The sequence below is a fragment of the Variovorax sp. OK605 genome (genome assembly GCF_900115445.1).
GTDB lineage: Bacteria > Pseudomonadota > Gammaproteobacteria > Burkholderiales > Burkholderiaceae_C > Variovorax.
The window spans coordinates 336074-391811 of sequence record NZ_FOWL01000001.1 but is presented as its reverse complement, the minus strand read 5'-3'; the positions used below and the strand labels follow the sequence as shown (position 1 = coordinate 391811).

Below are 55738 nucleotides of genomic sequence, written 5' to 3'. Positions count from 1 at the left end.
AAGAGAGGAAAGAGGGGACCTGAGGTTGAGTTCGAGGTGAGTCGGAATCGGGTTGCGCCTGCGCAACGCCGAGGGCGGCCTTCAGCGGGCCTTCGGGCCCGCTTTTTTTCGCCTTCTAGAATCCCCGCCGGAGAACGGTGGTGTAGTGGAAGCACGTCCCCCTGCCAGGGGCGCAGCGCTGGTTCGAGTCCAGCTCGTTCTCCCTCGAATACGCATGCTCGCTCGATCGGCGAAGTGCCTGTCGATGGGTTCCTCGGACCAGAATTTCCCCTACTAGAATCCCCGCCGGAGAACGGTGGTGTAGTGGAAGCACGTTCCCCTCCCAGGGGCGCAGCGCTGGTTCGAGTCCAGCCCGTTCTCCCCCACATGCGTGTTTTTTCTTGATCGACGGGGTGCCTGCGTTGAGCTTCACGGACGAAGAGTTGGGCACCGCCTTGCGGGTGCTGCAAGCCATCTCGGACGACCCCTCCAGCATGGACGACCATCCGCGCTTCAAGTCGCTGGTGGCGAAGATCCAGAAGGAGGCCAAGCGCGGCCACCGCCTGGCGCGCCACGCCGAAGCCGCCGCGCAATTGCACAGCGCCGTGATGCAGACCGGCCTGGTTCGCGCGCAGCAGCCGCTGCCCGGGTTGCCTGTGTTGCCGTCGATGACCGGGCTTGCCGCGCCGTCCGATGCGCCGCTGCGGCCCCAGCGCTGCTATGTCTGCAAGCAGTCCTACCAGGAACTGCACCATTTCTATCACCTGCTGTGTCCCGCCTGCGCGCAGAAGAACTGGGCCCGGCGCGAGCAGCGCACCGACCTGCGCGGCTACGTGGCGCTGGTGACGGGCGGGCGCATCAAGATCGGGTTCGAGACCGCGCTGCGGCTGCTGCGCGACGGTGCCGAGGTCATCGTGACCACCCGTTTCCCGAAAGACGCCGAGCAGCGCTTCCTTGCCATGCCCGACGCCGCGTCGTGGTGCGAGCGCCTGACGCTCGAGGCGCTGGATCTGCGCAACGTGCCCTCGGTGGAAGCGTTTGCCGAGAACCTGTCGCGCAAGCTGCCGCACCTGGACATCCTCATCAACAACGCGGCGCAGACCATTAAGCGTCCGCGCGAGTTCTATGCCGCGCTGATGGCCGCCGAGCCGACGCCGTGGCTGCTGGAAGCCAGGAGCGAATACCAGGGCCGACTGCCGAGCGTGCCGGGCTGCGAGGACTACTTCGTGCCGAACGAAGTCGACCTCTACGGCCAGGCACTCGACAGGCGCCCCGACAACTCATGGTCGCAGCGGCTGCACGAGGTGTCGGCGCTGGAGCTGCTCGAGGTGCAGCTCGTGAACGCCATGAGCCCGTTCCTGCTCACGGCCCGGCTCAAGCCCGCGATGCTGCGCTCGCCGCATGCGCGCCGCTTCGTGGTGCAGGCCTCGGCCATGGAAGGGCAGTTCAACCGCGACGCCAAGACCGAGTTCCATCCGCACACCAACATGGCCAAGGCCGCGCTCAACATGATGGTGCGCACCAGCGCGCAGGAGTGGGCGCGCGACGGCATCTACATGAACGCGGTCGACACGGGCTGGGTGACCGACGAGAAGCCGTACCCCCGCGCCATGCACGCGCGCGAAGCACAGAACTTCTACACGCCGCTGGACGTGGTCGACGGCATGGCCCGGCTGATCGACCCGATCGCGCGCGGCATCAACGAGCCCGCCACGCCGCTGTTCGGCCATTTCCTCAAGGACTACGAACCCTATGCCTGGTGAGCGCACCGATCCGCCGATGGATGCCGCGGCCGGCGACAGCACGGTGCACTGCCCGGTCCACCGCGTGAGCATCACGCCCTGCGCCGCGGACGAGCTCGCGCCGCTGCTCGACCACCTGTGCGCCGACCGGCCCGTGCAGGGCAGCCAGCGCTTCCCGCGCGGCACCCTGGTGGAAGACGGGCGGCTGGACCTGTGCAAGCAGAGCCTGGGCACCGACAACTGCGTGCGGCTCGCCGAGGCGCTGCAGCACAACACCCAGGTGCGCAGCCTGATGCTGGGCACCGACGCCATCGGCGACGCCGGCGCGGGCGCGGTGGCCCGGCTGGCAACGCGCAACGCGCACCTCGAGGTGCTCTACCTGGGCTGCAACAACATCGGCCCCGAGGGCGCGCGCGAACTGGGCGCCGCGCTGGTGCAGGCCCCGCATGTCAGCGGGCTCTGGCTCAAGCGGAACCCGCTGGGGCCGGTGGGCGCCGGGAGCATTGCGCGCATGCTGCGCGGCAACCGGCATCTGCGCGTGCTGGACCTGGTCAACACCGAGCTGCGCAGCGCGGGCGTGCGCGCGGTGGTCGATGCGCTGTGCACGGACAACCGCAGCCTGCAGTCCCTCTACCTGAGCGGCAACGGCCTGGGGCCCGCCGCCGCCGGCGACCTGGCCCGGCTGCTGCGCGAAGCGCCGCACGTCGAGAGCCTGTACGCCAGCGTGAACCATCTCGGCGACGAAGGCGCGGCCGTGCTGGCGGAAGCCCTGGCGGCCAACCGCACGTTGCGCACGCTGGAACTCGCGAGCAACCGCATCGGGCCCGCAGGCGCGAAGGTGCTGCTGGAGGCCGTGCGGCATTCCGGCCTGCACACCCTCAATCTCGGCTACGCGCCATCGACCAAGGCCCTCGGTACGCGAGGCAACGACATGGGCGACCAGGGCGCGGCCTGCGCGGCGCAACTGCTCGATGCCTCGCCGCCCTTGCGCATGCTCGACCTCGCGCGCACCGGCATCACCGCCGGCGGCATGGCGGTGCTGGCCGAGGCGGCGCTGCGCAGCCGGCAGCTTGGGCGCCTGATCGTGGAGGGGCCGCTGCCCGGCGGGCTGGCCGAACACCTGGCCCGCAACAGGGCCGCGCACGGCGACGAGGCGCCGAAGGACCAGGCCCTGATCAAGAGCGTTTACCGCTGAGCGAACGCGCCGAGCAGGCAGTCCGTCACCTCGTCGGAGAACCTGCCATGGTGCGCGCCGACGAGCACGCCGTCGGCGTTCTCCGGATCGGGGCGCACGGTGGGCATGTCATGGGCGAACAGGGCCTGCGCGCAGCCGACCCAGTCGCCGCCCGCGACCGGCTCGTTGAGCGATGCCCATGACAGCGTGCCGATCACGTTGTCGCCGAAGCCGTGCATCGCGCGCCAGTCGGCGCCGTGCGCCAGCAGGAAGCGGGTGAGCGCGGCGTTGCCATTGAACACGGCCTGGTTCAGTGCCGAGCCGTCCCAGTCGCCGCCGCGCACCTCGATGGGCCAGCCGAGCGTGACCATGGCTTGCACCGCGTCGTTGCAGCCCTGGGCCGCGAGTTCGGGCAGCAGGCGCAGCTGTGTGTCGCTCAAGGTGCCGATGAGGCCGGGGTGCTGCGCCAGCACCTGCCGGGCCGCCGCTTCGTCGCCGCGCGCGCAGGCGGCGATGAAGGCTTCGTCGGCCGGAAGCGGCGCATCGCCGCCGCCCGCGGCTTGCAGCATCCGCGCGACCTCGCTCAGCCCGAAGCGCAGCGCGACGGTGTGCGCGGGCGTGCCGTCGCGTGTGGTGGCCTTCGGGTCGGCACCCGCGGCCAGCAGCGCCTCGATGTGCGCGGGCGAGCGGCGGCGGCGAATGGCCCACAGCAGCAGCGAACCCCATTCAGCGGTGGGCTCGCCCCGCGGTTTTTCGTTCGCGTCGCCGCCGTGCGCGAGCAGGAGCCGCAGCGTGTCGACGGCGTCGAGGTCGAGCACGCGGTACAGCGCGTTCGAGCCGGCGATGCGCGCACCGGCCTCCAGCAGCAGCCGGGTGCATGGCGGGTTGTCCAGCGCGTGATAGAGCGACTCGCCGTCGTTCGGGTCTGCGCCCGCGTCGAGCAGCAGTTGCGTGAGCGGCGCGTCGTGGTTCTGGCCGGCGGCGCCGTAGAGCGCGGAGAGGCGTTCGGTTTCGGAGGGCGCTTCGAGCGAGGCCGGCGGCCAGCGGTTGCCGGCCGACTGGCCGGGCGAGGCGCCGGCGTCGAGCAGCAACTTCGCGCAGGCGCGCAGGCCTTCGCGAAAGGCCGGCAGGCGCATCAGCCCGGAGTGCGTGACGGCCACGAGCGGCGGCAAGGCCAGCGGGCCGCCGGCGCGGTGCACCCAGGCCGGGTCTTGCGCGATGGCCTGGCGCAGCGCGGCCTCGTTGCCGATGGCGCAGGCCAGCCAGGGGTCGTTGCCGGGCAGGGCGGGGTTGTCGTCGAGCAGGCGGGCGGCCACCGCGGGCCGTGCACCGTTCGTCCCCCCGGCGATGTCGCCCGCGTACACGAGCCGCAGCCAGTGGAGCAAGGCCTTGGCCGGGTCGTCCACCTGCGCCCTGCGCGCGAGCACGAAACCCTGCAGGTCGGCCCACGACGCGAAGCCGTATTCGCGCGCCACGCACGACTGCGCGTCGTGCAGGCGCAGGCCCAGGGCCGCGATGGCGATATCGGTCTTGCCCGCGGCGGCCGGCAGGGCCTCGCGGAACCGGGTGGTAGCTTCGGGATCGTTGCGCCGGTAGAGAGCGAGCAGCTCCTTGGCTTGCTTCTTCAGGTGGCCGAGATCGGGCCGGGCGGGAATGCGCTTCATGAAAACCTCCGTGCATCGAACGCCGACGACCCGCAACTCCGGCTGCACAAAAGGCTGTTCGACCAGCGGCAAATGAAGGCAAGTGGGTTCAACCCTTCCCGCGGGCCCGGGCGCGGCTTGCAACCGCGGCCCGGATCTTAGCGCAGCGCTTTGGTCGAAGCCCGGCTCAGAAGCTGTGCACGTTCCACTCGTAGTCGATGGCCACCTCGCCCAGCAGGCGCAGCCGCTCCTGCGGCGCGGCGGCCAGTGCCGCGACCAGCTTCGTGTTGAAGCCCACGAGCGTGGCCTTGGCGCTGTCGGCGAATTCGCCGCTGATGCCCTGGTCTTCGTAGGTGCGCACATACGACTGCGCCGCGATGCCGACCACGAAGTACAGGCTGGCGTTGCCGGGGTCGGCCTTCATGAGCTCGAAGGCGTCCTTGTAGAACGACTTGAAGGCGTCGGTGCCCGAGGTGGCGCTGTCGAAGCGTTGGGCGATGTCCTGGAATTCCATCTTTCTCGATCTCCTCTATGAATGGGCGGTGGGCCCGAGTCCGCCGTGCGCCTGCGACCAGGCCGCGGGGTCGGCCAGGAAGTCGGCCCACTCGGCGCGGGCGGCGGGGGTGAAGTCGCCGCGCTGCCGCGCGACGGCCAGCACGTCGTGCCAGGTGGCCAGCGCATGCACGCGCAGGCCGAGCGAGGCCAGCAGCCGGGCGGTGGGAAAGGTGGCGTAGTCGAACACCACGAACAGGTCGGCCACCCGCGCGCCGGCGTCGGCCAGCGCGCGGCAGAAGCGCTCCTTGGAGTGGCCCGCGGCCATCAGGTCGTCGACCAGCAGCACGCGGCCGCCGGCCTCCACCACGCCCTCGACCTGGCTTTGCCCCGCCGCGCGCTTGCGCACGTACTGCAGCGGCAGGCCGAGTGCCTCGGCCATCCACGCGGCCAGCGCGATGCCGCTGGCTTCGCCGCCCGCCACGCCGGCCAGGCCCTCGGTGCAGCCGCGCGCGTGCAGCAGCGCGATGCCGCGCGCCACCAGGTCGCGCCGCAGCGCCGGAAACGAGATGAGCCGCCTGCAGTCCATGTAGACCGGGCTGGCCCAGCCCGAGGGCAGGCGGTAGGGCTCGTCGGTGCGCACCGAGACACAGCCGGCGTCGATCAGGCCGGCGGCCACGGCCATGGCGTCGGGGGAGGCGGAGGGAGCGTGAGCGATCCCGGTGGCGTCCGCGCGTGTCATTGAATGCGCTCCAGCAGCTTGCGCAGGTGCTGCGCGCCGGTGCGGCCCTTGTAGGCGCTCTTCCAGAGCCGCTCGATCATGTCCTCGTGCATGCGCACCGCCTCGGGCGAGGCCGTGACGGTGGCGATGCCGTTGCGCACGTTGGGCAACTCGCCGAGCCGGAACGGGCTGACCGCCAGCACCGCGTGCCTGGCGCTGGTGAACAGCTGGAAGGTGGAGGCCGGCATGGCGTCGTCGATCAGGCCGATCTGCACGTGGTACGGCTCGCTTTCCATCAGCTCGGCGATGCGGGTCACTTCGCGGCGCGCGGCCAGCACGCGCTCGGCACGCACCTTGGCCGGCAGGTCGACGCGCCCGACCAGGCCGGTGTGCACGAAGCGCTCGAGCTCGCGCAGGCCGATCAGGCTCACGATCTGCGGCTTGCGCTTCTCGAAAAAGGCCTTGCGCTCGGCCATGATCTCCAGCATCTTGTCGATGTCCGACACCTTGGGGCCCTTGCCGGGGGAACGCGGCGAGGCTTCCAGCAGCATCTCGCGCAAGTGCGGCAGGTAGTCGTCGGAGGTCAGCAGCAGCGAAATGGGCTCGAAGTGCGCCAGGATGCGGTCGGCGCCTTCCTCGAGCTGGCGCATGCGCTCGAACAGGCCGAGCGCGGTGGCGTAGTACTCCACCTCCACGCCCAGCAGCGAGGCGAGCGAGGTGTCCAGCAGGGCGGCCAGCCGCTCCAGCGTCTCGATCTTGACGATCTCGCCTTTCTCCATGCGGTAGACCACGGCGCGCGAAATGCCGAGCTGCTCGGCCACGTCCTCCGCCAGCAGCGACGCCCCGACGCGGTAGGCCCGCAGGCGGTCGCCGAGCGCCGCGTAGTCGATCGAGGACTTGAATGCGGGTGAAGGTGCTGCTGCCATCTCTTTTTCCTGCTCGGGGATCGAAAAAGTCACTATAGGGACTCCAGCTCGTGGGGTTGCTGCGGCAGCGACCACGCCAGCGTGCCGCCGCCCAGGAAGGGATGCAGGGCCGTGCCATCGGGCAGCGCGATGTCGTCGGGCACCTGCACCGGCTGCCGGCGCAGCGTGAGCGTGCCTTCGTTGAGCGGCAGGCCGTAGAAGCGCGCGCCGTTCTCGCTGGCGAAGGCCTCGAAGCGGGCGAGGGCGCCTTCCTCCTCGAACACCTGGAGGTAGGCCTGCAGCGCGGTCGGCGCATTGAAGATGCCGGCGCAGCCGCAGGCGGCTTCCTTCAGCGTGCGCAGGTGCGGCGCGGAATCGGTGCCCAGGAAGAAGCGCGCATCGCCCGAGGTGGCGGCACGGCGCAGCGCCAGCCGATGGCGCTCGCGCTTGAGCACCGGCAGGCAGTAGTGGTGCGGCCGGATGCCGCCGGTGAAGAGCGCGTTGCGGTTGAACATGAGGTGCTGCGGCGTGAGCGTGGCGCCCAGGCGCTGGCTGCGGTCGGCCTGCACGAAGTCGACCGCGTGCTCGGTGGTGATGTGCTCCATCACCACCTTCAGTGCCGGGAAGTCCGCGAGCAGCGGGCGCAGCGTGGCGTCGATGAACACGGCCTCGCGGTCGAAGATGTCGACGCCCGGGTCGGTGCTTTCGCCGTGCACCAGCAGCGGCATGCCCAGGGCCTGCATGGTTTCCAGCGCCCGTGCGATCTTGGCGATGGACGTCACGCCGAACTCCGAATGCGTGGTCGCGCCCGCCGGGTACAGCTTGGCGGCGGTGAACACGCCTTCTTCGAAGCCTTGCCTCAATTCGGCGGGCGGCGTGCTGTCGCAGAGGTAGGCCGTCATGAGCGGCGTGAAACGCGCACCGCCCGGCAGGGCCGCGAGGATGCGCCCGCGGTAGGCGCGCGCCTGCGCGGTGGTCGTCACCGGGGGCCTGAGGTTCGGCATGACGATGGCGCGCGCGAACGAGGCGGTGGTGTGGCCGAGCACGGCGCGCAGCATGTCGCCGTCGCGCAGGTGCAGGTGCCAGTCGTCCGGGCGCCGGATCGTGAGGGTCTGCGCGGTGCGCTGGCTCATGGCGGTCCGGGTCATTCCAGTTGCTCGAAGGCGTCGCTCAGGGCTTGCGCGCCGAGCATGAAGTCGGCCATGTCCATCGCCTCGCGCGGGTTGTGCGAGCCGTTCTGGTTGCGCACGAACAGCATGCCGCTCGGAATGCCGGCGTTGGCGAACAGCGAGGCGTCGTGGCCCGCGCCGCTGGGAATGACATCGAACGGCACGTCGAGCTTGCCGCAGGCGGTGGCGAGCACGCCGCACAGGCGCGCGTCCATGGTGGCCGGCTCGCTCAGCAGCCGCCGGTCGAACTCGAAGCCCACGCCCCGCTCGCGGCCGATGGCCGCGCATTCGGCGCGCACCAGCTGGTAGAAGGCCTCCAGCGTGTCGGTGCTCTTGCTGCGCGCCTCGAGGCTGAAGCTCACGCGGCCCGGAATGCGCGAGATCGAATGCTCGGCGGCGTCGGTCTGCACGATGCCGGTGGTCACGACCAGGTCGGTGCCGCGCTCCAGCAGCACGCGCCAGTGCTCGTCGATGCGCATCACCAGGTCGGCCACCGCGAACATCGCGTCGTGGCGCAGCCAGCGCGGCACCACGCCCGAGTGCTGGGCGTCGCCGGTGCACACGATGCGGTTGTGCCGCACGTTGCCGCGGATGCCCGAGACCACGGCCAGCGGCAGCTCGCGCGCGACCATCACCGGGCCTTGCTCGATGTGCAGCTCGATGTAGGCCTTGACGCGCGACGCGTCGAAAAGCGGTTGCTGCGCGCGGATGGCCTCGACGTCGGCGCCGGCCTTGCGCATGCACTCGGCCATGGTCTCGCCCGTCGTGCGCTGGCGCAGCGCCAGGTCGGCCTCGCCGATCTTGCCGAAGAGCGCGCCCGAGCCCATGTAGGCCTTGCCGAACCAGGCGCTTTCCTCGCCGCGGAAGGCGAGAACTTCGAGCGGCAGGCCCGTGGCGCGGCCCTCGCGCTGGCGCGCCACCAGGCACAGCAGCCCCGCCACCACGCCGGCCAGCCCGTCGAAGTTGCCGCCCTGCGGCACCGAGTCGATGTGCGAGCCGGTCCAGGCCACGGGCGCGTCAGGCGCACGGGGCAGATCGTCCTGCAGCCTGAACACGAGGTTGGCCGCCCTGTCGGGCGCGGCCTCCAGGCCCTCGGCGCGCGCGAAGTCGCGCAGGTACTCGGCCGTGGCCGACTCGCCCCGGCCGTAGCTTTCGCGGGTGACGCCCACGCCGTCGAACGACAGGGCGCGCACGTCCTCGAACAGCTTCTCGGCCAGCGGGCGCAGTGCCATCAGGTCCATGGCCGCGTCCTCAGCCCGACTGCTGCGCGAAGCGCAGCCAGCGGTCGGACAACTGCCGGTCGAGCCTGACCTGTCCGGTGAGGTCGCGCACATGCGCCACCCCGGTCTCGCGGCAGTGCGCGTCCAGCCCGTCGATGATCTTCTGCATCACGCCCGGGTCGAGGAACGACGCGGTGCCGACCTGCACGGCGCTGGCGCCCGCCAGCATGAACTCGGCCGCGTCCTCGGCGCTGGCGATGCCGCCGCAGCCGATGATGGGAATGCGCACGCTGCGGTAGCACTGGTGCACCATGCGCAGCGCGATCGGCTTGATGGCCGGGCCCGACAGGCCGCCCATCACGTTGCCCAGGCTGGGCTTGCGGGTGCGCACGTCGATCGACATGCCCAGCACGGTGTTGCCCATGACCAGCGCGTCGGCGCCGGCTTCCTCGGCGGCCTTGGCCACCGCGGCGATGTGCGAGGCATTGGGCGTGAGCTTGGCCCAGAACGGATGGCGGGTCTTGCGGCGAATGGCGCTCACCACCTTGTAGGTGGTCTCGGGCGTCATCGAGAAGGCCATGCCGTCGGCCTCCAGGTTCGGGCAGGAGATGTTGGCCTCGATGGCGGCCACCTCGGGCAGCGACATCGCGGCCACGGCGTCGGCGAATTCGTCGACGGTGTCGGCCGAGATCGAGACGATCACCGGCGTGCCGTGGCGCGTGTAGGCGGGCAGCACCTCGCGCCGGTAGTGGTCCAGGCCCTTGCTGGGAATGCCGATGGAATTCAGCATGCCGCCGTGGGCCTCGCTCACGCGCGGCGTGGGGTTGCCGGCGCGGCAGGCGGGCGACACGCTCTTGATGACCAGCGCGCCCAGGCGGCCCAGGTCGAGCGCCTCGCTGTACTCGATGGCGAAGCAGCCCGAGGCGGGCATCACCGGGTTGCGCAGCTCGAGCTCGCCGATGCGCACAGTGAGATCAGCCAAACTCCACCTCCCCGACGACGTCGCGAATGGGAAACACGGGGCCTTCGCGGCACACGCGAAGGAATTGCTTGTCGCCGTCACGGTCGAACAGGCGCACGCACGACAGGCACACGCCCATGCCGCAGGCCATGCGCTGTTCCATGGCGACCTCGCCGCGGGTGAGCGGATGGTCTTGGAGCACGCGCTGCAGCAGCATCAGGATGCGGTGCGAGCCGCAGGTGTAGACCACGTCGTGGTGCGCCTCGCCGAGCAGGCGGCGCACGAGCGTCTCCATGGCCTCGACCGACGAGGAGCCGTCGCTGTCGTACACGCAGTGCACGTCGGCGTCCGCGCCGCGCAGGAACTCGTCGCGCATCAGGTCCTTGGGCGCGCGCGCCGACATCACGGCACCGACCTTCACGCCCGCGCGTGCGGCTTGCTGCACCAGCGGCGCCATGGTGGCCAGGCCCACGCCGCGCGCCACCACCAGGATGCGCCGGGCGTCGGGTGCGAGCCCGAAGGTGTTGCCCAGCGGACCGACGATGTCCATGTGGCCGCCGGCTTCCAGGCTCGCGAGCGCGCGGGTGCCCGTGCCGGTGACGTTGTAGAGAAACTCGATGGTGCCGGCCTCGGGGCCCACGCCGTACACACTCATGGGGCGCAGCAGGAAGGGCTGCAGCCCGGCGGCCGGCGGGCACTTGAGCTGGTAGAACTGGCCGGGCCGGGTGCTGCCGGCCAGGTCGGCATCGGCCCAGAGGCGCAGGTAGCGGTAGCGGTCGTTCACCCAGCGGTGCTCGACCACCTCGCAGCGGTGCGAGGCCACGGCCTGCGCGTTGCGCTGGAAGCAGGCGGTGCGGTCCATGGGAGGGGCAACGGCCGGGGTTGCGGTCGCATTCGCAGTTGCGGCGTCGGTCATTCGAGCTCCTTGCCCTTGAGCTCTGGAATCAGGAACAGCGTGGCGAGCATGTCGAGCAGGTAGATGGCCGCCAGCAGGGCGATCGCCACCTGGAACGAGTACGCCGTGGCCAACGCGCCGACCACCACCGGGCCGAAGCCGCCCACGCCGCGGCCGATGTTGAACAGCACGTTCTGCGCGGTGGCGCGCGCCTCGGTCGGGTAGGCCTCGGACATCAGCGCGCCGTAGCCGCCGAGCATGCCGTTCACGAACATGCCCATGAGCGCGCCGGCCCACAGCATCGACACCGGGTCGGACAGCTGCGAGTAGGTGAGCACCATGGCCACGGCGCCGGTCTGGAACAGCAGGAAGCTGGGCTTGCGGCCGATGCGGTCCGCGAGCTGGCCGAAGACGAAGATGCCGGCCATCATTCCGAGGATGGTCACCGAGGTCCACAGCGCGGACTTGGTGAGGTTGAAGCCCAGCTTGTTCGCCAGGAAGCTGGGCATCCAGATCATGATGCCGTAGTAGCCGAAGTTCTGGACCGCGCACAGCGTGACAATGCCCAGGCTGGTGCGCGCCGTGCGGCCGTCTTTCACGAGCAGGCGGAACGCCTTGGTCTTCGAGCCTTTTTGCGCCGGGCGGCGCACGAACACCTCGGGCTCGTGCAGCTTGTTGCGGATGACCCAGGCCACCACGGCCGGGATCACGCCGATGAGGAACATGCCGCGCCAGCCGATGTGCGGCAGCAGCAGCGGCGTGAGCAGCGCGGCGCCGAGCACGCCTGTCTGCCAGCCCAGCGCCACGTACGACGACACGCGCGCCCGGTGCTTCGCGGGCCAGGCCTCGGCGGCCAGCGCCATGCCGATGCCGAACTCGCCGCCCAGGCCGATGCCCGCGAGCGTGCGGTAGGCCAGCAGGTCCCAGTAGCCCTGGGCGAAGGCGCACAGGCCGGTGAACAGCGCGAACATCACGATGGTCCAGGTCAACACGCGGATGCGGCCGTAGTGATCGGACAGCGAGCCGAACACGATGCCGCCGGCCACGGCGCCCACCAGCGTCCAGGTGACGAGCGAGCCGGCCTGGCCCGGCGTGAGGTGCAGGTCGGCCGAGATGGCCGTGAGCATGAAGCCCAGGATCAGCAGGTCGAAGCCGTCCATGGCGTAACCGATGGCCGAGCCCGCGAGGGCTTTCCAGCCGTAGCCGCTCACCTTGTCGTGACCGGCCGCCGGGGCGCCGGCCCCGGGTGCGGCGGATGAATTGACTCTTGCTTCCACGTCGTCGACTCCTGGCTTTGCGCGGCCTGCCGCGCGGGATCTCTGGCTGGGAAGGTGCGCAAAAACGAAGAGGCCGCGCAACCTTGGGATCTGTTCAAGTTTCGATATTAGTATCTTTTTTAATACTGGTAAAGTTTTTGAGACTGGGACAAACCCGGGTCGACGCACGGCCCGCGGGCACCCCCGGCGCTGTCGCAAAATCACGCCCGGAAACGCATCAATTGCCGCTACCCACGCAACAGCGTTCAGCGAACTCCCCGACACCGACCGCATGCTCCAACTCGATCCTCCGACACTGCTGCTCGCCAACCTGCTGGTCGGCCTGACCCTCGTGCTGGTCGTCATGAGCACCCGCGTGGGCCTGGGCAGCGGGGCGCGCGGCATGCGCTCATGGCTGGCGGGCGACGTGGTGCTGCTGACGGGGCAGGCGGTGATCGCGATCGACGCGGTCGACTTCGGCCGGCTGCTGGCCATTCCGCCGCTCACGCTGTCGAGCGGGCTGGTCACGGCGGGCATCGCGCTGCACCTGGTGGGCATCCACCGGCACGTGCGGCCCGCGGGCTCCGCGCTCAGGCGCGTGCTGCCTTACGCCATCGCCTTCGGGCTGGGCCTGTTCGTCGCGGTCGGCAGCCTGCTGACGGCCGAGCCGGCGTACCGGGTCATGCTGCTGCACGTGGTGCTGGTCGCGATGCTGGTGGTGACGATCGCGCGCGAGCTGGTCCCGGTGCGCCGCTTCTTCGGCGTGCGCATCCTCATGGCGGCGATGGGCTTCGCGGTGGTTGCCAATGTGCTGCTGCTGATCGGCGCGGCGGTGCGGCCCGGGGAGGTGCTCAAGGGCGCCATGCCGGGTCTGCTGATCAACATGGTGATGACCATGCTGACCACCTCGGCCTTCGTGCTGTGGCTGCAGGAAGAGCTGCGCGAAACCCTGCGCCGCGCCGCGCACACCGACCTGCTGACCGGCGTGCTCAACCGCTACGGCGTGCTGCCGCAGCTGCGCCGCGAGCTGGCGCGCACGGCGCGGCAGGGCACGCCGCTGTCGGTGGCGCTGTGCGACATCGACCACTTCAAGAACATCAACGACACGCAGGGCCACGCGGCCGGCGACAGCGCGCTGCAGGCGTTCTCCAGCGCGCTGCTGCGCCACGTGCGCGCGAGCGACCTGGTGGCGCGCTGGGGCGGCGAGGAGTTCCTGCTGGTGCTGCCCGACACGGACGCCGCGCACGCGAAGGCGGCGCTCGAGCGCATGCAGGTGCGCATGGCGGTGGAAGCGCAAGCCTCGGGCGGCGTGACCTTCAGCGTCGGCATTGCCAGCACGACCGACGGTGCGGCCACCGACATCGATGCGCTGCTGGCGCGCGCCGACCGCCGGCTCTACGCCGCCAAGGCGACGCGCAATACGGTGGTTGCGGACTGAGCCTGCAGCCCTCAGCGCATCAGCGCATCAGCGCTTCGCCGGCGCGGCCGCCGGTGCCCCCAGCTGCTCCTTGAGGATGCGCCGGATCTCCAGGATGGCCAGCGGGTTCTCCTGCACGCTGTGCGCCGACGGAATCACCAGCTCCGACACCGCGCCGTCCAGGTGCGCGCTGGCATAGGGCACGATGCCGTCGCTCGACAGCGCCTGCGCCACGCCCGGCGTGTCGTTGCCGATGATCGAGTGAAAGCGCACGCGCGGGTTCATCGGCAGGCCGGAAGACAGCCGCACGAAGGGGTCGCGGTCGCTCAGGTTGTCGATGCTGTTGGGAATGCGGAAGGCGCCCAGGTCCTGCTTGCCCGGTGCAACGCGAATGAGCTCGCGTGAAATGTCGTTCAGCTGCCCCAGCATGGTCACCGGCAGCGTGATCAGGTTGGCCACCCAGCGCGAGACGCGGTTGTTGGCGAACGAGGTACCGCGGTGCGGCGAGGCGATGAAGATGGCGTCGCTCACCTGCGGCAGCGGCTCGAAGCGCAGGTACGGCGACAGCTGCGCCTCCACGCGCTGCTGCTGCGCGCCCTGCATCGGGTAGCTGTCCAGCAAGGCTTCCCAGAGCTTGTCTTCCGACGACGACACCATGAGCCGCGCGAGCACACCGCCCATGCTGTGGCCGATCAGCGTGATGTTGTTCGAGGCCGTGGCCTTGCCCGTGGGATCGAAGTGCGCCAGCGTCTGGCCGAGCGCCTGGCGAATGGCCTGGTTGTTCAGCGGCAGCGGCGCGTTGGTCGGGTAGTAGACCTGCCAGATCTGGTAGCGGCGGCGCAGCGTCTCGTCGCCCAGCACTTCGTTGGCCACGTTGATCCACGCCTCGGGGCTGCTGGCCAGGCCGTGCAGCATGACGATGGTGCGGCGGTCGGGGTCGTAGGGCTGCATCAGGTAGATGCGTGGCTGCGTGAGGCCGTCGGGGCTGCCGAACAGGCTGCGCAGCGCCTGCAGCGCGAAGTCGGAACGCGCGAGCCACAGGCCGTAGCCGGAGGTGAAGTTGGCGGCCAGCGGCACCTCCTGCCCGGCCAGTTGCACGGTGGCGGTGCGGTACGGATCGTAGGCGGCGATGCGCAGCGACCGGGTCTTCAGGATCTCGTCGAGCGTCTGGCCGTCGAACAGCAGCAGCGCGGTGATGGCGGGGAACGGCGTCTCGCGGTACGCCAGCGTGGGCTCTTGCGACGCGTCGTAGGCACGCCTGCTCGCCGAGGCCACCAGCTCGGCGCCGAAGCCGTCGCGCCGGTAGGTGTTGCGCAGGCCCGAGAAGGTGAGCGAGGCGGCGGGAATCAGCTCGTCGGGCAGCGCCGCGTTGGCGGGCAGGCGCAGGGCCGTCACGTCGGAGCCGATGTGCCAGTCGCCAATCTGCGGGACTTGCGGAACCTGCGGCGCTGGCGCTGCCTGCGACTCCTGCGGCTGCGCCCGGTCGGCCGCGCCCGCGCTCTGGTAGGTGCGGTACAGCCCGGTGAGCGCCTGCTGCACGGCGTAGTTGTAGTAGTCGCGCACCTGCGTCTGCCGGTCTTCGAAGGCGCGGTCGCGCGGCTTGCGGGCCGTGAAGAACAGGTAGGCGTAGGCATGGCGCGCGGTTTCGAGCCAGGCGTCGATGGCGGTGGCGGCCGATGCGGGCTCGGCGGCGCTGCCGCCCTTGTCTGCGGCGAGCGCCACTTGCAGCCAGACCTCCGACAGCGCCGACAGGCGCTGCTCGTCGCTCAGGCCCGGCGAGTCGGCCAGCGCATTGCGGCAGGCCGGGCCGTTCTTGCGGCACAGGTCGGCGTCGGAGCCGATCACGCGCAGCACCTCCTGCGCGGAGGTGCTGAGCTTGCCGGTGGTGAGCACGTCGCCGCGGCGCTGCGCGAGGTAGTCGGCCGGCGAGATGGAGCCGACCTTCACGCCGGCGCAGCCCGAGAGCAGCAGGGCGGCACACAGCAGTGCTGGAATTGAGGCGAGGCGCGCGCGCATCACGGCGTCGCCTTCGCGCCCACAATGCCCACAACGCCGGGCATGCCCTGGCGGATCGCCTGCGAGAAGTCGGCGCCCGGCGTCCTGTCGGTCGCAATGGCCCGGTCGGTGATGCGGCCGGCCGCGCGCAGCGCCTCCATGCTGTAGCCCGGCACGAGCCCGCCCACGTCGAAGAGGTAATCGGGCAGGTAGCCCGAGGCCAGCAGCCGGTAGTCCATCGGCAGGCCCGGCACGATGCGCTTGGCCAGGGCGTACACGATGGTGGTGCAGTTGGCGGTCAGCGTGTTGTAGAAGCTGGCCTCGCGCACCAGCGAGTCGCCTTCACCCAGGTAGGCGAGGAACAGCGAGCGCATCTCGGCCTGCGGCAGCTGCACGCGGTACAGGTAGACGTCTTCGCCGCGCACGTTGGTGCGCACGCGAACGATGTCGTGCTCGTCGGCCGCAATGAGGCTGGTCTCGAACTGCTTGAAGAAGCCGCCGACGGACGAGAAGCTCTCGCCGCGCTCCTTGCGGATCTCGATCGAGAAGGTCAGGAAGCGGCCGTCGTCGAAGCCGAAGGACACCAGCGTGTGCGCGATGGCGGGGCCGGTCCAGTACGACAGCGCCACGTCCACCGTGCGCAGGCGGTCGAGGTCATAGCGCCGGGTTTCCCAGCGCGGGGTGTAGTCGGTGTCGCTGCGCCAGTCGAAGTTGCGCACGTTGTCCATGGTGACCACGCTGCCCTCGACGCGCGACCTGACCTGCCGGGCCACGTCGTCGGCCCACACGCGGTCCTGTGCCGGAAGAATGGTGCCCCACCAGCCCAGCAGCAGCGCGAAGCCGGCCGCGTAGGAGAGCAGGGCGCGCCCCGCCCGGCCGCGCCACAGCAACACGAGGGCCGCCAGACCGAAGCCGGCCCACAGCACGCCGGCGCCGATCTTCACCGCGGCGGGGCCGGGCAGCTGGTACCAGAGCGCCAGGCAGGCCCACAGCGAGGTCAGCAGCACGGCGAGCGACAGCAGGAAGCGGCCGAGGTGACGCAGGAGCGTTCGGATCATGGGAAAAAGAAACTGGAAGCTGGAACCCGCCGAGCTTACGACGGGTGCCTCTTTCAACTGAAGCTGCCGCAGCTAAAGCATGTAGGTCACGAGCTTGAAGTCGTGGTCCTCGGGGAACGACTTCACCGAGAACCCGAGCCGGCGCACCAGCTTCAGCATGTCGGGGTTGTTGGCCAACACCAGCCCGTCCATCTCGGCCAGGCCCTTGTCGCGCGCCACGTCGATGATGCTTTCCATCAGCCGCGAGCCGATGCCCTTGCCGCTGAACTCGTCGGCCACCACCAGCGAGAACTCGCAGCTGGTCTGGTCGGGGTTGGTGATGTAGCGCGACACGCCCACGATGCGCTCGCTCTCCAGGATGGTGCCGTCGGGCGACACGCTGCGCTCCAGCATCACGGCCACCAGCGCCATCTCGCGGTCGTAGTCGATCAGCGTGAAGCGCGACAGCATCGACGGCGGCAGCTCGTGGAAGCGCGAGACGAAGCGAAACCACCGGCTCTCGGGCGACAGCCCCTGCACCAGCGCCTGCAGCATCTGCGCGTCGTTCGGATGCACCGGCCGCACGATGTACGTGCCGCCACCGGTGCCCGGCAAAGGCCACTCGCGCCGGTAGCGCGCGGGGTACGGCATGATGGCCAGGTGCGAATAGCCGTTGCCCGCGTGGCCCGAGCTGCCGGCGGCGCCCTGCGAGCTGCTCTCCACCACGATGCGCGCATCGACCGAGATCGCACCCGACTCGTCCACGATGATGGGGTTGATGTCCATCTCGCGCAGTTCGGGCAGCTCGCACACCATTTCCGACACGCGCAGCAGCACGTCTTCCAGCGCCTCCATGTCCACCGCGTTGGCGCCGCGCCATTCGCCCAGCGTCTCGGCCACGCGCGAGCGCTCGATGAGCCGGCGCGCCAGGAACTGGTTGAGCGGCGGCAGCTCCATGGCGCGGTCGTTCAGCAGCTCGATCATGGTGCCGCCCGCGCCGAACACGATGACCGGGCCGAAGGGCTCGTCGGTCACCATGCCCACGTAGATCTCGCGCCCGCGCCGCGCGCGCACCATCTTCTGCACCGTGATGCCGTTGATGCGCGCCTCGGGCGCCAGCCGCGCCACGCGTTCCATCATCTCGACGTAGGTGTCGCGCGCGCCGGTGCCGTTCAACACGTTGAGCGCCACGCCTTCCACGTCGGACTTGTGCGGGATGTCGGGCGAATCGATCTTCAGCGCCACCGGAAAACCCAGCTGCGTGGCGATCATCATGGCCTCGTTGGCGCTGCGCGCCAGCAGCGTGCGCGTGATGGGAATGTGGAACGACGACAGCAGCGTCTTCGACTCCATTTCCGTCAGCACCTTGCGCCGCTCGGCCAGCACGCTTTCGATCAGCAGGCGCGCGCCCTCGATGTCGGGCTTGGCCAATGCCGAGAGCGGCGGCGGCGTCTGCTGCAGCAGCTGCTGGTTCTGGTAGAAGGCCGCGATGTTGCCGAAGGCGCCCACGGCCGCCTCGGGCGTGCGAAAGCTCGGGATGGTGGCGTCGGCCAGCACGGCGCGCGCCTTGCCTACCGACGAATCGCCCATCCAGCAGGCCAGCAGCGGCTTGTTCATGGGGCGCGGAATGTCGGCCAGTGCTTTGGCGGTGGCCGCCGCGTCGGCGCCGGGCTTGGGCGAGAAGATGGCCAGCACGCCGTCGACCTGGCTGTCGGCCGAGGCGGCATCGATGGCCGCGCGGTAGTGCGCGGGCAAGGCCTCTTCCGACAGGTCGATCAGGTCGGTGAGCGAGGCCAGTGGCGGCAGCGTGGGCAGCAGCAGCTTCTGCGAAGGCGAGGAGAGCTTGCCCAGGTCGAGCCCGATCTCGTTGATCCAGTCGGCCGCCAGCACGCCGGGCCCGCCGCCGTTGGTGACCACGGCCAGCCGCTTGCCCACCGGCCGGTAGCGCGAGGCCAGGCACTTGGCGGCCGAGAACAGCTCGACGAAGGAGCGCACGCGCACCGCGCCCGCGCGGCGCAGGGCCGAGTCGAACACGTCGTCGCTGCCCACGATGGCGGCGCTGTGCGTCTGCGCGGCCTCGTTGCCCGCCGGCTTGCGCCCGGCCTTGAGCACCACCACCGGCTTGGCGTGCGAGGCCGAACGCAGCGCGCTCATGAAGCGGCGCGCGTCGTCGATGCCTTCGAGGTACACGATGATGCTGTGCGTGGCCTGGTCGTTGGCCAGGAAGTCGAGCACCTGCGGAATGTCGACCGAGGTGTGCGGGCCGAGCGACACCACGCTCGAAAAGCCCACGCCGTTCTGGCGCGCCCAGTCGAGCATCGAGGCCGTGAGCGCACCCGACTGCGACACCAGCGCCAGCGGCCCGGCCTTGGCCAGCGGGCCGGCCACGCTGGCATTCAGGTGCAGCAGCGGACGCTGGAAGCCCAGTGAATTCGGCCCGAGCAGGTGCACGCCTTCGCGCCTGGCGATCTTGCGCCACTGCGCGGCCTGGTCGGCACCGATGCCGCTGGAGATGACCACCGCCGCCGTGCAGCCGATGCGCCCCGCAATCTCCAGCGCCGCGGCCACGTCGCGCGGCGCCAGGGCAATCAGCGCGAGGTCGGCATGGGTCTGCGAAAGTTCTTCGAGCGTGCCCTTGGTGCGAACGTCCAGAAAGCGCAGCGTGCCGTCGAAGCGGTCGGCGCGAAAGGCCTCGCGCAGCGTGCGGCCTGCCGGCGGCTGGCCGCCCGGGTCGTCCGCGTGGCCGACGAAGGCCACCACGGAAGAGGGCGCGAAGAGCGGATTGAGGAAGTGCTTGTCCATCATCCCCCAAGTCTGCCCTGATCGCGGGCCGCTGTGCAGGGTGGCGCGAATCTTGTGGGGTCGGGTGCTGTCGCGTGTGTCATGACGGATTCAGCGCGCATGGCTATAGTGCAAGCTTCATGCAAAAACGTATCGGCGTGATCTTCGTCTCCCGGCGAAATTCATTGCGCAGCATCCTTGCCGAAGCGTGCCTCGCGCACCTGGACCCCAAGCGGTTCGCGGCCTCTTCCTGCGGTCAACCTGGACAGGTCGACCGCGAATTCCATCCCGCCGCCATCGGCGCCCTGATGAGCGCGAGCATTCCCGTGCCGACCCACGCGCCCCGCAGCTGGGACGACGTGGCGCGCTCGCCCGGCACGCCGGCCGAGTTCGTCATCACGCTCGACGCGGCCACCGAATCGCGCCAGCCGTCATGGCCCGGGCAGCCCGATGCGGCGCTGTGGGCCTACCCCGACGTGGCCGGCGGCGACGATGCCGAAAAGGTCGCGCACGACGCCATCCAGCTGCTGTTCTCGCTGCGGCGCCGGCTGGAACTGCTGGTGAGCCTGCCGCTGCAGGGCGTGGACCGCGCCGCGGTGCGCTCCGACGTGCGGGACCTCGGGTACCTGCGTTAGCCCGGATTCAGCAGGTTCAGCGGGCCGGCAGCGGCGCGTGCAGCCAGGCCTTTTCGGCCTCGCCCACGGGCAGCGTCAGGGCACGTTCAGGCACTTCCCACACGATGGTGCGCGGCGGGTTCTTCGCGAACGAATCACCCGCGAAATAGCTGCGCGCGGCGCCCCAGAAGTCGCCGCCGTCCAGCGCGAAATCGGCCACCCGTGCGCTGCTCGCCAGTTGCAGGAAGGGCTGGAAATTACTGCGCCGCGAAAACGAGGTGCCGAGCAGCGCGGTCGAAGGCAGGGCCGTGTTGCCGAACAGGTCGGTGCTCTCGCTGCGTGTTTCGACCACCGATTGCGTGTCGGTGTCGGGCGCGGGCTTGAGCGACGGTGGCAGGCCGTCGATGCCGGCCAGGCGCACCAGGTCGCCCCAGGCCACATGGTCCTTGCGCGAGACGACGACCGAAGGCACCGGCTCGCCGTCGACCGCATGCATGTCTTTGAGGCGGCGGGCAACGGCCTGCGCGGCGAGCCAGCTGCCGTGCTCGCTCCAGTGGGTGTCGGTGCGAAGGAAAGGCGAGGGCGCGGGTGAGGGTGAGGGTGAGGGTGAGGCCCCGGCCAGCACCGGCGCCAGGTCGAGCACGGAAACGCCGGCCGCTTCGAGCCTCGCGGCCCAGTCGCGCGCCCGCGGTTCGAGCGCCGGCGGGCGTTGCAGGTGGCCGAGGTGCGCGCTTTCGATGCGGCTCTTGTCCGGCACGACGACCACGAGCAGCGCGATGCGCCTTGCCGCGAGCCCGTGCGCGATCTGTTCGACCGCCGCGGCGCGTGCCGCCGCATGCGCGTTGCGCTCCGCAGGCACGCGAAGCTCTTCGTCGAGAAAGAGCCAGTTGCCGTCGCCGCGTTTCACCTCCGGCCCCAGGTCGCGCAGCGCCAGCCAGTTGGCCTCGCGCTGCCAGCGTGCCAGGGCCTCGGTGACCGGCGTGGTGACAAGCGATTTCGTCAACTCGCGCCGTGCTTGCGCGTCGTGCAGCAGCGAGGCGTCCGCACGGTGCAGCACTTCGCCCATGTTCGCGAACGTCGCGACGAAGGCGCTGCCGATGGCGGCCAGCAACACCGCCGTGGTGACCCAGCGCAGGCGTGCTCGAAGGCGGCGGGTGGCGCGCGGCATCGTCAGAACTGGAAGTAGAGGAACGGCACCGTGCCGCGGCTCGCCACCAGCGCCATTGCCAGCACGAAGCCCGCAATGGGCAGCAGGCTGGCCGCCAGGGCGAATGCGGCACCGGCATGCCGCCGGCGGGCCACCACGGCCGGCGCGATCACCCAGGCAATGCCCAGCGCATACGCCAGCAGCACCGGCACGCGAAGCATGTTCGACAGCGCCGCGCCCAGGCCCAGCCCTTGAAGGCCGAACTGCCCGCCCAGCATGCGGCCCGCCGTCGCGAGGTCGGGCGAGCGGAACAGCGTCCAGCCGAGCATCACGAACAGCAGCGTGGCGGCGTGGGCGACCGGCGAAGGCAGCGAAGGCAAATAAGGGCCGCGCTGGCGCCACAGGTGCACCACGCTCAGCGCCGCGCCGTGCGCCAGCCCCCAGTACAGGAAGTTCCAGCTGTCCGCGCCGTGCCAGAGCCCGCCGATGCCCATGGTCAGCATCAGGTTCGTCACCGTGCGGCCGTTGCCTTGCCGGCTGCCGCCCAGCGGCACATAGAGGTAGTCACGCAGCCACGACGACAGCGAGATGTGCCAGCGCCGCCAGAACTCCGCCACGTTGCGCGCCAGGTAGGGCGCATTGAAGTTCTCGGGAAAGCGAAAGCCCAGCATCGCGCCGATGCCGATCGCCATCGCGCTGTAGCCCGCGAAGTCGAAGAACAGCTGCAGCGTGTAGGCCAGGCAACCGAGCCATGCGTCGATGAAGCTCGGCTCGGCCGAGGCAAACACCTGGTCGACCACCGGCGCGAGCGTGTCGGCCACCAGCACCTTCATGGCCATGCCGATCATGAAGCGCCGCGCGCCCCGCGCAAAGCCCGACCACCGCATCGACCGGTGCGCCAGGCGCTGGCGGATCCAGTCGTAGCGAATGATCGGCCCCGCCACCAGGTGGCCGAACATCGCGAGGTAGGTCGCGAAGTCGATCGGGCGGCGCTCCGCCGGAAACCGGCCGCGGTAGATGTCGACGAAATACGAGATCGCCTGCAGCACCGTGAACGACAGGCCGATGGGCAAGGCGATGCGCTGCCACGCCAGCGGCATCGCGCCCGCATGCACGATGGCCGCGCTGAAGGTCTCGACCACGATGTTGGCGTACTTGAACCACGCGAGCACGCCGAGGTTCAGCGCAATCAGCGCCACCAGCACGGCCTTGCGCCGCTGCTGCGCACGCTCCACCAGCAGCCCGCCGCACCAGGCCAGCGCCGTGAGCGCAATGAACAGCAGCAGGAACAGCGGGCTCCACCAGCCGTAGAACAGCCAGCTCGACAGCAGCAGCAGCGTGTTCTTCGCGCGCGCGGGCGTCAGCGCGTACAGCAGCAGGAACGCCGGCAGAAAGACCGCGAGGAATTCGAGCGAGGCGAAGACCACGGGCTGTCAGCGTGCGACGCGGTCCTGCAGGCCGATGAGCCGGCTGGCGTTCTTGCCGGCGGGCACGAGGAAGACGCTGTAGCGCTGGCCGGCCTGCAGCGAACCGAGGTCCACCGTGGCGTCGACCGGCTGGCCGTTGCACGAGGCCTGCACCACCAGCTTCACCGGGTTGATGGCGCGGCGCGCGCTGGCCGATGCGGCCTGCCTGTCGAAGATGGGCACGTTGGCCGGGCTGGACGCGAGCGACGCGGCGGTGCAGCGAGGGTCGGCGTTGTAGAACGCGAGCGAGGCGCGCACCGGGTCGAAGGTGGCGGGCGCCTCGGTGAAGCTGGTGCCGGCGAGCTTGCCGCTTTCGTCGGTCCACGCCACCGTGGAGGCCGAGCCGCCGGCCTTCACGCGCAGCGAAATCGCCAGCTTCTGGTTGGCGAGCTGCCACTGGCCGGTGACGGGCGTGTCGGAGCGCGCGGCCTGGTAGTCGGTGACCGGTGCGGTGGGCGGCACCGTGAGGCTGGCACTGCCGCCAGCGCTTTGGACGACCAGCGGCTGCGCGCCGGCGTTGACGAAACGCACCAGCGCCAGGTCTTGCGCGGGGCCCGTGTCGTACAGGCGGGGCGCCGCGCCGGTGGAAGAGAAGGGTCCGAGCGCACACAGCGCCGCCAGCAGGGGCAGGCGGTTCGCACAGCTGGCGCGGTTCGCGCGGTTCACGCGGCTCACGCGGTTCATTGGCGTGCGGCGCCGGCCGGGCCGGCCGCGCCCGCGCGGGGCAGGGGCAGCCGCATCACTGCCTTGGCAATGCCGTCGCCCCAGGCGCGGTAGCCGTTCGAGCTGAAATGCTGCCCGTCGATGGTCGGCCACTGGCCGCGCCGGGACATCTCCAGCGAATCTATATAGGTGCAGGGCTCCACGTTGGTGGCCAGGAAGCGGCTCACGAGCTCGACGCGCGCATAGGTCTTGCCGTACTTGCCGCCTTCCTGTCCCCACGCCGGGCCGACCCAGGCGCAGCGCGTGCCGGTCGCCGCAATGGCGCCGGTGAGCGCGCCCACCTGCTGCCACACCCAGTTCATCGGGAAATCGGGCTGCTTGTAGGCGGCCATGGTGTCGCCGAGCACCACCAGCACGAGGTCGGGGCGCTCCGCCTGGATGAGCTGGGCCACGGCCGTGGTCTTGCCGGTGCTGCTCTCCACCGTGGGGCGGGTGCCGACGCGTTCGGCGCCGCCGCAGCTGCCGACCTTCGACACCGTCCAGTCGTACGGCAGCACGCCGCACACGCCGATCGAGTGCACCTGCGCGCCCTGGCGCGTCAGGTCGTCGTGCAACGACGAGATCAGGTAATTGGACTGTGCGAGGTGGCTGTCCCCGATGACGAGGATGGAAAGACCGGCCATGGCCGCTGCGAGTGACACCGATATCCCTTTGGTTTGCGAGGCCGGGGAAATGTACCAGCCTCAGCGCTGCACCGCAGCCACGGCCGTGGCCGCGGCCACAGCCACCACCACCGCATCGATCGCCACGCGCAGCCGCGGCAGCATCACCGGCGCGGTGAGCCACAGCGCATGGATCGGCATGTCCGCGGCGACCCGGCCCGCCAGCAGCACCCGCAGGCGGCCCGCGGCCAGGTCGTCGGCGACCAGCCAGCGCGGCAGCAGCCCGAGCCCGCGGCCCGCGCGCACCGACGCCAGGGCGAGCAGGGTGCTGTCGGTGCCGATGCGCGAAGCCGGCGCCAGGTGCATCACGCGCCCGTCTTCGTCCGTCAATGGCCAGGGCACCGGCTGGCCGCGGTGCGTGGTCGCGATCAGCGCGTGGGCGGCCAGCTCTTGCGGGCCGAGCGGCTCGCCATGCTGCTCGATGTATGCCGGCGCGCCGCACAGCACCACCTCCTGCGTGCCGAGGCGGCGCGCCGTGAGGCCCGACACGTCGGGCAGCTCGCCGATGCGCACCGCCAGGTCGATGCCGCGCGCCAGCAGGTCGACGCGCTCGGTGTCCAGCGAGATGTCGATGCCCAGTGCCGGATGGCTGTCGCACAGCGCGTGCAGCGCCGGTGCGATGACCTCGGTGCCGAACAGCGGCGGCAGGCTCACGCGCAGCGTGCCGCTGGGCGTGGCAGCGGCCTGCGCCAGCGAGGCCTCGACACGGGCGATGTCGCCCATCGCGCGGCGGCAGGCGTCTGCGTAGATGCGGCCTTCGGGCGTGAGCGACAGGCTGCGCGTGGTGCGGTCGAACAGCCGCACCTTCAGCCGCGCCTCGAGCCGCGCCACCGTCTTGGCGATGGCCGAGGCCGACAGCGCCACCGCGCCGGCCGCCTTCGCGAAGCTGCCCGCCTCGCAGACGGCCAGGAAGACGCGGATGGGGCCGTTCGGCTCGAGATGGGACATGCGGGAAAGAGGAGAGGCGGGGAGGCGCGATTGCGGAACCCGGCGCGCGGGTGTCCGGAAATCTTATCGTTTTACCTGTGCGCCACGCGTTCCTAGCATCGAAGCCTTCATCCATAACACACACAGAAGGCACCTCGTGGGCACCACCGTCGGCAACAGAAGCTACGCCATCATCGGCGGCACATCGGGCATGGGATTCGCACTTGCGCAGCAACTGGTCGCGCGCGGCGACCGCGTGCTGCTTGGCGGGCGTTCGCGCGAAAAGGCCGACGCGGCCGTGCAAAAGCTCGGCCCGCTCGCCACGGCGCGCACGGTGGACGCCAGGGAGCGCGCCTCCATCGCCGCGTTCTTCGAGGGTGCCGGCCCGCTCGCCGGTCTCTTCACGCCGGGCTCGGTCAATCACTCGGTGTCGTTCCGCGAAGACACGCAGGCGCAGGCCGAGGCCGTGTTCCAGGCCAAGTTCTGGGGCCAGTACTGGGCGGTGCATGCCGCGTTGCCGCACCTGGCGCCCGATGCGGCGGTGGTGCTGATGTCTGGCGCGGCCTCGGTGCGGCCCATCGGCGCGCCGGCCTATGCGGCCTGCAACGCCGCCGTCGAAGGCCTGGCCCGCGCGCTGGCGCTGGAGCTCGCCCCCATTCGCGTGAACTGCGTGTCGCCCGGCACCATCGACAGCGAGCTGTGGCGCCACAAGCCCGCCGAGGTGTACGACGCGGTGGGCAAGACCTGGGAGAAGCTCACGCTCAACCGCCGCCTGGGCACCGTGCACGAGGCCGCGGGCGCGGCGCTGTTCCTGCTGGACAACGCCAACATGAACGGCTCGACGATCTATGTCGACGGCGGCTACACGCTGCGCTGACACCGGAAGAACGCATCGACGAAAAACGGATAAGAAAACGCGAAATCCGGCGTTCCGCGCGCGCGGTGTTGCGGGCCCAATCACGGGTTCCCTTGCTTCCCGCGCCGCACCTTGTCCGCCCCTATCTCCCCCAAGCGCCTCGGCTTCTTCAGCCGCCTGCTCGACGACGCCACCGCCAGCGAACGCTACCGCCTCGTGGCCGAGCAGATCGCCCATGCCGAAGCACACGGCTTCGATTCCGCGTGGGTCGCGCAGCATCATTTCCATGAACACGAGGGCGGCCTGCCGTCGCCCTTCGTCTTCCTGGCCTACGTGGCCTCGCGCACGCGGCGCATCCGCCTGGGCACGGGCATCGTCACCTTGCCGCTGGAGAACGCGGTGCGCGCGGCCGAAGACGCCGCCGTGCTCGACCTGCTCTCGGGCGGCCGGCTCGAGGTGGGCGTGGGCACGGGCGGCACGCCCGAATCGTTCGCGGCCTTCAGGCTCGACGGCAACGACCGCTCGGCACTGTTCGCGCGGCAGCTCGACGCGGTGCGCGCCGCATGGGCGGGCCAGCCGCTGGCCGGCGGCGACACGCTGTACCCGGCGGCTTCGCAGTTGCTCGGCCGCATCTGGCAAGCCACGTTCTCGGTGAGCGGCGGTACGCGGGCAGGGCAGGCGGGCGACGGGCTGATGCTGTCGCGCACGCAGCCGCGCCCCGTCGATGCGCTCGGCGCCACGCTCGCGGACATCCAGAACCCGATCGTCGATGCCTACCTGGCCGCGTTGCCGCCCGGCCGCGCGCCCCGCATCGTGGGCTCGCGCAGCGTGTTCGTGGCCGACACCCGCCAGGAGGCACTGCGCCTGGCCGACATCGGCCTGCGCCGCTCGGCCGCGCGCTTTGCCGCATCGGGGCAGGCCGGCCTCGCCGACCGCGCGGGGCCGCACGCCTCGCTCGAACAGCTCATTGCCGCGTACGACGTGCATGTCGGCGCGCCCGACGACGTCATTGCCTCGCTGCGCGCCGACAGCACGCTCGCGCGCGTGACCGACCTGGTGTGCCAGGTGCACTCGGTCGACCCGCCGCACGAGGCGATCCTGCGCTCCATCGAACTGACCGCCACCGTCGTTGCGCCGGCCCTGGGCTGGGTGCGCGACGCGGCGGCCGACCTTTCACCTCCACCACTTCTCAAGGCCGCATGAACGCCGTTGCTTCTTCTCCTGTTCCGGACGTGATCGACCAGCTGGTCGGCATCGCGCCCGGCGATTCCCTCGACGCCATTCGCGCCCAGCGCGGGCAGGCACGCACGAATGCGCAGCACAGCTACCTGTCGCTCTTCGCACCCACGCCGCCGGTGTTCGGACATTTCGAGATCGCCGACCGGTTCGCCCTGGCCGTGTTCGTCGCCGGGCTGCACGGCCAGGCCGACGTGGCGCACTTCTATGCAGAGCGCCATGCAGAGCGGCTGGCCGGGCAGGGCGCACGCGCCGGCGTGGCCGATGCCATTGCGGCCGAGGTGAAGCGCGGCACCACGCAAGGCCCGTACGGGCGCTATCCGTCGGGCCCGCTGAGCGCCGAGGACACCGCGGGCCCGTCGTATGCGGTGGGCGACGCGCAACGCGAAGCGCTGGGAGGCCGGCTTGCCGCCGCCCTGGCGCACGCGCACCTGCTCGTGTTTCACCCGCGCGACGCGAGCCCGGCCGCGCTGCAGGCGCTGCTGGCCGCGGGCTGGACGAGCACCGAGATCGTGACGCTGTCGCAGCTCGTGTCTTTCCTGGCCTTCCAGATCCGTGTCGTCACCGGCCTGAAGGCACTGGCGCAACGCCCCGCAACCTCCATCGCCTGAACGCCATGACGACCGAATCGACCCTGACGCACCCCGACAACGCGCACCCCACCGCCTTCACGCAAGCCCAGCTCGAATGGCTGCCCTGGCTGGCGCCGCTGCCCGAGGCCGAACTGACCGAACGCCATTTCGCCGGGCTGGTGGACGCATCGCGTGCCAAGTCGCCGTACTTCCGCCTGCTGGCGCGCGACCCCGACATCCTGCGCACGCGCACGCTCACCGACAAGGACATCTTCTACAACCCCGAGGCCGGCCTGCCGCGCGCCGAGCGCGAACTGTCGGCCGCGGCGGCTTCGCGTTTCAACGGCTGCATCTATTGCGCGTCGGTGCATGCGCGTTTCGCCTCGCACTTCTCTCACCGCACGCAAGACGTGCAGCGCCTGCTCGACGAGGGCGTGAGCGCCGACCTGGGCGAGCGCTGGAACGCCATCGTCGCCGCGTCGGTCGCGCTGTCGGCCACGCCACCGGCCTTCGGCGTGTCGCACATCGACAGCCTGCGCGCGCAGGGACTCGACGACCTCGCCATTGCGGACGTGATCCACGGCGCGGCCTTCTTCAACTGGGCCAACCGTTTGATGCTGTCGCTGGGCGAGCCGCAGGCCGGCGCCGTTGGCCAGTAACGGGCTGGCGGTGCGACCTGCGGTAGCGCATGCCGATACCGCCCGTCTTCGGCCACCGGCATGCCGCGGAAATGAAGGATGCTCGGGCGTCTCCCGAGAATTCCGACACTCCCGACATTCCCGAAAAATCCACACAGGCCGATCCCATGAACGTGGTCCTCGTACACGGCATCTTCAACAACGGCGCGGTCTTCAAGCGCATGGTGCGGGCGCTCGAGGCGGCCGGCCATCGCTGCTGGACGCCGTCGCTGCGGCCGGCCGACGGCCGCACCGGCATCCATGACCTGGCCTGCAAGCTGAAGGCGTACATCGACGCGCATCTGGCGCCCGACGTGCCGGTGGCGATCGTCGGCTTCAGCATGGGCTGCATCGTTGCGCGCCAGTACATCCAGGTGCTGGGCGGCATGGCGCGCACGGCCGCGCTCTTCGCCATCGCCGGGCCGCACGACGGCACCGTGCTGGCCTACGCCTACCCCGGCCAGGGCGCGCGGGACATGCGGCCGGGGAGCTCGTTGCTCGAGAACCTGAAGCGCACAGAAGACCGTCTGGACGGCCTGGAGCTCTTCGTGTACTGGACTTCGCTGGACGTCACCATCGTGCCGGCCGCAAGCAGCAACTGGCGCCTCGGGGCCGGCAGCCTCGATGCGCGCGCGTGGCTGCATCGGCTCATGCCGGGCAATGCGAAGGTCTGCGCCGACATCACGCGGCGCGTGTGCGCGCTGTGACTTCGCGCCGCTGCCGCAGCGGCGCGGGGCTCACTCCAGCGTGAACCCGATCTTCAGCGACACCTGCCAGTGCGCGATCTTGCCGTCGACCACGTGCCCGCGCGTTTCGGTCACCGTGAACCACTGGATGTTGCGCACCGTCTCGTGCGCCTTGGCGATGGCGGTCTGCACGGCGTCCTCGATGCTGGTGGGGGAGGAGCCCGTCAGCTCCAGCGATTTGTAGACGTGGTTGGACATGGGGTGGGTCTCCTTGGCATGGATGGACGAAAGGGGCCGGGGCCCCGGAAAACATCGTAGTCCTGTTGGCTCAATGCACGAAGCCGCCTTTGACGAAACGCACGGGTTCGGCGTCCATGCGGGCGATGAGCGCGCCCAGGCCGTCCGCCGGCAGGGCGCGGGCATCGGCGCGGGCGGGCGGGTCGGTGCGGCACAGCAGGTCGTCGTCGCTCCACGCACCCTTGCCGGGCTCGCCGCGCGCGCGCAGCCAGCCGTCGCGGTCGACGATCAGCTGCGTGCCCGCGAGCCGGTCGGTCGCGGCGATGAGCGAGAAGGCGGACCAGGCCGCGGCGGAGTCGGCCACGCAGTCGCCCGCGGCTGGCGCGGTTGCCGCCTGCAGGAACACGGTGACCATGCGCGGATCTTCGAGCGGGCGCTCGCCGCCGGCCGCGACGATGCGCAGGCGCTGCCCGCGCCAGCTGCTCAGCAGGCGCGGTGGCCGGCCCTTGCATTGCACCGTCACGTCGGGCGGCGCGATGGGCTGGGTCCACAGGCCGGCCGCGCGCAGGCTTTCGCCGGCGCCTTGGGCCTTCATGAAATCGATCAGCGCCCAGGCGTCTTCGTCGCGCAGCGCGGCGCCGAAGCCCGGCATGGTGGGCGCGCCGCGCCGGTCGCGCATGCCGTTCAGCACGTGCCAGAGCACGTCGCCATCGGCGCGCCGCCACAGCAGCGGCCCCGAGAGATTGGGCGGCCACACGGGTTGCGACGCGGCCAGCGGGCCCTGGCCGCGCCCGTCGGTGCCGTGGCAGGCCACGCACTGTGCCGCGTAGAGCACGCGCCCGCGCTCGATGCTGTCGGCGGTGAAGCCCGTGGGCGACTTCTGGAAGCTCGTGGGGTACGCGGGCACCAGCACCACGTGGGCCTCGGGCCAGGGCGCGGCCACGGCCAGCAAGGTGGCCAGCCCCACCAGCCCCACCAGCCCCACCAGCCCCACCAGCCCCACCAGCCCCATCAGCCCGATGCGGCCGCGGCGCCACGCCAGCGCAAGCAGCAACACCAGCACCGCCGCCGCGACCAGCAGCACCGTGAGCCCGAGCCGGCGCGCCTGGCCGAGGTCGATCAGCAGGTTCTCGCCCGACAGGCGCTGCGCCCACGGCCAGGCGGGCTGGCCATGCGCGTGCGCGACCAGCCCCAGCGCGTCGAGCAGGCGAAGCAGTTGCAGCTGGGCGCCTTGCAGCAGGCCGATCAGCAGGTTGAGCCAATCGGCTTCGGGGGCGCCGTTCATGGCTTTCGCGCCGTCCGCGCCGTCCGCTGCGCCATCGTCACCACGTGGCGTCGAGTCCCAGGTGCTTCAGCGCTTCGTGCCGCAGCGCGGCCAGCCGCGCGTCGCCGCGGTGGCGCGGGTAGGGCAGGTCGACCACGATCTCCGCCGCAATGCGCGCCGGCCGGTCGCTCAGCACGATCACGCGGTTGGCGAGGAACAGCGCTTCTTCCACGTCGTGCGTGACCAGCAGCGCCGAGAAGCCCGCGCGCTGCCACAGGTTGACCAGCTCGCTCTGCATGGCGATGCGCGTGAGCGAGTCGAGCTTGCCCAGCGGTTCGTCGAGCACCAGCAGCTGCGGGTCGTTCACCAGCGCGCGCGCCAGCGCCACGCGCTGCGCCATGCCGCCCGAGAGGTGATGCGGAAAAGCCTTGGCGAAGTCGCTCAGGCCCACGAGCTTGAGCGCCTCGTCGACGCGGGCGCGCTGTTCCTTGAGCACGCCGCGCGCCTGCAGGCCCAGCGCCACGTTGTCCCACACGCTGCGCCAGGGGTAGAGCGTCGGGTCCTGGAAGACGACGATGCGCGACGGGTCGGGCCGCGTGATGGGCTCGCCGTTCTGCGTGATCGTGCCGGTGGTGGCGGGCTCCAGCCCGGCCACCAGGCGCAGCAGCGTCGACTTGCCGCAGCCGCTGGGCCCCAGCAGCGCGACGAACTCGCCGGGGCGCACCTGCAGGTCGATGCCGTCGAGCACCTGCAGCACGCCGCCGGCCACCTCGAACCAGTGGCTGACACCCTTGATGTCGATCTGCGCGCCGCGCGTGACCTCGGGTGCAGGCGAAGAAGAATGCACGGCGTTCACCATTTCACGGTTCCCTTCTGCCACGACAGCACGCGGTCGCGCACCTTGAACAGCAGCGTGATGAGGCCCGAGCACAGCGCCGCCATGACGAACAGCGCCGCGTACATGTTGGCGTAGGCGGCCCAGCCCTGCGCCCACTGCAGGTACCAGCCCAGCCCGGCCTTCACGCCCATCATCTCGGCCGTGATCAGCACCGAGAACGAGGCACCCAGGCCCATGAACAGGCCGACGAACACCTGCGGCAGCGCCGCCGGAATCGCCACGCGCAGCACCAGGAAGCGCTCCGACGCGCCCAGCGTGCGCGCCACGTCGTAGTAGCTCTTGTGGACCGAGGCCACGCCCGACCACGTCAGCACCGCCACCGGAAAGAAGGTGGCCAGCCCCACGAGGAACACCGCCGCCACGTAGCTCGAAGGCGCGAAGAAGAAAGCCAGCGGCAGCAGCGCCGACGCGGGCACCGGCCCGAGAAAGCGCAGCAGCGGATGCACCCAGTACCCCGCGATGCGCGACCAGCCGATCGACACGCCCGTGAAGAAACCCACCAGCGCGCCCAGCACGAAGCCGTTGGCCAGCAGCCGCAGCGAGTACGCGGTCGACAGGCCCAGGCGCTGCCAGTCTTCGTGCAGCACGTCGATCAGGCTTTGCGGCGGCGCGAAGAAGGGCGAGGGCAGCACGCCGAGCTTGGCGGTCGCGACTTCCCACACCGCGAACACGGCGGCCAGCGCCACCAGCCATTGCCCGGCGGGCCGCAGCGTGTGCGACACCTTGGCGGCGCGCGCGCCGAGCAGCGCGACGGCCAGCAGCAGGGCGGCGACCACCAGCGTGGCAATGCCGAATTCTTCGGTGAAGGCCCAGTCGCTGAAGCCGACCGCCTTGTTCGGCCACAGCAGCGTGAGCAGGCCCAGCGCCAGCCACGCGGCGGACGCGAGCAGGCCGGTGGGCCAGATGCCCGTGACGCCGGAGGGCGCTGCGGGCCGCAGCGTGACGGTCTGGGCGACCTTCGCGGGGGTGCGCGGCCGGGGCGCGGGCGCTTCGCTATGGCGCCCCAGGGGCGCGTCGCCGTGGCGCCCCAAGGGCGCGTCGAGCACTTGTTCTGCGGTCGTCATGCCAGCACGTCCAGCGACACGTGGTTGGCGAACCGGGCCACGTCGGTGCTCTTCTTCAGGATGCCCGCGTTGCGGAAGTCGGTGGCGAAGGCCTCGACCTCGTTGCGCAGCGCCTTGCCCGCGGGGTGGTGCTTGTAGGTGAGCTCGGCCAGCAGCTTCTGCAGGTCGTCGAGCGGCACCTTGGGCGCGTACTTCGAGTAGATCTTCGCGGCCTCGTTCGGGTTTTCCGACACGTAGTCCGACGCCTGCGCCAGCGCGCGCACCACGGCGGCGGCGCGCGGCTTGTCGTTGCGCGCCAGTTCGCCGCGCGCGCCGACGATGCAGCACAGCCGCTCGGCGTATTCGCCCTTGGCGCTGTTGGCCAGCTCGGTGAACACGCCCGGGTTGCGCTTCTCGATGAGGAACACGTTCGGGTCGCCGTCGGCAATGGCGTGGACCTCGCCCTTCCTCACGGCCACGTCGAGCAGGTCGGCGGGGTACACGCGCCAGTCGACGTCCTTGTCGATGTCGATGCCGCGCTTCGCAAGGTGAATGGCATAGAACTGCCGGGCCGGGCTGTTCAGGTCGGCCACGCCGATGGTCTTGCCCTTGAGGCTGGCCACGTCGGTGGTCACGCCCGCGGCCTTGGCGCCGATCAGGCGCAGGCAGCCGCCGTGCACGCTGCCCACCACCTTCACGTCGAAACCCGCCTCCAGCGGCTTCACCCAGCGGTGGATGAGCCCCACGCCCACGTCGGCCTTGCCGGTGGCCAGCGCCTCCAGCAACTGGTCGGACGAGCCGGCCCAGTTCAGCAGCTCCACGTCGAGCCCGTTCTTCTCGAAGAAGCCGCGCTCCAGCGCCACCGGCACGGGCGCCAGGCAGAAGCCCGCCTGGCTCCAAGCGAAGGTGAGCTTGCGCGGCTGCGACCAGGCCGACGCGCCCAGCAGCGCGGCCGAGCCGACCACCGCGGCGGCGGCGCCGGCCTGCAGCACGCTGCGGCGCGAGGGTGGCAAGTGATCGAAGGGAACGGTCATCGGGGCTTCTCCACCGGAATATTGGAAGCACCGAGTGTTGGCGCGCGCTGCACGCGCGGCCAACGAATGAATGCGGCTATGGATATGCGCGCAGCTACTTTCTTGCCGCGCCGAAGCTCTCCACCAGGAACCCGACGATGGCCTGCACGCGCGCCGTGCGACCCTTGCGGTTGGGCACCAGCAGCGTGACCGGGGCGCTGTCGAACTGCCAGTCGGCCAGCACCCGCACCAGCGTGCCGCGCGCCACGGCCTCGGCCGCGTCCCACTCGGAGCGCAGCACCAACCCCATGCCCTGCTCGGCCCACTGGCGCGCCACGGCGCCGTCGTTGGTCACGTAGGCGGGCGAGATGCGCAGGGTTTCGCGGGCGGCGGCGCGCTTGCCGGCACCGGCCTTCGCGGGGCGCAGGTGCCACAGCGTCACGTCTTCGTCGTTCTCGCGGATGCAGATGCAGTCGTGCGCCATCACGTCGCGCGGCACGCGGGGCGTGCCGCGCAGCCGCAGGTAGTCGGGGCTGGCGCACAGCCAGCGCTCGTTGGCGCTCAGCGTGCGCGCCACCCACGAAGAGTCGCGCACCGCGCCGATGTGGATCACCGCGTCGGCGTCGTGCCGGTCGGGCCAGGGCGTTTCGCGCAGGTCGAGCTGCATGTGCAGGCCCGGGTGCAGCCGCGCGAAGCGCACCAGCATCGGCGCGATGTATTGCCTCCCGTAGCCGAACGGCGCCGCGATGCGCAGCGTGCCCGTGAGCCGCTGGTCGTCGCGCTGCATCGATTCGCGCAGGCCTTCGATCTGGCCGAGCAGCGCGGCGGCCTCGCGCGCGAAGCGTTCGCCCTCGGGCGTGAGGCTCAGGCGCCGCGCGGTGCGGGTGGCCAGCGAGAGGCCCAGCGCGGCCTCCAGCTTGCGCAGGCGCATCGACAGCGCGGGCGGCGTCACGTCCAGCGCGCGGGCCGCGGCGCTCAGCGAGGGCTCGCGCAGAAGGGCGGCGGCGAGCTGCATGTCTTCGATCTGGATCATTAACTTGCGCTTAACGATTGATGAGCGCGCATTGAAGCACAAACAGGGTCTGCGAACGTAGAGTCCACGGCCATGCACACACCCACCGACATGCCACATTTGCCGAGCCAACCGCCGAGCCAGGTGCCGAGCGGCCCGCCGAGCTACCCGCGCGCCGTGCTGTTCGACCTGCTCACCGCGCTGCTCGATTCCTGGACCGTCTGGAACGCCGCCGCCGGCTCCGAGGACAAGGGCCGCACCTGGCGCGCCGAGTACCTGCGGCTCACCTACGGCTGCGGCGCGTACGTGCCCTACGAGCAGCTGGTGAAAGACGCCGCGCGCAACACCGGCATGGCCGCATCGGCCCCAGACGCGCTCGACGCGCAGTGGGACACGCTGCCCGTGTGGGACGGCGCGCGCGAGCTGCTGCTGGCGCTCAAGCCGCACTGCAGGCTGGCCGTGGTCACCAACTGCTCGGCCCGGCTCGGCCACCGCGCGGCGGCGCGGCTGGGCATCGACTGGGACGTGGTCGTCACCTCGGAAGAGGCCGGCTTCTACAAGCCCGACCCGCGCCCGTACCAGCTGGCGCTCCAGCGCCTGGGCGTGCAGGCGCAAGACGCCGCCTTCGTGGCCGGCTCGGGCTACGACATGTTCGGCACGTCGGCGGTGGGCCTGCGCACCTATTGGCACAACCGCGTGGGCCTGTCGTTGCCGCAGGGCGCGCCGTCGCCCGAGCTGCAAGGTGCCACGCTCGCGCCGGCGCTGCAGTGGCTGCAGGCCTTCGGGAGCAAGGCATGAAGCGGGCCGTGCTTTTGCGCGGCGTGTTCGCACTGGCGGCGGCATGCGCGCTGGATGCGCCGGCCATGTCGCAAACGGCGAACGCCTTTCCGCAACGCCCCGTGACGCTGATCGTGCCGTTCCCGCCCGGCGGCCCCAGCGACGCGCTGGCACGCGGCTTCGCGCTGCACATGGGCAAAAAGCTGGGCCAGAGCGTCATCATCGAGAACGTGGCGGGGGCGGGCGGCACCATCGGCCTCACCAAGGTCGCGAAGGCCGCGCCCGACGGCTACACGCTCGGCTTCGGCACCATCGGCACGCACGTGGCCAACGTGGCGCTGTACAAGAAGCTGCCCTACGACCCCGAGAAAGACTTCCTGCCCGTGGGCCTCGCGGGCTCCGCGCCCATGCTGCTGCTGGCGCGCGCCGACCTGCCGGCCAGCAACCTCGAGGAGTTCGTCGCATGGCTGGGCACGAACAAGGCCAAGGCCAAGGCCTCCTTCGGCAGCGCGGGCGTGGGGTCGATCTCGCACTACGGCTGCGTGCTGCTGCTGTCGGCGTTGAAGCAGAACGTGGCGCACATTCCCTACAAGGGCGTGGCGCCGGCCATGAACGACCTGATGGGCGGGCAGACCGACTTCATGTGCGACCAGACCACCACCGCGCTGCCGCAGGTGGCGGGCGGAAAGATCAAGGCGCTGGCCGTGCTGTCTTCCACGCGGCTGCCGCAACTGCCGAACACAGGCACGGCCGCCGAGGCGGGCCTGGCGCTCGACGTGCGCGCCTGGAACGCCATCTTCGCGCCGCGCGGGACGCCCGAGCCCGCCATGGCGCGCCTGCGCGCCGCGCTGGCCGACGCCGCCGCCGACCCCGAATTCCGCAGGCAGATGCAGGCCGTGGGCGTCGACCTGCCCGCCGCCGATGCGCTGCAGCCCGCGGCCGTGTCCGCGCTCATCGCCCGCGGCTTGCGCGACGATGTGCCCGCGCTCAAGGCCAAGGGCGAGTACCTCGATTGAACGACCACGACATGAACAACCACAACCTGGACGCTCTCCATACCCTTGACACCCCGGCGGCCCTGATCGACCGCTCGCGCATGCAGCACAACATCGCGCGCATGCAGCAGCACATGAACGCATTGGGCGTGCGCTTTCGCCCGCACGTGAAGACCACCAAGTGCATCGACGTCGCCAGGGCGCAGCGCGACGCCGGCGCGCAAGGCATCACCGTGTCCACGCTGAAGGAGGCCGAGCAGTTCTTCGCGCAGGGCTTCACCGACATCCTGTACGCCGTCGGCATGGCGCCGCACCGGCTGCAGCACGCGCTGGAACTGCGCCGGCGCGGCTGCGCGCTGGGCATCATCACCGACGGTGTCGAGTCGGCGCGCGCCATCGCGGCGTTCGGCAAGGCCAACGGCGAGGCGTTCGAGGTGCTGATCGAGGTCGACACCGACGGCCACCGCTCCGGCATTCGCCCGCAGGAGGGCGCGCTGCTCGACGTGGCGCGCGTGCTGCACGAAGGCGGCATGCACCTGCGCGGCGTGATGACGCACGCGGGCTCCAGCTACGAGCTCGACACGCCCGAAGCCCTGCGCGCCATGGCCGAGCAGGAACGGTCGGGTTGCGTGCTGGCCGCGCAGCGCTTGCGCGACGCGGGCTTGCCGTGCGAGGTGGTCAGCGTGGGCTCCACGCCCACCGCGCTGATGGCCGAGGCGCTCGACGGCGTGACCGAGGTGCGCGCCGGCGTGTACGTGTTCTTCGACCTGGTGATGCGCAACGTGGGCGTGTGCACCGAGAGCGACATTGCCCTGAGCGTGCTCACCACCGTGATCGGCCACCAGGCCGAGAAGGGCTGGGCCATCGTCGATGCGGGCTGGATGGCGATGAGCCGCGACCGCGGCACGCAGAAACAGAAGCGCGACTTCGGCTACGGGCAGGTCTGCACGGTGGACGGCACCGTGCTCGACGGCTATGTGCTGAGCGGCGCGAACCAGGAGCACGGCATCGTGTCGCGCGAGGGCAAGGATGAGGGCAAGGATAAGGGGGAGGGCGAGGACTGCACCGGCATTGCGGCGCGCTTCCCGATCGGCACGCGCCTGCGCATCCTGCCGAACCATGCGTGTGCCACGGGCGCGCAATTTCCGGAGTACCACGCCGTGTCCGAAGCGGGCGATGTGCAGACCTGGGCCCGTTTTCACGGTTGGTAACACACCGCCTTTTTTTCTTCTGCCGTGAACCGAAGTTAGTCGCGCGAACCGCGACTTTCTTGCGTTTTCAGTTCACGCGCCGCGCGCTCTCTTCTCTAAAGTGGATGCCCCTGACACCCAAAGCCCCACCCAGCGGGCAAGGAAGGCATCGCACCCAAGCACCCCCTGAACGACCGATCCCGCTTCGCTTGCGGCGGGTCGCCGGTGCCACGTGCCCACGTGCACCGGTGCGAACGCAGGCACAAAAGGCGACGGCCGGGGCGCAAGAACACCCCAGCCGTCTAACCACTTGACGTGCCAAACCTTGGAAGAGAGCACACCGCATGGCTGCCAAGACTATAGCCCGGCGTCGCACGCCGGTACCCCCGAACGCAGGGGGCCCCTCCCACACCAACGCCGATGGCGTTTCCGACCTCTCCGATCGCCTGGAGGACAAGATCACTCAGCTCACCGCGCTGCTGTGGTCCAGCCACGGCGACGGCACCCGATGGGGCGAGACCGAAGCACTGCGGTACATCGACCGCGTCTTCTGGCTCTCGTGGCAGATGGCCGATGAGATCGAGGCGCTGTTCCAGCAGTGCACGGCCGAATGGCAGGCGCGCCTGGAGGCACTGAAGCCTCGCTGAAAGCCTCGCAAAGGAGGGCTTGATCGAAGGACTGGCGCAACACGTCGCACCAGTTCCTTCCCCAGCACCGCGCCTTCGCCAGGCAACAGCCCGTGCGACGAAGACGCCGCTACACCGAAACGCCGTGCGCAGGAAACCGCAGCGTGAACACCGTCCCGGTGTCCGAAGCCGAGGTCACTTCCATCGTTCCGCCGTGCGCCTTCGCAATCTCGTTCACGATGAAAAGACCCAGCCCCACGCTGCGCGCCGAGCTGCCTTCGGCCGCCCCGCGCACCATCGGCTCGAACACCGTGGCCAGCATGTGGGGCGGAATCGGTTCGCCCTCGTTGCGCACCGACACCATCGCGGCCGGCCCGTCGATTTCCGAGCGCACGACGATGGGCGTGCCGCCGCGGCCATAGGCGGCCGCGTTGCTCACGAGGTTGCCGATGAGCTGCGCCAGCCGGTCCGTGTCGGCCACGCACTCGCCCGCCCCGTGCGAAAGGTGCGTGATCTCCCGGTCCGGAAAGGCCAGCATCAGCTCGTCGATCGCATGCGCCGTGACCTCGTGCAGGTCGACGGCGCCCAGCTTCACGTTCAGGCCCTTGCCCACGCGCGCCTGCGTGAAGTCCAGCAGTTCCTCGATGAGGCGCTGCGCGCGCTCGGCCGAGTTGCGCACGTGGCCCAGCACGCGCACGCGGCGCTCGTTCTCGGTGCGCCCGAGCAGCTGCAGCCCCATGAGGATGGCGGACAGCGGGTTGCGCAGGTCGTGGCTCACGATGCCCACCATCTGCTCGGCGAACAGCGCGCGGTCCATCAGCAGGCGCTGCGCTTCGCGCTCGGCCTCCAGCAGCGCGTCGGCCTTCGTGCGCGCGCTCATCAGCTCGCGCTCGTAGCGGTTGCGGTCTTCGGCCACGAAGGCGGCGATCTCGTCGAACTCGCCTTCCGCGCGCTTGCGCCGGCGCGCGTTCAGGATCATCGGAATGTTCTTGCCGTCGCGGTGGCGCACGTCGAACTTCACCTCGGCCAGCGAGCCCTGCATCTGCAGGGCCGGCGCCCAGTGCGTCTGGTGGAAGATGCGCCCGCCCATGGTGAACAGGTCTTGAATGCGCTTCTGGCCGACGAGCGCTTCGCGCGCCACGCCGATCCACTCGCAGAAGGTCGCGTTGACCTTGAGGATGGTGCCGTCCAGCGCGGTCACCAGCAGACCGCAGGGCGCCTCGTCCAGGAGGTCGCCGGGCTCGGGCAGGGCGCCGGTCATTGGCCCCGGGTGGGTTCGAGGGCGCCGCCGACCGGCAGGTCGAGCGCGTCGAGAAACTCCTCGATCGCGTCGCAGCTAGCGCCCGGCGCACTCAGGTGCGGGCAATGGCCGGTGTTCGCCACCACGCGCAGGGTGCCGCGCGGCAGCGTGCGCTGCATGTACTCGCCCACGGCCACGGGCGCGATCAGGTCCTCCGACGACTGGATCACCAGCGTGGGCGTCTGCAGCTTGGCCACATCCTCGCGGTTGTCCGAAAGAAAGGTCGCCTTGGCGAACTGCTTGGCAATCTCGGGGTCGGTGCGGCAGAAGCTGGCCGTGAGCTCGGCGCCGAGCTCGGGCCGCTCCGGCACGCCCATGATCGCGGGCGCCATGCTGCTGGCCCAGCCGAGGTAGTTGCTCTCGAGCGTGTCGAGCAGCGAGTCGATGTCCTCGCGCGTGAAGCCGCCGGTGTAGTCGCCGTCGTTGATGTAGCAGGGCGACGGGCCGATCATCATGTGCGCCGCGAAGGTGCCCGGGGCCTTGAGGTCGGCAAGCATGCCGATCATCGCGCTCACCGAGTGGCCGACGAACAGCACGGGGCCGCGGCCGAACGCGTGGGCAATTTCCAGCAGGTCGTCGGCGTAGCCCTGGAGGCTCGCGTACTTCGTCTTGTCGTAGGCGCCCAGGTCGGACTGGCCCGAGCCGACAAGGTCGAAGGTGACCACGCGGTGGCGTTCGGCAAACCGGGGCGCCATGAAGCGCCACATGTTCTGGTCGCAGCCGAAGCCGTGTGCGAAGACCATCGTCCGATCCCCGCCGCCGAGGACCTGGATGTTGTTGCGCTGCTGGATGTTCATGGAGCCGCCGTCAAGATCGCGAAAAAGGGGTCTATTTTGCGCGCGGAGGCCATTGTGGTCGTTGGCGGGGGCGAATGCTACTGCGCCTGCGGGTCGAAGTAGGCCTCCCACGAACCATCGGCCGCATCGAACTTGCGCGCGGTGTCGAAGGCGGTCATCGCCTCGGCCTCGGCCTTGGTCGCGCAGCCGAGCAGCGCAACGCCAAGGTTGAAGTAGGTGTTGCGGTCCGTCGAACCCAGGCTTGCGGCGCGCCGGAGCATGGGCACCGCCTCTTCGTGCCGCGCCTGGTCGCTCAGAACCGCGCCCATGCAGGTCAGCGCCCGAATGTCGTCGGGATGCGCGGCAAGGGCGCTGGCCAGCAATGCCTCGGCCGAACGAAGGTTCGCGTCCCAGGCCTCGGGCCGGGCCCATATCTCTTCGACCAGCGCGCGGCTCTCGTCTATCTTGTTCATCGGTCCGTCAACAGGAAGTGGCTGCGCGTCACATGCTGTCATCAGGACGCGCGGAGGGAGCGCCGCAGCTTAAACGACGCCGCTCAATGCGCCACGGGCGCATGCAACACCGCAGTCGACCCCGACCCCGCAGATGTCACCGGCTGCGGCGTCACACCGTCCGCCAGCGCAGGCGCCATCGGCGCGCAGCGCCCATACGTGTCGTCGAAGCGCACGATGTCGTCCTCGCCCAGGTAGCTGCCGGTCTGCACCTCGATGACCTCGAGCTCGGTCTTGCCCGGGTTCTCCAGCCGGTGGATCGCGCCCGAAGGCAGGTAGATCGATTCGTTCTCGCGCACCAGCGTCACCACGCCGTCGCAGGTGGCCTTGGCGATGCCCTTCACCACGATCCAGTGTTCGGCGCGGTGGTGGTGCATCTGCAGCGAGAGCTTGGCGCCGGGCTTGACGGTCAGGCGCTTGACCTGGAAGCGCTCGCCGTTGTCCACGCTGTCGTACGCACCCCAGGGCCGCACCACGCGCCGGTGTTCGGTGGCCTCGGCGCAGCCCTGCAGCGACAGCTTGCGCACCACGTCGGCCACCTGCTCGGCACAGCCCGCGCCGGCCACCAGCACGGCGTCGGGCGTGTCCACGATGATCAGGCCGTCGGTGCCCAGCGCCACCACCTGGCGGTGCGGCGCGTGGATGAAGGTGTTGCGGGCATTCAGCGCGCTGGCCTTGCCGCTCAGGCGGTTGCCGGCGTCGTCGGCCGGGTGCAGGGTGGCCACGGCGTTCCAGCTGCCGACGTCGCTCCACATGCCCTCGAACTTCACCACCGCGATGTCCTTGTGCTTCTCGAGCACGGCGTAGTCGACGCTGTCGCTGCGGCAGGCGCTGAAGGCGGCCTGGTCCAGCCGCAGGAAGCTGCCGTCGGCCGTGGCCGCCGCGGTGGCGCGCTCGCAGGCCAGCAGGATGTCGGGCGCATGCCCGCGCAGCGCCGCGATGAGCGTGCGCGCGCGCACCAGGAAGATGCCGGCGTTCCAGCTGTAGCCGCCGTGCAGCAGCAGCGTCTCGGCCACGGCGGCGGTCGGCTTCTCCACGAAGCGCACCACGGCCTGGCTGCGCCCATCGGCCGACGGCTCGCCGGCCTCGATGTAGCCGTAGGCCGTGCTCGGAAAGCTTGGCACCACGCCGAAGGTGACGATCTTGCCGGCCAGCGCCGCGTCGACGCCGCTGCGCACGGTGCGCTCGAACAGCGCCGCATCCGGAATGTGGTGGTCCGATGGCGCGAACAGCAGCAGGTCGTCGGGCTCGGCCAGCAGCGCGGCCGCGGCCATGGCGGCGGCGGTGTTGCGCGCCACCGGCTCCAGGATCTGGCGGCCGGTGGTCTTTGCGGCATCGGTCGTTTCCTTCACCAGGAAGCGGTGGTCTTCCGACGCGATGCAGGTGATGTTGCGGTTCAGCCCCGACAGCCGCTCCAGCGTGAGGTGCAGCAGGCTCTTGCCGCCGACCAGCGGCGCGAACTGCTTGGGCAGCGCCTTGCGCGAGAGCGGCCACAGGCGGGTGCCGCTGCCGCCGCAAAGAATCACGGGATGGATGGGGGTGGTGTTCATGATCGCCTGCCTAGCGTTGAAGGGTGTGGTGTGTGACGCGGGGTGGAGGGTTCTCTCAGATCAGGCCGGAGTACGCCGCGTAGCTCACGGCCTGCGCGCGCGAATGCACGTGCAATTTCTTGTAGATGTTCTTGATGTGGGCGTTGACGGTCTGCCCCGAGATGCCCAGCTTCACGCCGATTTCCTCGGTGACATGGCCGTTCGCCACGAAGCGCAAAATTTCGCATTCGCGCGCGGTCAGCGTGGCCTCGCGCTGCGGCGGCTCCACCGAGGGCGGCGCACCGGCGGGGCGGTGGCTCAGCCGCGCCAGCAGCCGGCGCGCGAGCCGCGGCGTGATGGCCGCGCCGCCGTTCACCACCTGCAGCACCGCCTGCGCAAAGCTCTGCAGCCAGGCGTCCTTCAGCAGGTAGCCGGTGGCGCCGAGCTCGAAGGCCTGCAGCACGTGGGCTTCGTCCTCCAGCGCGGTGATGACGATGATTTCGCAGGCCGTGTTCATCTTGCGTGCCTCGCGGATCAGGTCGAAGCCGTTGCCGTCGCCCAGGCGCAGGTCGACCATGAGCACGTCGAAGGGCTGCGTGGCCACCAGCCGGCGCCCGTCGCGCAGGCTGCCGGCCTGGCCCTCGAGCTGGATGCGCATGTCCGACAGCAGCTCCTGCGCGATCACGCGGCGCATGAACTCGTCGTCGTCCACCAGCAGCACGCGAACGGGTGCGTCTTCCTGCCCGGTCAGGAAGCCGGGCCACAGCGGCGCGGTCGGCGGCAGGATGCCCGGCGGATAGCCCGAGCGGCTGTCGGCCTGGTCGCCGAAGGAGCGGGGTGCGTTGTCAGCCATTGGTGTGTCCCAGGTTGGATGTGTGAAAACGCGGCATGTCCGCGGCGAAAACCGGAAGCGCTCCTGCGTCGGGAGACCATGCGGGGTCCAGGTGCGGGGGCACCGGGTCGTCGAAGCCGTGCGGGTTGGTCGACTGCCAGCGCCAGCTGTCGGCACACATCTGGTCGAGGTCGCGCCGCGCGCGCCAGCCGAGCACGTCGCGCGCGCCACGGGCGTCGGCCCAGTAGGCGGGCACGTCGCCGGGGCGGCGCGGGCCCACGTGCACGGCGATGTGGCGGCCGCTCGCGCGCTCGAACGCGGCAACGACTTCCAGCACCGACGCGCCGCGGCCGGTGCCCAGGTTGGTCATCAGGATGCCGGGGCTGCGCGCGGCGTGGCGCAGCGCGGCCACGTGCCCCTCGGCCACGTCCATCACGTGCACGTAGTCGCGCACGCCGGTGCCGTCGACGGTGTCGTAGTCGGTGCCGTGCACCACGAGGTGGTCGCGCTCGCCCACGGCCACCTGCGAGATGTAGGGCATCAGGTTGTTGGGCGGGCCGTGCGGGCGCTCGCCGAGCAGGCCGCTCTCGTGCGCGCCCACCGGGTTGAAATAGCGCAGGCAGGCAATGCCCCAGCGCGGGTCGGCATGGGCCAGGTCCGCCAGCACGGTCTCGACCATCGACTTGGTGCGCCCGTACGGATTGACGGCAGCGCAAGGCGCGCTCTCTGGAATGGGGGAAAGCTGCGCGTCGCCGTACACCGTGGCCGACGACGAGAAGACCAGCGCGCGCACGCCGGCGCGCGCCATGGCCTGCACCAGCGCCAGCGTGCCGGCGAGGTTGACGTCGTAATAGCTCACCGGGTCGGCCACCGACTCACCCACGGCCTTCAGGCCCGCGAGGTGCACCACCGCGCCGATGGCGTGCTCGGCGAACACGCGGTCGAGCGCAGCGGCGTCGCGCACGTCGCCGCGAACCAGCGCGGGCTCCACGCCCGTGATGCACGCCACGCGGTGCAGCGAGCGCGCGTCGCTGTTGACGAGCGTGTCGAGCACCACCGGCTGGTAGCCTGCCGCGATCAGCGCCACGCAGGTGTGGCTGCCGATGAAGCCCGCGCCGCCGGTCACGAGAATCCGCGGTGCGGGCAGGGCGGCGATCCTGGCGTTCGGCTTCATGTGCGGCTCCGTTGGGGTTGCGGCGTGCGGGCGATGCAGCGCTGCAGTTCCTCTTCGAGGCGCTGCAGGATCACGTTGCGGTCCAGTTCGGCCTCGGCGAAGCGGCGGCCGGCCGCGCCCAGCAGCTCGCGCGTGGTGGGCGACACCGAGAGCTGTTCGATGGCATCGGCCAGCGCGGCCGCGTCGCCGGGCTCGACCAGCACGCCGCGGCCCGACACGGCCTCGCCGAGCGCGGTGCCGGCATGGGCCGTGACGACCACGCAGCGGCCGCTGGCCAGCATGCCGCCCAGCTTGGAGGGCATGACCAGGTCCGCCGCGTCGGCGCGCTGCGGCAGCACGTGGATGTCGGCCATGCCCAGCAGTTCGTTGAGCCGCTCGGCGGGCTGCAGGTCGAGAAAGTGCACGTTGTCCAGCCGCTCGCAGGCATTCATGAGCGCCGCGCGGCTCGGGCCGTTGCCGCAGAACACGAAGTGGATGTCGTGCGAGCACACCAGCAGGCGCGCCGCCTCGGCCAGCAGTTCGATGCCCTGCTTGGTGCCGAGGCTGCCCGAATAGAGCACCACCACCGCGCTGACGGGAATGTTCAGCTCGGCCCGATAGCCCGGTGCCGCCACGCCTTCGGCCACGGGCGGGCGCACCACGGGCCGGATGCTGTCGATGTCCACCCAGTTCGGGAACAGCACCATGCGCGCGTCGTCCACGCCCTTGTCGCGCGCCCTGGCGCACATGGTCGAGGAGATGGTCGAGACCCGGTCGAACTGGCGCATGAGCCAGCGCTCGGTGGCCTGGGCGAAGCGCCGCACGCGTTCGCCGCGCAGCCAGCCCAGATCGAATGCGGCGTCGACCTCGTAGTCCTGGATGTGCAGCCACGAGCGCGCGCCCAGCAGCTTCGCGAAGCACAGCGCGGTCGGCGCGCAGGAAACGGGCGGCTCCACCACGAACACCACGTCGGGCTTCCAGCGCAGCTGCGCCAGCAGCACCGGAATGCTCGACAGCGTGAACGACAGCAGGTGCCCGATGCGGCCGAGCGCGCGCGGCTTGGCGGGAACCCAGGTCGGCGCCCGGTAGATCGTCACGCCGTTCCAGTCGGTCTTGCGGTAGGCCCAGGCCGAATGGCCCTTGTAGACCGACCACTGCGGAAAGAAGGGCGGCGATGCGATCACCCGCACCTCGTGCCCGCGCGCGTGCAGCCACTCGGCCATTTCGCCCGAGTACTTGCCGATGCCCGTGAGCTCGGGCATGAAATTCATCGAGTAGACGAGGATCTTCATGGCGCGGCCTTGCGCGAGAGCAGGCGCACGATGGGGAAGAAGCCGAAGTGCAGCCGCATGCGCGTCTCGTACAGCACGAAGTCGCTCAGGCAGGCAAGGAAGAACACGTAGTGCGGCTTGTCGGGGAACACCGCCACCACGGCGCCGTACGACGCGAGCCGCAGCGCCACCTCCAGCAGCGCCCAGCGGCCCAGCGAGCCCATGGAGGTCTTCAGCGACAGCACCATCTCGTGGTGGATCGTGTAGGTGCGCAGCAGGAAGTACGGCGCAATGCACAGGAAGATGGCGCGCGCCTCGTTGCCCAGCTTGAGCAGCGGCGCGGCCACCGAGATGACGGCGCCCAGGCCCACGAAGAGCCCGCAGCCCAGCAGGAACGACTGCCTGGCCAGCCGCAGCCTGGCCGCGGTGAAGTTCTCCGGGGTGGTCTCCAGCATGGCCGGCGTCTTGGTGACGAGGTAGGCCTGCACGAACTGCGAAGGCGCCTCGGCCAGCAGGAAGGCCAGCTTGAAGGCGCCCACGTAGCTCAGCGGCATGAAGTACGCGACGATGAGCAGGTCCGACTTGCGCAGCAGGAACGTGAGCAGCGAATACACGGTGGCGCTGGCCTGCGACGCCAGGCTCAGCGCGTGCCGGCCGGCGGGCGGTGCCGCGCCGTTGCCCGGCAGGCCGATGGCCGCGCACACCACCACCACCGCGAACAGGTTGATGAGCAGCAGGTGCGCCACGCCCAGCTCGAAGTGCAGCACCGCGCACAGGCCCACGCCCACCACCAGGATGGTCGAGCGGATGCCCGCTTCGAGGTTGAGCAGCCCCGCGTGCCCGAGGCCGCGGCTGAACGACAGGCGCAGGCTGTTGAAGGCGAACACCGCCAGCGTGGCCACCACCAGCAGGAAGGGCGCGTCGCCCACCGGCAGGCGCTGCACCGCGAGGATCACGGTCACCAGCACGGTGGCCAGCGGCAGCCCGATGGACAGCGTGCGCACCACGTCGCCGCGCGTCACGCCCGGCGGCATGCCCGGTTGCGCGGCGGCGGCGTTGCGCGAGAACAGCAGCGAGCTGCCCAGCGTGCCGACCACCAGCGCCACCTCCATCACCGACTGGTAGATGGAGTACTCGCCGAAGCGCGCCGGCGAAATGCTCGCCGCCATCAGGAAGATGGCCAGGAAACCCGACAGGTACACGTACAGCCGCGACGCGAGGGCACCCAGGCCGGAGAGCCAGGCCATGCGCGCGCCGGGCAGGGTGAGGGACGGGCTGAAGGGTTTCATGGCGTCGGCGGCTGTATGGCTGTTCTGCTGTCTGGCGCTTACTTGCTTGCCGACGCGTGCGGCACGCGGCGCGCGTCGAACAGGCGGCGCACGAAGTTGCCGGCGCGAAACGCGTTGTTCTTGGCGCGGCGCGCCATCTGCAGCCCGTAGGTCACGGCCGCCACGGTGCGCATGTGGCCGCGCAGCGCGTAGGGCATGGCCATCTTGGCGCTGCCCTGGAAGTGCAGCGCCACCACGCGGGTCATGCCGTCGTCGGCGGTGTTGCTGAGCCAGGCCTTGCCGTCGCGGTAGGTGACGCGCTTGGCGCCGCCGAGCACCTTGAACTCGCGCAGCTGGTTGTTGTGCGTGCCGTTGATGTTGTGGTCGATGACCATGCCGTCGAACACGCGGTTGATGGGCGCGTCGTTGCCGGTGGTGCGCGCCCACAGGTACAGCAGCGTCATGTCGGACACGCCGCCGCGCACGCCGCGCGCGGCAAAGCGCGCGGCGATCTCGCGCAGTTTGCGCCGGCCCGACGGCGTGGCGTAGCTGTCGAGCACGTAGGCCACGAAGCGGCGCAGGCCGTTGGCGGTCCAGTAGCTCACGTGCGGCGAGATCTGGCAGGGGTTCCAGCCGTCGGCGCTCTGCATGCACGAGCCCGAGAAATCCGCCTTGCCCACGAGCCTGCCGATGTGCGGCCCGGCGCCGTCGAACAGCAGCACGTCGCTGTCGATCAGCACGAAAGCGCCGACATCGGGGTTGGATTCCAGAAACTGCGCCAGGAGAAAGTAGCGCCGAAAGCAGATCTTCTCGAACTCCGGGGTGTTGCTCGACAGGTGCACGTACGAGCGGCAGAACCTTTCGTAGGCCGGACCGGCGTCGGTCTCGGCCAGCACGAAGAGCGGCTCTTGCGCCAGTGCCGCCGATTCGCGGCACGACGCGAGGGTCTTGTTCTGGCGATCTTCCACGACGATGAAGGGCAGGGTGGGGTTCATGACGTTTGGCTAGGGTTGAAGAAATGTGGCGGCGGTGGGCTTGCTCAGGGCTTGCGCGCGGTGACGCTCTTCACCAGCGCCACATGCGCGGGAACGAAGCGGCCGGCGGCATCGATGGGCATGTCCAGCGTGAAGAGGCCGCGCGCGGTGGCCGCTTCGGAGAACCACGTGCGCAGCTGCGAGGCCGAGAAACGCGCCGGCGTCGGGCTGCCCCAGGAGGCGGCCAGCGGCGTGAGCACGTGCAGCGTCAGGTCCGACGGCGCGGCGTTCAGGTGCGAGGGCGGCTCCATGTATTCGCCGGCCATCAGGTTCTGGCAGGGCGCCGACTTGAGGCTGAAGCGCTGCGGGCCTTCGCCCGCGTTGAAGGCCAGCCAGCGGTTGCCGCCGCCGGCGCGCGAGGCGCTGCACAGCATGTCCCAGCCCGCGGGCGTCATGCCCTTGGTGTTGTAGGTGCCGTCGAACCACCAGCCGCTCACGAGCGAGCCGTAGCGCTCCGACCAGTCGCGCACCACGCTCGACCAGGCCGCGATGAAGCGCGCGGGCGGCGGTTGCTGCTCGTTCACGTCGCCCAGGCAGGTCATGAGCGCGGGGTCTTCCTGCGGCGCGCGGAACGGCAGGTACAGGATCAGCGCGATGCCGCGGCTGCGCAGCGCCTGGCCGATTTCCAGCGGCAGGTCGCGCGGCGGGCGGTTCTTCGCGCTGCCCGGGCACAGCACCTCGAGCGCGGAATTGGGCGCGATGTACTGGCCGTTGTTCTGCCCGAGCGTGAGGATCAGGTGCGACGCGCGCATCTCGGCCAGCGACGCGGCGAAGGACTCGACGTCGAAGCGCTTGATCTCGTTGATGGTCCGCTTGTCGGGCAGGTAATGCACCATCACGCCGAAGCCGGGCATCGGCGGCACGTCCGCCGGCTGCGCGCGGGCGGCCAGCGACACCGCCGCGAGCAGCAGCGCCGAGAGCAATCGCATGGGATTTTTCGTCATGGCGTCACCTGTGTGAAGGACAGTGCGCCGCGCTTGAGCATCAGGTAGCGCCCGGCGATCGCAGCGGGTGTGCAGGCGGCGGCATGCACCCACACCGGCGGCGTGCGTTCATGCCGCGCGAGGTACCTGGCGAGCCGGTAGGGGTCGCTGCCTGCGCTGCCCACGAAGAAGCCGTAGCCCGCGAACAGCTCGCGGTGCACCGGAATGTCGGACAGCAGCAGCGGCACGCCCAGCGTGGCCGCCTCGGCCGCCGAGAGGTTGAAACCCTCGGAAGTCGACAGCGAAATGAACGCGGTGGCGCCCACGTACAGCCGCAGCAGTTCCGCGCGCGGCACCAGCCCCCGGTGCCGCACGAAGCCGCGCACCTCGGGCGCCAGCGCCGAGACCATGCGCTCGACCTCGGCCGCACCGTTGCCGGTGATGTCGAGAAAGTCGACCAGGCCCGCGCGCCGCATGCGTTCGAACAGCGCGAGGATGCCGCCGAAGTTCTTGTGCGGGTAGTAGTGGTAGGCCGCGATCAGGTAGCGCTCGCGCGGCGCCGCGCCGGGCGTTGCCTGCGCCGTGGCGGCAGGCCGCGGCGCGTCCACCGGATTGAAGATGACCGCCGAATGCTCGCAGCGGCCGAAGTGGCGCTCGAAGTCCTGCTGGCTGCTGCGGCTGATGAAGACCACGTCGGCCTCGCTGCGCGCCGCGCGCCACAGGTTCCAGCTCAGGAAGAGGCGCTTGCTGCGCTTGAAGTACTGGGGAAAGGTCTTGTACTGCAGGTCGTGCACCACCACGATCGCGTCGCGGTGCCGGCCCAGCAGCGTGAACGGCAGGAAGTAGTTGGGGAACACCGAGAACAGCTGCTCGCCCGTGAGCAGCATGCGCAGGCGGTGGAAGTTGTAGAGCAGGGTGTCGAAGATGAAGCGGCTGACCTTCAGGCGCTCGGCCAGCGCGTAGAGCTTCGGATGGCGTTCGCTGACCGCCTCGACCCGGTCGTCGCGCGACAGCTGCATGTGGCGCAGCAGCACTTCGGACATGTTGAGCACGCCGCCCGTCCCCTTGTTGAGGCGGATGGTGTCGTAGTAGAGGTAGGTGGCCATGGCGGTCCTCACGCACTCGGAAGGCTGCGCCGCACGGTCCGCGGCTGCGGGCGGCGGGCGCGGGAACTCAGGGCGCCGGCGATCAGCGCGGCGATCACGCCGGAGGCCGCGAACGGTCCCCAGCCCAGGATCGGGCCGCGCATGAACGGCACGTAGGCGGCCAGCAGCACCAGCGCCGACAGGTAGGCGCCCGACAGCGCGCGGTTCGGGTCGATGGCGCGGTCGACGATGCGAAATCCCGCCGAGATCGCGATGCCCAGCAGCGCCGGCCCGGCCAGGCCGAAGTCGAAGTACGCCGTGGTGAAGGGCGGCAGCGACAGGTTGCTCTGCGAGAAGTTGCCCAGGATGGCCGACCAGCCGAGCGGGTCGAAGTCCGGGAACATCTTCAGGTCGCGCGGCAGGAAGAACGAGAACGCCGAGAGCAGGTAGCGGCCCCAGCCCAGGTCGGGAATGGGCGCGCGCTCCAGGATGCCGGCCACCACGAACATCGCGTCGAAGTCGGGGCTGAAGGGAAAGGTCGTGAGTTCCTCGCCCCACATGCTGCCGCGCGAGATGAGGTTGAGCACCGGGCCCAGGCCGGCGATGGCGCCGAAGATCACGGCGCCCAGCAGCCTGCGGCGCCCGCGCCCCAGCGCGTGGATGAGCAGCGGCAGCAGGCCGGTCAGCAGCACCTGGCGCGCGGTGTTGACGGGGTTGGCCGCGACCATCGCCAGCGCGAAGGCCAGCGCCGCCGCGCACCAGGACCACAACGTGCGCCGGCGCACCGCATGGATGGCGAGCGCCACGAAGCACAGCAGCACCACCAGCTTGGGCAGCGTGGAATAGAAGATGAAGTCCAGCGGCACGCTTTCTTCGTCGCCCGAGAGGCCGCGCGCCACGAAGTTGAGGTCGGGCCGGATGAACAGCGCGGCGAAGGCGGCCAGCGAGCAGCTCAGCAGCAGCAGCAGCGGATGGGCCACGCCGAGCAGCCGCTGGTCGTGGCGCCCCGGCTGGTGCGCGGGCGCATCGGGCACGCCCAGCCGCGCGGCCTCCACGCCGGCCATGTACAGGATCAGCAGCACCAGCGCCTGCGTGTGCGCCGACGTGCTCATGAGGCCTGCTTCCCAGAAGTCGACCTCGTGCGAGATCTGCATGGCCGGTGCCAGCGAGAAGTAGGTGAGGATGGTCGCGTAGTGGATCAGCAGGAACACGCTGCCGCCGGACGAGCCCAGCAGCGAGAGCTGGACCAGCGACAGCGCGAACACCGCCACATAGCCCCACACCGGGTCGACCAGGCCGCACAGCAGCGCGCAGACGATGCCGGACCAGAAGGAAAGGGTTCGCATGGTGGGCCTGTGGGGTGGGTGGAACCGGTGGGTGTTCGCGGCAGGTGTTCGCAGCCTGGGCGGGTGTGGCTCAGGCGTGCACGTGGGTGTGCGCGTGCTCCGGGTCGGTCTCCTCCAGCGGCCGGATCGCCGTCTGGTAGTCCGCATAGGTGCGGCGAAGGCCTTCGCCCAGCGGCACGGCCGCGTGCCAGCCGAGGCTGCCGGCGCGCGACACGTCCAGCAGCTTGCGGGGCGCGCCGTCGGGCTGCGCGAGGTCGTAGCGGATGCTGCCGGTGTAGCCCACCACGTCGCGGATCAGCTCGGTGAGTTCGGCGATCGACACGTCCACCCCGGTGCCCAGGTTGATGTGCCCGCGCATGGCGTCGGTCTGCTGGTCGTACTCGGCGCGCGACAGCTTCATCACCTCGAGGCAGCCTTCGACCATGTCGTCGACGTACAGGAACTCGCGCCGTGCGCGGCCGCTGCCCCAGATCAGCACGCTGGGCGCGTTGCTGATCTTGGCCAGGTGGAAGCGCTGGATCAGCGCCGGCACCACGTGGCTGTTCTCCAGGTGGTAGTTGTCGCCGGGGCCGTACAGGTTGGTCGGCATCACGCTGCGGTAGTCGATGCCGTGCGTGGCGCTGTACTGGCGGTTGTAGCTCTCGCACAGCTTGAGGCCCGCGATCTTGGCGATCGCGTAGGGCTCGTTGGTGGGCTCGAGCTTGCCGTTGAGCAGGTACTCCTCGCGGATCGGCTGCTCGGCCAGGCGCGGGTAGATGCAGCTGGAGCCCAGGAACAGCAAGCGCTTCACGCCGGCCAGGAAGGCCTGGTGCGTGACGTTGGTGGCGATCATCAGGTTCTCGTAGATGAACTGCGCCGGGTAGGTCATGTTGGCGTGGATGCCGCCGACCTTGGCGGCCGCCAGGTAGACCTCGTCGATCTGCTCGGACGCGAAGAACCGGGCCACGCCCGCCTGGTCGAGCAGGTCGAGTTCGGCGCGGGTTCGTGTCACCACGTCATGGCCCATTTCGCGCAGGCGCCTTGCGGTCGCCTGACCCACCATTCCGCGATGACCTGCAACAAAGATACGCATATGTGCTTTCGGTGAAGGGGTTGAAGTTCCAGGGAGACGAAATCGAAATCGAAACTGGATGCGAAAGGGCGGGCTGTGCGCTTCGGGCCGCGGCTAGCGCGACCCGCGCGCCCCGGTCACCACGCCGAAGGTCTTCAGCAGGATCCCGAGGTCGCGCCACAGCGACAGGTGCGCCACGTACTCGGCGTCCATGGCGGCGCGGCGGCGGTAGCTGATCTCGTTGCGCCCGCTGATCTGCCACAGGCCCGTGATGCCCGGGCGCACCGCGCAGTAGTGGTCCCAGTAGTCGCCGTACAGGTCCTTCTGCGTGAACATGCAGGGGCGCGGGCCGACCATGCTCATGTCGCCCTTGAGCACGTTCCAGAACTGCGGGAACTCGTCGATGCTGTACTTGCGCAGGATGGCGCCGAAGCGGGTGATGCGCGGGTCGTGCTCCAGCTTCTGGTAGATCGCCCACTCGCGCCGCGCGGCCTCGTTCTCGCGCAGGTGGCGCGCCAGCACCGCCTCGGAGTCGGCCACCATCGAGCGGAACTTGTAGAACTTGAAGACCTTGCCGTCCTTGCCGTAGCGCGGCTGCATGTAGATGGCCGGCCCGCCCGAGGTGTAGAGCACGCCGAACCAGATGAGCGCATAGGCCCAGCCGAAGAACAGGAAGAACGAGCCGGCCATCAGGATGTCGGCCGCGCGCTTGGCCCAGCGCAGCCAGAGCGCGCCGCCCAGTGGCCCGTACACCGGCGTGTTGGCGGCGTTGCCGACGCCCGCGGCGCCGGCGTTGCGCTGCGTGGAGGAGGTCGATTGAAGGGTGCTCATGATCCGGCGTGCTCCGGTTCGATGCGCTTGGGCATCACGGTGTCGGCGTGGGTGGTGTCCAGCGTGTAGGCCGGGTCGCGGCGCGCAGGCGCCGCGCCGCCGTAGCCGTAGTAGCCGTAGCTGTAGCTGCGGTTGTGGCGCTGCGAGGTGTCGACGGCGTTGAACACCACGCCGTGGAAGGCGGTGCCCACGTGGGCCATGCGCTTGGCGCTTTCCACCAGCTCGCCCATCTCGCTGGTGTCGGCGCGGGCCACCAGCAGCAGCGTGCCCATGCACGGCGCCATGGCGGCGGTCTCCGAGGCCAGCAGGGTGGGCGGCGCGTCGACCACCACCACGTCGTAGCGCGCGGACAGCGTGGCCAGCGTGTGGGCGAAGGCGTCGCTGGTCATCAGGCCGCCGGGGTCGGGGTGCAGCGTGCCGGCGCTCATCACGTCCAGGTTCAGCAGCACGTTGTGGTGGATGCCTTGCTCCAGCGGCACGCCGCCGGCAATGACGTCCGACAGCCCGTCCTTGCGCTGCAGGCCGAACTCCTCGGTGAGGCTGCCGCGGCGCAGGTCGGCGTCGATCAGCAGCACGCGCTTGCCCGAGGTGGCGAGCAGCGTGGCGAAGTTCGACGAGACGAAGGTCTTGCCCGCGCCGGCGGTGGCGCTGGAGATCATCACGCGGTTGTTGGGCGCGCCCAGCATGACGAACTTCAGCGCGGTGCGAAGGCGGCGCAGGCCTTCGAGCGCGGGGTCTTCCACGTGCAGCGCCGCCAGCACCTTGACGCCGGGCTTGCCGTTGCGCACGGCGCGGTCGAGCACGCGCTGCTGGGTGCTCAGCGGAATGGTGCTGTACACGCTCATGCCGGTGACGGCCTCGATGTCGTCGGGGTTGCCGATGGAGCGCTTGAGGTTCTTGCGCGCCATTGCCGCGGCACCGCCGAGGAACAGGCCGCCGGCCAGCGCCAGCGCGACCACGATCAGCGGCTTGGGCCGCACGGGCTTCTCGGCCACCAGCGCCTGGTCGAGCACGCGCACGTTGGCCACCTTGCCCTCCTTGGCCAGGCGCATCTGCAGCGAGCTGTTCAGGAGCGTCGCATACAGGTCGGTGTTGACCTTGATGTCGCGCTGCATGCGCAGCGAGTTCTGCTGCAGCATGGGCATGCGGCGGATGCGCCCGTCGACCGAGCCCAGCTCCTTCTTGAGCGAGGCGATCTGCGTGTCCAGCGTCTGCACCATCGGGTGCGCCGCGGTGAAGCGGCCCACCAGGTCCAGGCGCTTCTGCTTGGCGTCGAGCAGCTTGGCCTGCAGGTCGACGTTCTGCGACAGGGCGTTGCGGGCCTCGTCGTCCAGGCTGATGGTGCCGTTCTGGTTGCGGTACTGGTTGTAGCTGTCTTCCGACTGCTCCAGCTGCGCCTTGAACTTGGGCAGCTCGGTGCCCAGGAAGGCCAGCGCGCGCTCGGCCTGTACCGTCTTCTGGTCGATGTTCTGGCGCACGTACAGGCGCGAGATCTCGTTGAGCATGTCGGCCAGCTGGCCGCGGTTCTCGGCCTGCAGGCTGACGTCGATCACGCCCGACTGCTTGCCTTTCTCGACCACGCGCAGGTCCTTCTGCAGGCCCAGCAGGGTGAGCTGCTTGGAGTAGCGCACCAGCTCGAAGGCGCCGCCGGGCGCGGCGTCGAACGAGCCGACCAGCAGGTGCAGGGTGCCGCCGGGCACGGCCGCGTCCAGCGGCACGCCGACGGTGCCCTTCAGCGGCGTTTCCAGGTCGGCGTTGGTCAGCGTGTAGTTGCCGCCGTCGCCCGCCAGCAGCGTGAACTTCTTGCCCTCGAAGGCCGAGGGCACGTCCATCTGCGCGACGGCGATGCGCTCGGTGCCCGAGACGTAGTTGCCCATGCCGAAGACGCCGGGCGTGGACAGCTGGCTCGCGTGCCGCGCGAGGAACTCGCCCACCACCGGGATGTAGTGCGGCTTGGCGCTGATGTACAGCCGCGTGTTCTCCATCGCCTGGCCGAGCACCATGCGCGAGCGCAGGATCTCGGTCTCGCCGGTGGTCGGCGTCTTCACGCTGATGCCGCCGGCGCCGTTGGCGTCGCCCGGAAAGTTGCCGCTGGTGCGGTCCGAGTCCTCGACCTGGATCAGGATGTTGGCCTCGTAGACGCGCGGACCGAACAGGGCATAGCCCACCCCCACCAGCAGCGCCAGCACCGCGATGGTGGCGATCAGCCAGCGGCTGTCGATCAGGATGTCCAGGTATTCCCGGAACCGGGATTCCCGTGGCCAGGCGGTCGTCTCGAGCACCGTGACGGGGGCGGCCGCGGGTGCCGGGAGCGAGGGTTGCCAACGCGCGTTCATGAGGTTCACCTTTTCGTGTTGCGGGGTGGAGAACTCACCGGCGCGCGGTGTCGCGGCCGAGGTTGACGACCTGGGCGGCCGGCAGGATCAGGCTGATCACGCGGTTCCAGGTGACCAGCGGCACGTGGTCGACATAGACCACGTCGCGCGGCATCAGCTCGAAGCGGTCGGCCAGCGCGAGCGCCACCGGGTTCTTCGCGTTGAGGTTGAAGATCTGCTGCACGTCCAGGTTGTCGGGCGAGTTGCGCACCACGAAGATCTGGCCGGGGTCGGAGGCGAGCAGGTCGGGGCCGCCGGCGTCGCCGAGCGCCTCGTTCAGGCTCAGGCGGCCGTTCATGCGCATCTGCAGCGACGACGGGGCCCGCACTTCGCCCATCACGTAGACCCGGCTGTCCTCGCGGGTGCCGATGTTCACCACGTCGCCGTTGCGCAGCGGAATGCTGTTGGCGTCCAGGCCCATGGCCTGCAGCGCGGGAATGTCGA

Annotated in this window: 52 protein-coding genes and 2 tRNA genes (1 of these 54 only partly in view); 15 read left to right on the top strand and 39 right to left on the bottom strand. The window is 70.2% G+C overall.

Annotated features, from left to right (window positions below; translation table 11 throughout):
• Nucleotides 1-131 precede the first annotated feature (131 nt).
• The 4 genes from BM013_RS01745 to BM013_RS01730 all read left to right on the top strand — a co-directional run bounded on the left by BM013_RS01745 (nucleotide 132) and on the right by BM013_RS01730 (nucleotide 2916).
• Nucleotides 132-202, top strand: a tRNA-Gly gene (locus tag BM013_RS01745).
• A gap of 87 nt (nucleotides 203-289) precedes the next feature.
• Nucleotides 290-360: transfer RNA gene (locus tag BM013_RS01740), tRNA-Gly, on the top strand.
• A gap of 41 nt (nucleotides 361-401) precedes the next feature.
• On the top strand, nucleotides 402-1742 hold the full coding sequence (locus BM013_RS01735) for an SDR family NAD(P)-dependent oxidoreductase (RefSeq protein WP_218153626.1): 1341 nt from the start codon (nucleotides 402-404) through the stop codon (nucleotides 1740-1742).
• Nucleotides 1732-2916: a leucine-rich repeat domain-containing protein gene (locus tag BM013_RS01730; protein WP_093122025.1), complete on the top strand. Its 1185-nt coding sequence runs from the start codon at nucleotides 1732-1734 to the stop codon at nucleotides 2914-2916. Before BM013_RS01735 ends, BM013_RS01730 begins: the two co-directional genes overlap by 11 nt.
• Here the strand turns inward: BM013_RS01730 and BM013_RS01725 are convergent.
• From BM013_RS01725 to BM013_RS01685, 9 genes are all read right to left on the bottom strand, one after another.
• Nucleotides 2907-4559: an ankyrin repeat domain-containing protein gene (locus BM013_RS01725; protein ID WP_093122022.1), complete on the bottom strand. Its 1653-nt coding sequence runs from the start codon at nucleotides 4557-4559 to the stop codon at nucleotides 2907-2909. The two genes, BM013_RS01730 and BM013_RS01725, sit on opposite strands and share 10 nt — an antisense overlap.
• 166 nt (nucleotides 4560-4725) lie before the next feature.
• A complete protein-coding gene (locus BM013_RS01720) occupies nucleotides 4726-5052 on the bottom strand; it encodes a hypothetical protein (protein WP_093122019.1) in 327 nt (108 codons plus the stop codon).
• A gap of 15 nt (nucleotides 5053-5067) precedes the next feature.
• Nucleotides 5068-5772: an orotate phosphoribosyltransferase gene (locus BM013_RS01715; protein ID WP_093122017.1), complete on the bottom strand. Its 705-nt coding sequence runs from the start codon at nucleotides 5770-5772 to the stop codon at nucleotides 5068-5070.
• Entirely contained in the window at nucleotides 5769-6710 is a 942-nt protein-coding gene (locus BM013_RS01710) for a helix-turn-helix domain-containing protein (RefSeq protein WP_371279624.1), read from the bottom strand. The genes BM013_RS01715 and BM013_RS01710 overlap by 4 nt, the downstream gene beginning before the upstream one ends.
• Nucleotides 6710-7804 (bottom strand): dihydroorotase, encoded by a 1095-nt coding sequence (gene pyrC, locus BM013_RS01705; protein ID WP_256221352.1) that lies wholly within the window; start codon nucleotides 7802-7804, stop codon nucleotides 6710-6712. The genes BM013_RS01710 and pyrC overlap by 1 nt, the downstream gene beginning before the upstream one ends.
• Nucleotides 7801-9066: a hydantoinase/carbamoylase family amidase gene (locus tag BM013_RS01700; RefSeq protein ID WP_093122009.1), complete on the bottom strand. Its 1266-nt coding sequence runs from the start codon at nucleotides 9064-9066 to the stop codon at nucleotides 7801-7803. The genes pyrC and BM013_RS01700 overlap by 4 nt, the downstream gene beginning before the upstream one ends.
• A gap of 10 nt (nucleotides 9067-9076) precedes the next feature.
• On the bottom strand, nucleotides 9077-10027 hold the full coding sequence (locus tag BM013_RS01695) for a dihydroorotate dehydrogenase (RefSeq protein ID WP_093122006.1): 951 nt from the start codon (nucleotides 10025-10027) through the stop codon (nucleotides 9077-9079).
• Entirely contained in the window at nucleotides 10020-10868 is an 849-nt protein-coding gene (locus tag BM013_RS01690; RefSeq protein ID WP_093122004.1) for a dihydroorotate dehydrogenase electron transfer subunit, read from the bottom strand. Before BM013_RS01690 ends, BM013_RS01695 begins: the two co-directional genes overlap by 8 nt.
• Before the next feature lie 50 nt (nucleotides 10869-10918).
• Nucleotides 10919-12178 (bottom strand): MFS transporter, encoded by a 1260-nt coding sequence (locus BM013_RS01685; RefSeq protein ID WP_177206490.1) that lies wholly within the window; start codon nucleotides 12176-12178, stop codon nucleotides 10919-10921.
• 271 nt (nucleotides 12179-12449) lie between these two features.
• Between BM013_RS01685 and BM013_RS01680 the strand changes: the two genes are divergently transcribed.
• On the top strand, nucleotides 12450-13595 hold the full coding sequence (locus BM013_RS01680; protein ID WP_093121998.1) for a GGDEF domain-containing protein: 1146 nt from the start codon (nucleotides 12450-12452) through the stop codon (nucleotides 13593-13595).
• Between the two features lie 27 nt (nucleotides 13596-13622).
• Here the strand turns inward: BM013_RS01680 and BM013_RS01675 are convergent, their stop codons facing one another.
• The 3 genes from BM013_RS01675 to BM013_RS01665 form a co-directional block, all read right to left on the bottom strand.
• Nucleotides 13623-15590: an esterase/lipase family protein gene (locus tag BM013_RS01675; protein WP_093121996.1), complete on the bottom strand. Its 1968-nt coding sequence runs from the start codon at nucleotides 15588-15590 to the stop codon at nucleotides 13623-13625.
• On the bottom strand, nucleotides 15590-16627 hold the full coding sequence (locus BM013_RS01670; protein ID WP_093121993.1) for an Lnb N-terminal periplasmic domain-containing protein: 1038 nt from the start codon (nucleotides 16625-16627) through the stop codon (nucleotides 15590-15592). Before BM013_RS01670 ends, BM013_RS01675 begins: the two co-directional genes overlap by 1 nt.
• 72 nt (nucleotides 16628-16699) lie before the next feature.
• Nucleotides 16700-19408, bottom strand: a complete 2709-nt coding sequence (locus BM013_RS01665) for a bifunctional acetate--CoA ligase family protein/GNAT family N-acetyltransferase (protein ID WP_093123298.1) — start codon at nucleotides 19406-19408, stop codon at nucleotides 16700-16702.
• A 119-nt stretch (nucleotides 19409-19527) separates the two neighbouring features.
• Between BM013_RS01665 and BM013_RS01660 the strand changes: the two genes are divergently transcribed.
• Nucleotides 19528-20022: an arsenate-mycothiol transferase ArsC gene (locus tag BM013_RS01660; protein ID WP_093121991.1), complete on the top strand. Its 495-nt coding sequence runs from the start codon at nucleotides 19528-19530 to the stop codon at nucleotides 20020-20022.
• 16 nt (nucleotides 20023-20038) lie between these two features.
• Here BM013_RS01660 and BM013_RS01655 read toward each other — a convergent pair whose 3' ends face one another.
• The 5 genes from BM013_RS01655 to BM013_RS01635 are packed head-to-tail and all read right to left on the bottom strand — an operon-like array spanning nucleotide 20039 to nucleotide 24947.
• A complete protein-coding gene (locus BM013_RS01655) occupies nucleotides 20039-21169 on the bottom strand; it encodes an alginate O-acetyltransferase AlgX-related protein (protein WP_093121990.1) in 1131 nt (376 codons plus the stop codon).
• A 2-nt stretch (nucleotides 21170-21171) separates the two neighbouring features.
• A complete protein-coding gene (locus BM013_RS01650) occupies nucleotides 21172-22575 on the bottom strand; it encodes an MBOAT family O-acyltransferase (RefSeq protein ID WP_093121987.1) in 1404 nt (467 codons plus the stop codon).
• 6 nt (nucleotides 22576-22581) lie between these two features.
• Nucleotides 22582-23298 carry a hypothetical protein gene (locus BM013_RS01645; protein WP_093121985.1) on the bottom strand — a complete coding sequence of 239 codons (717 nt, stop codon included), beginning with the start codon at nucleotides 23296-23298 and terminating at the stop codon, nucleotides 22582-22584.
• A complete protein-coding gene (locus tag BM013_RS01640; protein ID WP_218152689.1) occupies nucleotides 23295-23978 on the bottom strand; it encodes an SGNH/GDSL hydrolase family protein in 684 nt (227 codons plus the stop codon). Before BM013_RS01640 ends, BM013_RS01645 begins: the two co-directional genes overlap by 4 nt.
• 42 nt (nucleotides 23979-24020) lie before the next feature.
• Nucleotides 24021-24947: a LysR family transcriptional regulator gene (locus BM013_RS01635; RefSeq protein ID WP_093121980.1), complete on the bottom strand. Its 927-nt coding sequence runs from the start codon at nucleotides 24945-24947 to the stop codon at nucleotides 24021-24023.
• A gap of 136 nt (nucleotides 24948-25083) precedes the next feature.
• Here BM013_RS01635 and BM013_RS01630 point away from each other — a divergent pair, with 136 nt between their 5' ends.
• The 5 genes from BM013_RS01630 to BM013_RS01610 all read left to right on the top strand — a co-directional run bounded on the left by BM013_RS01630 (nucleotide 25084) and on the right by BM013_RS01610 (nucleotide 28974).
• On the top strand, nucleotides 25084-25803 hold the full coding sequence (locus BM013_RS01630) for an SDR family oxidoreductase (RefSeq protein WP_218153625.1): 720 nt from the start codon (nucleotides 25084-25086) through the stop codon (nucleotides 25801-25803).
• Nucleotides 25804-25914: 111 nt separating this feature from the next.
• Entirely contained in the window at nucleotides 25915-26985 is a 1071-nt protein-coding gene (locus BM013_RS01625; RefSeq protein ID WP_093121976.1) for a putative FMN-dependent luciferase-like monooxygenase, read from the top strand.
• Complete coding sequence (locus BM013_RS01620; RefSeq protein ID WP_093121974.1) at nucleotides 26982-27629, top strand: CMD domain protein; 648 nt, start codon at nucleotides 26982-26984, stop codon at nucleotides 27627-27629. The genes BM013_RS01625 and BM013_RS01620 overlap by 4 nt, the downstream gene beginning before the upstream one ends.
• 5 nt (nucleotides 27630-27634) lie before the next feature.
• Complete coding sequence (locus BM013_RS01615) at nucleotides 27635-28249, top strand: alkylhydroperoxidase domain protein (RefSeq protein WP_177225403.1); 615 nt, start codon at nucleotides 27635-27637, stop codon at nucleotides 28247-28249.
• A 146-nt stretch (nucleotides 28250-28395) separates the two neighbouring features.
• Complete coding sequence (locus BM013_RS01610; protein WP_177225402.1) at nucleotides 28396-28974, top strand: esterase/lipase family protein; 579 nt, start codon at nucleotides 28396-28398, stop codon at nucleotides 28972-28974.
• A 30-nt stretch (nucleotides 28975-29004) separates the two neighbouring features.
• Here the strand turns inward: BM013_RS01610 and BM013_RS01605 are convergent, their stop codons facing one another.
• From BM013_RS01605 to BM013_RS01580, 6 genes are all read right to left on the bottom strand, one after another.
• On the bottom strand, nucleotides 29005-29211 hold the full coding sequence (locus tag BM013_RS01605) for a dodecin (RefSeq protein ID WP_093121970.1): 207 nt from the start codon (nucleotides 29209-29211) through the stop codon (nucleotides 29005-29007).
• A 70-nt stretch (nucleotides 29212-29281) separates the two neighbouring features.
• A complete protein-coding gene (locus BM013_RS01600) occupies nucleotides 29282-30475 on the bottom strand; it encodes a c-type cytochrome (protein ID WP_093121968.1) in 1194 nt (397 codons plus the stop codon).
• Between the two features lie 37 nt (nucleotides 30476-30512).
• Nucleotides 30513-31313, bottom strand: coding sequence for an ABC transporter ATP-binding protein (locus BM013_RS01595; RefSeq protein ID WP_093121966.1), 801 nt, complete (start codon nucleotides 31311-31313; stop codon nucleotides 30513-30515).
• A complete protein-coding gene (locus tag BM013_RS01590) occupies nucleotides 31307-32416 on the bottom strand; it encodes an ABC transporter permease (protein WP_093121963.1) in 1110 nt (369 codons plus the stop codon). Before BM013_RS01590 ends, BM013_RS01595 begins: the two co-directional genes overlap by 7 nt.
• Nucleotides 32413-33429, bottom strand: a complete 1017-nt coding sequence (locus BM013_RS01585; protein ID WP_093121961.1) for an ABC transporter substrate-binding protein — start codon at nucleotides 33427-33429, stop codon at nucleotides 32413-32415. The genes BM013_RS01590 and BM013_RS01585 overlap by 4 nt, the downstream gene beginning before the upstream one ends.
• A 94-nt stretch (nucleotides 33430-33523) precedes the next feature.
• On the bottom strand, nucleotides 33524-34441 hold the full coding sequence (locus BM013_RS01580) for a LysR family transcriptional regulator (RefSeq protein WP_093121959.1): 918 nt from the start codon (nucleotides 34439-34441) through the stop codon (nucleotides 33524-33526).
• Nucleotides 34442-34531: 90 nt separating this feature from the next.
• Between BM013_RS01580 and BM013_RS01575 the strand changes: the two genes are divergently transcribed.
• From BM013_RS01575 to BM013_RS01560, 4 genes are all read left to right on the top strand, one after another.
• Entirely contained in the window at nucleotides 34532-35218 is a 687-nt protein-coding gene (locus BM013_RS01575) for an HAD family hydrolase (protein ID WP_093123293.1), read from the top strand.
• Nucleotides 35215-36213, top strand: a complete 999-nt coding sequence (locus tag BM013_RS01570; RefSeq protein ID WP_093121956.1) for a tripartite tricarboxylate transporter substrate-binding protein — start codon at nucleotides 35215-35217, stop codon at nucleotides 36211-36213. The genes BM013_RS01575 and BM013_RS01570 overlap by 4 nt, the downstream gene beginning before the upstream one ends.
• An 11-nt stretch (nucleotides 36214-36224) precedes the next feature.
• Nucleotides 36225-37403 (top strand): DSD1 family PLP-dependent enzyme, encoded by a 1179-nt coding sequence (locus tag BM013_RS01565; protein WP_093121954.1) that lies wholly within the window; start codon nucleotides 36225-36227, stop codon nucleotides 37401-37403.
• A 323-nt stretch (nucleotides 37404-37726) separates the two neighbouring features.
• Nucleotides 37727-38029: a hypothetical protein gene (locus BM013_RS01560; protein ID WP_093121951.1), complete on the top strand. Its 303-nt coding sequence runs from the start codon at nucleotides 37727-37729 to the stop codon at nucleotides 38027-38029.
• Nucleotides 38030-38138: 109 nt separating this feature from the next.
• On the opposite strand, the gene BM013_RS01555 is transcribed toward BM013_RS01560, so the two are convergent.
• From BM013_RS01555 to BM013_RS01480, 16 genes are all read right to left on the bottom strand, one after another.
• A complete protein-coding gene (locus tag BM013_RS01555; protein WP_093121948.1) occupies nucleotides 38139-39269 on the bottom strand; it encodes a PAS domain-containing sensor histidine kinase in 1131 nt (376 codons plus the stop codon).
• Nucleotides 39266-40105 carry an alpha/beta fold hydrolase gene (locus tag BM013_RS01550; RefSeq protein ID WP_093121946.1) on the bottom strand — a complete coding sequence of 280 codons (840 nt, stop codon included), beginning with the start codon at nucleotides 40103-40105 and terminating at the stop codon, nucleotides 39266-39268. Before BM013_RS01550 ends, BM013_RS01555 begins: the two co-directional genes overlap by 4 nt.
• 77 nt (nucleotides 40106-40182) lie before the next feature.
• Complete coding sequence (locus tag BM013_RS01545; protein ID WP_093121943.1) at nucleotides 40183-40557, bottom strand: hypothetical protein; 375 nt, start codon at nucleotides 40555-40557, stop codon at nucleotides 40183-40185.
• Nucleotides 40558-40640: 83 nt separating this feature from the next.
• Nucleotides 40641-42146, bottom strand: a complete 1506-nt coding sequence (locus BM013_RS01540) for a mannose-1-phosphate guanylyltransferase/mannose-6-phosphate isomerase (RefSeq protein ID WP_093121941.1) — start codon at nucleotides 42144-42146, stop codon at nucleotides 40641-40643.
• Nucleotides 42147-42201: 55 nt separating this feature from the next.
• Nucleotides 42202-42978 (bottom strand): LuxR C-terminal-related transcriptional regulator, encoded by a 777-nt coding sequence (locus tag BM013_RS01535; RefSeq protein ID WP_093121938.1) that lies wholly within the window; start codon nucleotides 42976-42978, stop codon nucleotides 42202-42204.
• The gene (gene galE, locus BM013_RS01530) at nucleotides 42971-44131 is read right to left on the bottom strand and encodes a UDP-glucose 4-epimerase GalE (RefSeq protein WP_177225401.1); all 1161 of its coding nucleotides are present in this window, start codon (nucleotides 44129-44131) and stop codon (nucleotides 42971-42973) included. Before galE ends, BM013_RS01535 begins: the two co-directional genes overlap by 8 nt.
• Nucleotides 44128-45402 carry a glycosyltransferase WbuB gene (locus tag BM013_RS01525; protein WP_093121936.1) on the bottom strand — a complete coding sequence of 425 codons (1275 nt, stop codon included), beginning with the start codon at nucleotides 45400-45402 and terminating at the stop codon, nucleotides 44128-44130. Before BM013_RS01525 ends, galE begins: the two co-directional genes overlap by 4 nt.
• The gene (locus BM013_RS01520) at nucleotides 45399-46670 is read right to left on the bottom strand and encodes a lipopolysaccharide biosynthesis protein (RefSeq protein ID WP_093121934.1); all 1272 of its coding nucleotides are present in this window, start codon (nucleotides 46668-46670) and stop codon (nucleotides 45399-45401) included. The genes BM013_RS01525 and BM013_RS01520 overlap by 4 nt, the downstream gene beginning before the upstream one ends.
• A gap of 38 nt (nucleotides 46671-46708) precedes the next feature.
• Entirely contained in the window at nucleotides 46709-47644 is a 936-nt protein-coding gene (locus tag BM013_RS01515) for a hypothetical protein (protein ID WP_093121932.1), read from the bottom strand.
• A gap of 44 nt (nucleotides 47645-47688) precedes the next feature.
• Complete coding sequence (locus BM013_RS01510) at nucleotides 47689-48627, bottom strand: hypothetical protein (protein WP_093121930.1); 939 nt, start codon at nucleotides 48625-48627, stop codon at nucleotides 47689-47691.
• Nucleotides 48624-49712: a glycosyltransferase gene (locus BM013_RS01505; RefSeq protein WP_093121928.1), complete on the bottom strand. Its 1089-nt coding sequence runs from the start codon at nucleotides 49710-49712 to the stop codon at nucleotides 48624-48626. The genes BM013_RS01510 and BM013_RS01505 overlap by 4 nt, the downstream gene beginning before the upstream one ends.
• 8 nt (nucleotides 49713-49720) lie before the next feature.
• Nucleotides 49721-51037: a hypothetical protein gene (locus BM013_RS01500; RefSeq protein ID WP_093121925.1), complete on the bottom strand. Its 1317-nt coding sequence runs from the start codon at nucleotides 51035-51037 to the stop codon at nucleotides 49721-49723.
• 70 nt (nucleotides 51038-51107) lie between these two features.
• Nucleotides 51108-52109: a GDP-L-fucose synthase family protein gene (locus BM013_RS01495; protein ID WP_093121923.1), complete on the bottom strand. Its 1002-nt coding sequence runs from the start codon at nucleotides 52107-52109 to the stop codon at nucleotides 51108-51110.
• 93 nt (nucleotides 52110-52202) lie between these two features.
• The gene (locus tag BM013_RS01490) at nucleotides 52203-52919 is read right to left on the bottom strand and encodes a sugar transferase (protein WP_093121920.1); all 717 of its coding nucleotides are present in this window, start codon (nucleotides 52917-52919) and stop codon (nucleotides 52203-52205) included.
• Complete coding sequence (locus BM013_RS01485) at nucleotides 52916-55255, bottom strand: polysaccharide biosynthesis tyrosine autokinase (RefSeq protein WP_093121918.1); 2340 nt, start codon at nucleotides 55253-55255, stop codon at nucleotides 52916-52918. Before BM013_RS01485 ends, BM013_RS01490 begins: the two co-directional genes overlap by 4 nt.
• Before the next feature lie 34 nt (nucleotides 55256-55289).
• Nucleotides 55290-55738: the final stretch of a polysaccharide biosynthesis/export family protein gene (locus tag BM013_RS01480; protein WP_093121916.1), read on the bottom strand. 772 nt of this gene lie beyond the right edge of the window; the window shows 449 of its 1221 coding nt (coding positions 773-1221); its start codon lies off the right edge, out of view — the gene reads right to left on this strand; its stop codon occupies nucleotides 55290-55292.

Bases quoted from the DNA above. Each gene is read 5' to 3' on its own strand.
- BM013_RS01680 (WP_093121998.1), top strand. From the start codon at position 12,450: ATGCTCCAACTCGATCCTCCGACACTGCTGCTCGCCAACCTGCTGGTC.
- BM013_RS01565 (WP_093121954.1), top strand. From the start codon at position 36,225: ATGAACAACCACAACCTGGACGCTCTCCATACCCTTGACACCCCGGCG.
- BM013_RS01720 (WP_093122019.1), bottom strand. From the start codon at position 5,052: ATGGAATTCCAGGACATCGCCCAACGCTTCGACAGCGCCACCTCGGGC.
- BM013_RS01495 (WP_093121923.1), bottom strand. From the start codon at position 52,109: ATGCGTATCTTTGTTGCAGGTCATCGCGGAATGGTGGGTCAGGCGACC.
- BM013_RS01575 (WP_093123293.1), top strand. From the start codon at position 34,532: ATGCCACATTTGCCGAGCCAACCGCCGAGCCAGGTGCCGAGCGGCCCG.
- BM013_RS01560 (WP_093121951.1), top strand. From the start codon at position 37,727: ATGGCTGCCAAGACTATAGCCCGGCGTCGCACGCCGGTACCCCCGAAC.
- BM013_RS01490 (WP_093121920.1), bottom strand. From the start codon at position 52,919: ATGAGCACCCTTCAATCGACCTCCTCCACGCAGCGCAACGCCGGCGCC.
- pyrC (WP_256221352.1), bottom strand. From the start codon at position 7,804: ATGACCCGGACCGCCATGAGCCAGCGCACCGCGCAGACCCTCACGATC.
- BM013_RS01515 (WP_093121932.1), bottom strand. From the start codon at position 47,644: ATGAACCCCACCCTGCCCTTCATCGTCGTGGAAGATCGCCAGAACAAG.
- BM013_RS01635 (WP_093121980.1), bottom strand. From the start codon at position 24,947: ATGTCCCATCTCGAGCCGAACGGCCCCATCCGCGTCTTCCTGGCCGTC.
- BM013_RS01730 (WP_093122025.1), top strand. From the start codon at position 1,732: ATGCCTGGTGAGCGCACCGATCCGCCGATGGATGCCGCGGCCGGCGAC.
- BM013_RS01655 (WP_093121990.1), bottom strand. From the start codon at position 21,169: ATGCCGCGCGCCACCCGCCGCCTTCGAGCACGCCTGCGCTGGGTCACC.
- BM013_RS01485 (WP_093121918.1), bottom strand. From the start codon at position 55,255: ATGAACGCGCGTTGGCAACCCTCGCTCCCGGCACCCGCGGCCGCCCCC.
- BM013_RS01570 (WP_093121956.1), top strand. From the start codon at position 35,215: ATGAAGCGGGCCGTGCTTTTGCGCGGCGTGTTCGCACTGGCGGCGGCA.
- BM013_RS01550 (WP_093121946.1), bottom strand. From the start codon at position 40,105: ATGAACATCCAGCAGCGCAACAACATCCAGGTCCTCGGCGGCGGGGAT.
- BM013_RS01595 (WP_093121966.1), bottom strand. From the start codon at position 31,313: ATGGTGAACGCCGTGCATTCTTCTTCGCCTGCACCCGAGGTCACGCGC.
- BM013_RS01505 (WP_093121928.1), bottom strand. From the start codon at position 49,712: ATGGCCACCTACCTCTACTACGACACCATCCGCCTCAACAAGGGGACG.
- BM013_RS01520 (WP_093121934.1), bottom strand. From the start codon at position 46,670: ATGAAACCCTTCAGCCCGTCCCTCACCCTGCCCGGCGCGCGCATGGCC.
- BM013_RS01540 (WP_093121941.1), bottom strand. From the start codon at position 42,146: ATGAACACCACCCCCATCCATCCCGTGATTCTTTGCGGCGGCAGCGGC.
- BM013_RS01690 (WP_093122004.1), bottom strand. From the start codon at position 10,868: ATGGACCGCACCGCCTGCTTCCAGCGCAACGCGCAGGCCGTGGCCTCG.
- BM013_RS01665 (WP_093123298.1), bottom strand. From the start codon at position 19,408: ATGGACAAGCACTTCCTCAATCCGCTCTTCGCGCCCTCTTCCGTGGTG.
- BM013_RS01600 (WP_093121968.1), bottom strand. From the start codon at position 30,475: ATGAACGGCGCCCCCGAAGCCGATTGGCTCAACCTGCTGATCGGCCTG.
- BM013_RS01620 (WP_093121974.1), top strand. From the start codon at position 26,982: ATGAACGCCGTTGCTTCTTCTCCTGTTCCGGACGTGATCGACCAGCTG.
- BM013_RS01605 (WP_093121970.1), bottom strand. From the start codon at position 29,211: ATGTCCAACCACGTCTACAAATCGCTGGAGCTGACGGGCTCCTCCCCC.
- BM013_RS01535 (WP_093121938.1), bottom strand. From the start codon at position 42,978: ATGGCTGACAACGCACCCCGCTCCTTCGGCGACCAGGCCGACAGCCGC.
- BM013_RS01545 (WP_093121943.1), bottom strand. From the start codon at position 40,557: ATGAACAAGATAGACGAGAGCCGCGCGCTGGTCGAAGAGATATGGGCC.
- BM013_RS01580 (WP_093121959.1), bottom strand. From the start codon at position 34,441: ATGATCCAGATCGAAGACATGCAGCTCGCCGCCGCCCTTCTGCGCGAG.
- BM013_RS01525 (WP_093121936.1), bottom strand. From the start codon at position 45,402: ATGAAGATCCTCGTCTACTCGATGAATTTCATGCCCGAGCTCACGGGC.
- BM013_RS01715 (WP_093122017.1), bottom strand. From the start codon at position 5,772: ATGACACGCGCGGACGCCACCGGGATCGCTCACGCTCCCTCCGCCTCC.
- BM013_RS01675 (WP_093121996.1), bottom strand. From the start codon at position 15,590: ATGCGCGCGCGCCTCGCCTCAATTCCAGCACTGCTGTGTGCCGCCCTG.
- BM013_RS01645 (WP_093121985.1), bottom strand. From the start codon at position 23,298: ATGAACCGCGTGAGCCGCGTGAACCGCGCGAACCGCGCCAGCTGTGCG.
- BM013_RS01725 (WP_093122022.1), bottom strand. From the start codon at position 4,559: ATGAAGCGCATTCCCGCCCGGCCCGATCTCGGCCACCTGAAGAAGCAA.
- BM013_RS01670 (WP_093121993.1), bottom strand. From the start codon at position 16,627: ATGATCCGAACGCTCCTGCGTCACCTCGGCCGCTTCCTGCTGTCGCTC.
- BM013_RS01500 (WP_093121925.1), bottom strand. From the start codon at position 51,037: ATGCGAACCCTTTCCTTCTGGTCCGGCATCGTCTGCGCGCTGCTGTGC.
- BM013_RS01585 (WP_093121961.1), bottom strand. From the start codon at position 33,429: ATGACCGTTCCCTTCGATCACTTGCCACCCTCGCGCCGCAGCGTGCTG.
- galE (WP_177225401.1), bottom strand. From the start codon at position 44,131: ATGAAGCCGAACGCCAGGATCGCCGCCCTGCCCGCACCGCGGATTCTC.
- BM013_RS01615 (WP_177225403.1), top strand. From the start codon at position 27,635: ATGACGACCGAATCGACCCTGACGCACCCCGACAACGCGCACCCCACC.
- BM013_RS01590 (WP_093121963.1), bottom strand. From the start codon at position 32,416: ATGACGACCGCAGAACAAGTGCTCGACGCGCCCTTGGGGCGCCACGGC.
- BM013_RS01510 (WP_093121930.1), bottom strand. From the start codon at position 48,627: ATGACGAAAAATCCCATGCGATTGCTCTCGGCGCTGCTGCTCGCGGCG.
- BM013_RS01555 (WP_093121948.1), bottom strand. From the start codon at position 39,269: ATGACCGGCGCCCTGCCCGAGCCCGGCGACCTCCTGGACGAGGCGCCC.
- BM013_RS01660 (WP_093121991.1), top strand. From the start codon at position 19,528: ATGCAAAAACGTATCGGCGTGATCTTCGTCTCCCGGCGAAATTCATTG.
- BM013_RS01700 (WP_093122009.1), bottom strand. From the start codon at position 9,066: ATGGACCTGATGGCACTGCGCCCGCTGGCCGAGAAGCTGTTCGAGGAC.
- BM013_RS01610 (WP_177225402.1), top strand. From the start codon at position 28,396: ATGAACGTGGTCCTCGTACACGGCATCTTCAACAACGGCGCGGTCTTC.